This window comes from Caulobacter sp. DWR3-1-2 (assembly GCF_049896225.1).
GTDB lineage: Bacteria > Pseudomonadota > Alphaproteobacteria > Caulobacterales > Caulobacteraceae > Caulobacter.
In genome coordinates this window covers 108,292-165,597 of record NZ_JAFCTW010000001.1, presented here as the reverse complement: position 1 = coordinate 165,597, position 57,306 = coordinate 108,292, and the positions used below count along the sequence as shown (strand labels likewise).

Here is a 57,306-nt window from a genome sequence, read left to right as displayed (position 1 = left end):
CAGCCTGGCCGCTTGCGGCCGCAAGACCGAAGCGCCCGCCGCTCCGGCCGCGCCGGCGCCCGCCGCTGCGCCTGCTCCGGCCGCGCGCGGCGACATGGCCGGCATGGACATGGCACCGGCCGACAAGATGGCCAAGGGCGTCGGCGTGGTGACGGCGATGGACAAGACCATCGGAACGATCACCCTCGACCACGAAGCCATTCCCGAGGCCGGCTGGCCAGCCATGACCATGGGCTTCAAGGCCGCTCCGGCCCTGCTGGACGGCGTCGCGGTCGGCGACAAGGTCGCCTTCGACCTGAAACTCCATGACGGTTCGGGCGAGGTCACCGCCATCGGCAAGCGATGACCTTCGCCTTGGCGGGAGCGCATGCGTTCCCGCCTCGCAATCGCCGCCTTCCCATCGGACCGCCATCCTGCCGCCTCGGGCTTCCCGGCTGCCCTCCAGCAAGGTCTTGATCCCATGTCCCGCTCACGCCTGACCCTCGCCGCCGCCGCGATCCTCACACTGGCGGCCTCCCCCGCCCTGGCCCATCCTAAGCTGCTGTCGGCCTCGCCGTTCGCAGGCGGGGTCAGCGGCCCGACCAATCGCCTGACGCTGCATTTCAGTGAGCCGCTGGTCGCCAAGTCCTCCAGCGCCGATCTGACCGCGACCAGCATGATGATGGGCGGCAAGCCGATGGCCCATGTGATGAAGGTCGACGGCGTCGCCGCGGTGCTCGATCCGGCCGACCACAAGACCCTGCTCCTGACCCTGAAAGCGCCGCTCACGGAGGGGACCTACAAGGTCGACTGGCATGTCGTGTCGACCGACACCCATCGCCTGAAGGGTGACTACAGCTTCACCGTAAAATAGGCCGACGATGGACCTCGTCAACATCCTGGTGCGGCTGCTCCAGTACGGCGCGCTGCTGCCGCTGTTCGGACTGACAGCGTTCGCGATCCATGCGCAGGACGCCCAGAGCCGCAGGGACCATCGACAGGTCGTGATCGTGTTGACCGCCATCGGCCTGTTGACCGCCCTCGCCTCGGTGCTGATCCTGGCGGCGATGATGAGCGGCGACCCGGCGGGCGCGGCGGATCCCGCCACCCTCTCGGCCGCGATCATCGGCACGTCGGCTGGCCGCGCGGGCCTGCTGCGCGTGGCGGCCTTGGCGCTGCTTCTCGGCTTGGTCAGACTCGGCGGTCCGCTGTCTCGACTGATCTGCGCCGCTGTGGCCTTGGCCACCCTGGCCTGGGCCGGTCACGCCGCCGGTGGCGAAGGCCTGGCTGGCGCCCTTCATCTGTCGGCCGATGTCCTGCACCTGTGGGCCGCAGGGATCTGGCTCGGAGCCCTGGTCGCCTTCTGCGCCATGGTCGCCGCAAGACGTCCTGACCCCGCCGCCACGGCTGACGTCCTGGCGGCCCCAACGGAGCGGTCCAGACCTTCGCCCTCGCCGACAAAGGCGCCTTCCTGGAGTCGGTCGAGGCGATCCCCGAACCCCATGGGTTCGATGCACGGCTGTCGATCGCCCACGGCTCGCACGGCCACGACTTCGACGTCATCTTTGCCGAACATGACCATGATCAGGGCCATGACCACGGCGGCCCGGACGTTTCGGACCCCGGCTACCAGGACGCCCACGAGCGCGCCCACGCCAACGACATCAAGCAGCGTTTCGCCGGTCGCGATCTAACCACGGGGCAGATCATCCTGTTTGGCCTGACCGGCGGGTTGATCCCCTGCCCGGCCGCCATCACGGTGTTGTTGCTGTGCTTGCAGCTCAAGCAGATTGCGCTCGGCGCGACCCTGGTGCTGTGTTTCTCGATCGGCCTGGTCATCACCATGGTCACCGTCGGGGTTGTGGCGGCCCTGGGTATGCGTCACGCCGAAAAACGGTTTGGGAGCGCGTTCTCGACCTTCACGCGTCGCGCGCCCTACGCGTCAGGCGTGCTGATCACCGTCGTCGGCCTGATCTTGGCCGTGCAAGCCGTGCGGCTCTCTTGGCTTAAGGCGTCGCCGCGACGCCATCGCCGGGCACGCCACGCCATCTGCCGAGTCTACGCTACGGGGCGACTGACCCCTGATAAACTTGGAACCACAACTCCGGCGACGAGGCCTAGTTGCCAGGTTTTCGTCGACACTCGGGTCACGTTGCAACTGACCGCAGCCTCTTGGTAGGGCACGACGCATATTTGTAGCGACCAGCGAAGCGAAAAACTCTGCCTGTTATTGGCTAAATGGCGCTGGCTTCACCAATTTAGCCATCGGCAAAACGCGTCGCTTGGCGAAGCCTAGTGCGGCCAATCCTATCATTTGACTTGATACTATGCGGAGTGCGCCACAGTTCGGCCAGTTGGTGAACCAGCCGGAGATCGTGGCGTTCTCGGCTGAGGCGTAAACGCCGTGGGTGGGAAAAGCCGTTGTCGCAATCGTCTACAGCAGTCGTCGCCGCGCGCGACCTGACCCCCGCGGGCATCGAAGCTGAAAAGCTGAATTTCGCCAGCGACCTCAAGATCTTGACGCCCACCCTGCGGCGGTACGCTCGCTCACTCTCGGGGTCCACCGACGCCGCCGAGGATCTTCTTCAAGACACGCTGGAAAGGGCTTGGCGCGCCCGGGAGCGATACGACCCAGCGCGCGGCCTGCGGCCTTGGCTCGCGACCATCATGCGCAACCGCTTTTATGACGTGGTGAGCGCCAGCCGGGACACGATCCAGGATGTTGATGGAAAATACGCGGCAGAGCTGTCGGTGCTGCCCACTCAGCTCTTCAGACTGGAAATTGAGGGCGTTATTCTCGCGATTGACGCCCTGCCTGCTCCTTACCGCGAAGCCATTTACGCCATCATCTTGCAAAGCCTAAGCTATGAAAGCGGCGCTGCGCTCATCAAATGTCCGATCCCGACGCTCAAAAGCCGGGTGCAGCGGGGCAAGTTGATGCTGCAGAAAAGCGTACTGGCTTAGCCGTGGTGCGGTACGCCGCGCGCGCAATGGCGTTAGACGACCGGTGCGGGCCTTGTTTTGATAGCAGACGTCGTCGTTTCCGCCTGCGTCCTTGAGGCGGCGCCCACCCTCGGCTGAATAATAATCGTCAAGCTGAACCAGGGGAGACCTGACGCCCTATAGAATTTCGGCCGCGGCACAATCACGAAGTCCTAATATTCCCAAGTCCCCATGCATCTTCATCGCCCCATCGTTCGTATCTGGCACCAAAGCTGACAGATGCAATGCTCTGTCGCCACGATTTGGGGCCGAAGGTGTCCGACGACTTTCGAGACCAACTTATCGCATTGACGCCAAAGATACGCGCCTACGCGATGTCGCTAACGCGCGCGCGTCATTGGGCGGACGACCTCGTGCAAGATACCTTGGAAAGAGCGTGGCGGGCCCGAGCCAGTTTTCGTCCTGAATCCGATTTACGGATCTGGCTATTCACCATCCTGCGAAACCGCTTCACCGACGGATATCGCCGCCAGCGGCACACGGTGCAAGATGTCGATGGCGAGCATGCCATTCGCCTGAGTTCGCCCGCCGAGCAGAACTGGCGCCTGCAATATGGCGACCTGCTGGCGGCGATCGAGCGATTGCCGCCCGACAGCCGTTCCGCCCTCGTCCTGATCAGCGGCGCGGGGCTGACGTTCGAGGAGGCGGCAAAGGTCTGCGGTTGCCCCGTCAGTACGGTGAAAAGCCGCGTCCAACGCGCCCGACGCCTGCTGATGGAATTCGTCGATATCGCGCCCGCGCGAAAAGCTCGACGAGCGACGCGGGGAGACGAAGCGGCCTCCGCAAAATCGACCGAAGCTTTTCTCCAATGATCGCTCGGGGCCGCACCTTACGCCTGCGCCGCTGGGGCATTAGCCTGATCGTCATCGCGTTTCACTTCGTTGTTTTCGCGGCGATGTCGCTCGGCCCCACGGTTGTTCCCACGCCACAAGCCGAGCCGGGCGTGCTGACGGTCGCACTGTTTGACAGGCTCGCACCGCGCGCCACGCCGACGCCCGAGACGCCGACGCCGACCGAGCCCCTGCCCGACCGTCCGCCCAGTCCGACCACGGACGACAAGCCTGCTTCCGCGCCGCTACTCGCACCAACCCCCGCGCCCCTGGACGTGGTCGCGGTGGTGCGCGAACTGGCGGTGGCCGATCCCACCGCGCAGCCTCGCCCCCTGTCGCACGCCGCCGCGTCGCGTCCCGAGGCGGCTGTGACCGTCAGTCAAACCGCCGACAGCGCATCGACCTGCCAGATGACCGAACAGCTGCAGGCGCGCCTGGCCGCCGATCCGCAAGTGTTGGCGGCCTTGGCCCGCATACCGCGCGACGCCAGATCGGTGGCCAACGCGCTGATGCTATGGGATGGCGCGTGGGTCGGAACAGACCAGCGAGAGACCGCCCAGGCCCTGACGACGCTCCAGGCATCCATCGCCGCGGCGATCGAAACCGCCTCGCCCGATTGCCGGAGCCTGCCCGTACTCGGCCCACGCCTGCTCTCCATCCCCGACGCCAGCGGCGCCACCTTGCTTGTGATCGGATCGGGCGCTTGGCATTGGGACGATCTTTTGACGCAGCAAACTTCCAAGCTCGGCTAAGCTAGAAAACCTTTTAAAATCAATGCGCTGCCAATCTTGGCGAAATATTGACGAAAGTTTCAAGCCGCCTGCGTCCGTCTGCGGAGTGCAGCGTATCTCAGATGAACCGTGTAGTGAGATCCGGCCTCCCGCCGACCCGCCGCGACGGTGAACGTGTGTTTCGCACGATCAAAGAGGGCGGTCATGAAGAGACGTTATGGATTTGGACTTGCGACGGCGTTCGCGGCCCTGATGGTTTTCGCAGCCGGGCCCAGCGTGGCGTCCAGCCACCGGGAAGCGCCGGGCATCACCAAGACACCGAAAGTCGACGGGACCGATTTCTATATGTTCCGCAGCTACGCGCCGGGCCGTGAGGGCTTCGTGACCTTCATCGCCAACTACATTCCCCAGGGCGGACCCGGCGAAGGCCCTAACTATTTCACCATGGACCCGGACGCGGTCTACGAGATCCATGTCGACAACGACGGCGCCGTCAACGGCGGCGCGATGGAGGACCTGACTTTCCAGTTCAAGTTCTCCAACACGCTGCGCAATGACACCGGCCTTACGCTGAACGTCGGCGGCAAGACCCTCCCGATCCCGCTGCGCCACGTGGGGCCGATCAGCGCGACAGACGACCCCAATCAGGGCGAGCAGGAATCCTATACCCTGACCGTCATTACCGGCGATCGCCGGACTGGAACACGGGCCAGCGCCACTAACGCGGCCGGCGGCGGCCTGAGCTTCCGCAAGCCGTTCGACAACGCGGGCAACAAGTCGATTCCGAACTACGCCAACTACGCCAACCAGTTCATCTACGACGTCAATCTCCCGGGCTGCGCAACGGCCGCCAAGGTCTTCGTCGGCCAGCGCGCCGAGGCCTTCGCCGTCAATCTGGGCCCGATCTTCGACCTGGTGAATTTCGTGCCTATCGAGGGGGCCAGCGCCCCTGGCGCCAACGACAACGGCGGCTTCCCGGGCGGCATCAAGCAGAGCGCTGACAACCAGGAACTGATCGGCAAGAAGAACGTGACCTCGCTCGCGCTCGAAGTGCCGATCGCGTGTCTCACGGGATCGGGCAACGGAACGATCGGCGCCTGGACGACAGCCAGCCTGCCGCAAGCCCGCCTTCTCGACCCATCGCCGACCTATCAATCGACGGCCACTCAAGGCGGCGCCTATGTGCAGGTCTCGCGCCTGGGTGAGCCCCTGGTCAACGAACTGGTCATCGGCCTGCCGCAGAAGGACCTGTTCAACGCCGCCAAACCTACCCAGGACGGCGCCCTGGCCGACTATGTGACCAATCCCACCTTCCCAGCGATCCTGGACGCTCTGTTCCGCGCTCCGGTCAATGCCACCCTGGGCACAAACTTCACCAACCTCGCGCCTAACAACTTCCCGCGTGCTGACCTGGTGGCCACCTTCTTGACGGGCATCGCCACGCTCAATCAACAGAAGACGGTCACCCCGTCCGAGATGCTTCGGCTGAACACCGGCGTAAATCCCACGCCGCGCGCCACCCAGAGCTCCTTCGGCGTGGTTGGCGATGACCTCGCCGGCTACCCCAACGGTCGTCGCCCCGGCGATGACGTGGTCGACATCACCCTGCGCGTGGCCATGGGCCGCCTGTGCCATCCCGTGCCGATCAACCACGTGCAGACCGATCTTAAGCTGTGCACGCCCGCGAACGCGCCGACCGGTATGGTCGCCTACACCGATGGCGCACCGAGCAGCGCGACCACCCTGGCCGCGACCTTCCCCTACCTCAACACTCCGCTGCGCGGCTCTCCGCGTCCGCAGACCCAGCCGTAGGAGAAACAGCGATGATCCGCATTCTGCGCAATATCGCCGTTATCGGGCTATTGGCGGCCAGCGTCGCCGCATGCGGCGGCGGTGGCGGCGGTGGCGGCGGTTCCGTGGCGGTGACCCCGCCGACGGCCAGCCCGCCGTCCATCCAAAGTGCGTTCGGGGCGGGGTTTGCGACCCTGTTCAACGCGGGTCCCAATACCGACCCAGCCAAGCCCACGACCGGGGACGTGATCGCCCTCAGCCTGACAACCGACCCGCTCAAGCTGCGCTAGCGAGCGGGGTTGGCCTACGAACAAGGCGGCGGCGCTCGAAAGAGCGCCGCCGCGATTGTATCAACTATCCGAGGTTTTAGCGCGAAGCCGAGCCGGGCTTGAAGGCAATCTCCGACACGAGCCGCCGGCCATCGCGTCGCGACAACTGCACCGCAACGTCTATGACCGCCCCGACATAGTCGACGATCTCGCCGCGCCCCAGGTTCGCGCCGGCTTGCATGACCATCAGGGCGATCTGCTCGACGGCGGCGCGCGGACTGTCGGCGTGGACCGTGGTGATCGAGCCGGGGTGACCCGAATTGACGGCCCGCAGGAAGCTATAGGCCTCGGCCCCGCGCAGTTCACCCAGGATGATGCGATCGGGCCGCATCCGCAGCGAGGCCTGCAGCAGGTCCTCGACACTGATGCGCGCCTCGCCCTGTCCGCCGCGCGCCGCGATCAGGCCGACGGCGTTGGGCCGATCTAGCCGCACCTCGGCCGTGTCCTCAATCAGGATCAGCCGCTCGTCGCGCGGGATGGCCTTGACCAGGGCGTTGAGGAAGGTGGTCTTGCCCGTCGAGGTGCCGCCGGAGACGATGATGTTCTTGCGGCCGCGCACCGCCAGCTTCAGAAAGGCGGCGATGTTGTCGGCGTCGAGCAAGGCCTGAAGTTCCTCGTCGAGGGTGGCGCGGGCGTCCAGGCTGACCCGGCGCGCGCCATCGAAGGCCCCGGCGGCGGCATAGTCGTCAATGTTCAGATCGGTGACCACGTGCTTGCGGATCGCCAGGGCCATGGGTCCACGCGTCGCGGGCGGCGCCGCGACCTGCACCCGCGCGCCGTCCGGGAGGCTGGCGGCCAGCAGTGGATGCTCGCGACTGATCCCCTGATTGCCCAGGGCGGCGATCTGAGTGACCAGGCGCCACAGGGCGGTTTCGGTGAGTTCAGGCGCGTCGTGACGCTCGAGGCCGCCACCGATGGTCTCCACCCAGACTTCGCCAGGCGCGTTGATCAGGATGTCGGTGATGTCGTCGCGCGTCAGCCATTCGGCCAGCGGTCGCAGATAGGCGTCGAGATAGACGCGCGGCTCGCCCACTCGAGCGTTCATCGCACACCGCCCACCGGCGAGAAATCCAGGTCGCGGGCCACGAAGATGCGGATCGGCGAGCCTTGTGGCACCTTGATGGTCGGCGAGATGTTGGCCGGCTGGGCCAAGGCCCCCAGGCTGGCGGCGTCCTGGCTGGAGCCGATGACGATCTGGGTGCTGGCGCGCTCCGAAAGACCCGCCACCGCGCCATTGACCACAGACAGCAGGATCGCGCCGCCGAACCGCTGGAAGAAGTGCCGATCGACCTGGCCATCCATGCCCGCCCGGCCCAGCGCATCGGCGCCCGACGAGGCGATCTGGATCGAGGCGCCGTCCGGCCGCAGGATCCGCGTCCAGATCACAAAGGCGCGGGACTGGCCTTGGGCCAGGCCGCTGCGGTACTGGCCGATGACCCGGCTACCGCGTGGGATCAGCACCGTCGAGCCATCAAAGCTGCGGACGTCGCGGCTGACCACGGCGCGGGTGAAGCCTGGGAGATCAGAACTGAGCGCGGTTTCAAGCACCGCCGGGATCATCGCACCCTGGGGCACAACCGACTGCGGATTGCGCAGCATGGTCGCCTGGGCGCTCTCGGGCTCGATCGCTCCGACGCGCTGGGCAAAGGCCTCGTCGCCATTCAGGGCCGGGCCGGTCGGACCGCCGGGCTTAACCTGGGCGGCGGCGGCGAGTCCGGTCAGGGCCGTGTTGCCCGCGCCGCCCGCCGGACCCTCGGCCAGATCGACGATCAGCGCGGGGGCGCGACGATGAACGCCCGGATCTATGCGCGGCGCGGGCGGGGGCGACCCGATGATCACCGGCACGGCGTTGTAGGCGGCCGCGACAGGGGTGGGGATGGCGCTCGTGTCAGGCAACAAGGGCGGCGGTGGCGGCAAAAGCGCGTCGCGGCCCGCCGTCTCGGCGACCAGCAGGGCCGGCGGCGGCGCGGAATCTATGGTCGCCACCGTCGAGACACCCGCCGCGCCCAGTTGGGCGTTCGCCAAGCGCGTACGGTCTGCGCGCTGGGCGCTGAGCCAGACGAACATGACGATGGCCAGGATGGCGGCCACGCCAAGGGCAAGCCACAAGCCGTTCTTGCTTTCCGCCCCCGCCACGGCCGGACGCAGGCTCTCGCCGATATCGATCGGCGGTTCCTGGTCACTGGGCAGAGGACGAGGATCGCGCGCGTCCACCATCAGGGCCTCCCGCCGGCGGCGGCGCGCGCAGTCTTGGCGTCGTTGGGCCTGGGCGCGTCGGCGCCGGCCGAGGGCTCGCGCCAGGCGCCGTTGATCACCGTGGTCACATCCTTGCCGTTGCGCAGCTGGAAGCGCGGCGCCAACTGTTCAACGACCTGAAAGCCGTCGCGAACGCTGTAGTTGACGATGCTTTCGGAGCCGTCGGCGGACAATAGGAACAGGGCCGGCGTCGACACACCTTCGGCCCACTGGAAATAGGTGAACCGGCCGTCGTCGAACACCAGAGACGGCAGGGCCGCGCGTGAGCCGGTATAGGTATAGGCCGTGTTGCGACGCTCGGGCGGCGGCGGCGGCGGCGGCTCGACACCGACGGCCACGGTCTCCAGGGGGTACAGAAAACGCACCACATAGGCCATGTCGGCCTGCCTGGGGCCGGTCGCCTTTCGCGCCACCATCTCGAAACTGTAGCGTCGCTGGTCGGTGACGACCGTCATGTTGGTGGGGGCCGCCGCCTCAACGGGTTTGATAAACAGCAGGTTGGCCTTGCGATTGGGGGTGACCTGCCACGCAAGCGCGTCGCCGATCGAGACATTCTCGATCCGCTCGCCGGGTGCGAACTCCAGCATCATCTGGTAGCCGAAGAAGCCGCGCAGCGAGACGACCTGATCGGGGTCGTACATCACCGTGCGGATGCGCGGGTCGGTGGCGCCGGGCCTGGGCGCCTGTACCGCTTGCGCCGCCACGGGCGAGAGGCTCGCCAGCACTGCGGCGATCAGGATCGCCCTCATGGCGTAACGCCCGCCTGGTCCAGGCGCACGGAGCCCGCCGCCGTCGCCTCGGCGTCGCGGCGATAGGACAGCACCTGGAAGCCGAACGGATTGAGGAACCGATCGCCCATTTTCATCGGCGCGCCGCTGTAGCGGAAGGTCATCACCGCCGCATAGGATCGTTGCTCACCCATGATCGCCCCGGAGTCGCGCCGCAGGGTGTCAAACCGCACCAGGGCCGTTGTCGGGCTCATCAGCGACACGCTCTTGATCTGTGTGCTGAGGATCGTGGTCGCCGGATAGAGATTCAGCGGGCTGGATGGCGTCTTGCGGTCCAGGCCCAGCTGATACTGGGCGCGGGCCGAGCCGGCGGACCACAGGGTGACCTTGCGATAGTTCTCGCGCAGATCGGTGGCGTCGAAGGTCTCGCGCGCTAGCACATATTGCACGACAAAGGCCTGGGTGACGGCGGCGTTCTGGGTCAGAGGGCCGGTCTGCAGGCCCCGTGAGGTCTCGACATAGCCGGTCTGGCGATCGACGACGATGGTGTAGGGCACGACGGTCTTGAGGGGCGCCATCAGGGCGATGGCCACGGCCTCCAGGACCGCCACCGCGACCGCGGCCGCCGCGATGATCCAGGCCACGCGCCGCGAGGCGCGCAGGCTGCCATGAATGTCGGACGCCCACGAGGCGGCCTGATCATAAGCCGCCTGCCGCCCCTTGAAGGGCGTCTTGCCGGGGGAGAAATCGTTCATCGCGCGCTCCTGCCGCCGGCGCGGATGCGTCGCGGGCTGGCGTTACGTCGGGGGGCCTGGCCAAGCCGGGGCTCGGCGGCGAAGGTCGGCGCGGCGCCGCGATCGATCACCGTCGTGACCGAGGTCCGCCGGTCCGTGCTGGCGCCATCGCTGGCCATCATCTGGATGTCCCGGCGGTCAAGGGCGGCAGCGGCAGCGGCGATGCGCACCGCGCGTGGCTGGCTGACGATGACATCAGCATTGGCGTTCGTGGCCGCCTGGTCCGAGGGCGTCGGCGCCTTGCGGGCCCGTGGTAATCGAAGGCCGTTGGCGATCATCGCGCCGGCGATCAGGGCGCCGACGGCGACACCGGCGAACACCAGGGCCAGGACCAGCACGCCATAGACCGGCCCCAGCGGATATTGCTTACGAGCGATCACCTCGGCCAGCTGCAACAGGCTGGGCTCGATCAGGGTCAGGGCCACGCCCAGCAGCAGCACGATGGCCAGGGGCGCGAAGGCGAAGGCCAGGCTGGCGCGGAGCCAGCCCTCGAACACGCCCCGCGTCGTGTCGAAAAGCAGCAGGGCGATGAAGATCGGCCCCAGGGCCAGCAACAGGCCCAGCACGATCTTGGCCGCCAGCAGCACGCCCAGGCTAGAGAGCAGCAGGATGGCCGACGCCGCCGTCAGGCCAAAGGCTCCGAAGCCCGCGCCGCCGATCAAGGGTGAGGCCGTGCCCGGAGCCTGTTTGGCATATTCGGCGGCATAGACCTGAAGCAGGTCGAAGGTCTGTTGCAGCCGCGCGAACACATCGACTTGCGGCGCGGCGCCCTGGGCGTCTCCGCCGCCCAGCATGGCGTTGGCGATCGCCCGGGGACCGTCAAACAGGAAGGCGTAGACCACCGTCTGATAGGTGCTCCACTGGGTGGTCAGGGCCAGCACGGCGCCCAGCTTGATCATTGTCATGGCCAGGTCGCTGATGCGCAGTTGCGCGCGGCCCAGCAGCAACTGGTAGCCAAACAGCGCGACGAAAATGGTGAGCAGCGCGGTCAGCAATCCGCCAAGGCCGCCGGTTGGCGCGAACAGCGCGCCGTAGCTGCTCTCGACCAGGCCGCGCACATTGCAGTCGACCACCTGCAGCAGGCTGGTGACCAGCGGATCGTCCGCCTTTGGAACAGGACAGGCGCCAGCCATCACGCCCGCTCCAGCAGGCGCGGCAGCCAGTCGGCCGGCGCGTCGCCGACCTCGCCGCGCAGGGCGTCCAGCCGCCGCACGCTGGCCTCGCGCCCCGACAGCACCATCAGCAGGTCTGGCATGCCCGACAGGTTCAGCCGCGCCACGACGCTGTCATTGCCGTGCTTGATCAGGAAACAGTGGGCGGTGTCGGGCAGGGTGCGCACCAGGTCGAACTCGTGCGACGTCAGGCCAAAGCCGCCGCAATAGTCCACTTCCTGGGCCTTGGGATTGACCATGAAGATCTGGGTGGCGGCCTGCTCGATGATGGCGCTGGCGATCTTGCTCGACAGGGCGTCCTGGGCGCTCTGGGTGGCAAAGCCGATGATGCCGTTGCGCTTGCGGATAGTCTTTTCCCAGTCCTTGATCCGCGCCACGAACACATCGTCGTCCAAGGCTTTCCAGCCCTCGTCGATGACGATGATCGACGGGCTGCCGTCCAGACGCTGCTCGACCCGGTGGAACAGGTACATCATGGCCGGAGTGCGGGCGGCTGGATCGTCGAGGATCTGGGTCATGTCGAACCCGATGGTCCGCGCCTCCAGGTCCAGGCCATCCTCGGCATTGTCGAACAGCCAGGCGTAGTCGCCCGACCCGTGCCAGGGGGCCAGGCGCGAGGCCAGGTCGCTGACCGTCGGCCGGCGCCCGCCGCGGAACAGTTCGGCGAAGTGGCGCAGGCGACGATATTGCGCGGGCTGCTCGAAATTGGCGTCGACCGCCTCGGCGATGCGGGCGACATCCTCGGCGTCGAGAAGCTCGCCGCGCGAGGTCAGCAGCTTGGCGGTCCAGTCGGCCAGGAACTTGCGATTGATCGGGTCGTCGGCCAGCAGCAGCGGGTTCAGCCCCGTCGGCTGGCCCGGACGCAGCACGTCATAGCGGCCGCCGATGGCCCGCAGGAAGATCTCGGCCCCGCGGTCCTTGTCGAAATAGATGGTGCGCGGCGAGACCTTCTGGGCCTGGGCCAGCAGGAAGGCCATGACCACGGTCTTACCCGAGCCCGACGGGCCAATGACAGTGAAATTGCCCAGGTCGCCCTTGTGGAAGTTGAAATAGTAGGGCCCGGCCGAGGTGGTCTCCAAGGCGGTGATCGCCGGACCCCAGTGGTTGCCGTCGGCCTGGCCCACCGGGAAGTTGTGGCAGCTGGCCAGGCCGGCGAAATTGCCACTGGAGATCAGGGCGCGCCGAGCAATGTCCTTGAAGTTGCCGGGGAACTGCGCCCAGAAGGCCGGCTCCAGATTGACGTCTTCGCGGACAGCGATGATCCCTAGCTCGGTGAAGGCCGATTGCACGTCGGCGGCGGCCTCGTTCAACGCCGTCAAGCCGTCTGCCTTGACCATCACGGTCAGGTGATGCTCGCCGAAGGCCGAGCGGCCAGCCGAGACGTCGTCCTTGGCGGTGATCAGGTCGCGGCGCAGGCTGAGGGCTTCGTCGTCGGCGGCCCGCATGCGACGCAGCGCCAGGTTCATGCGGTCCAGGGTCATCTGCCGGTCGACGAAGCCAAAGCTTTCGGTCAGCACCATCTCGTGGGGCAGCCGCAAAAGATCGTCGAGCATGCCCGGCGCGGTCTGGCCGGGATAATCCTTCACGGAGACCATGGCCGCGAAGCTGGCGCCCATAGGGCCGGCAGGCGCCATCTCGATGGCGTCGGCCCCGAAACTGATCCGCCGATAGGGCAGGTAGAGGCCCAGGTCGGCGTTGGGAATTCGCACCGGCCGGGTCTCGCCGTTGAACAGCAGCGACAGGAATTCCAACGGCTCCGAGCACAGGCCCTGTGGCCCGTCATAGGCCGTCAGCAGCCGCGCGCCATAGGGGGACAGGGCCGCCAGCAGCGTGTCGCGCGCCGCGTTCAGGGCGCCCAGGTCGCGGGCCGCCGAGGCGACGGCCTCGGTCTTGTCGCCTGCCCCGCGCAAACCCGAGAACAACTCCTGCAGCCAACCGACCTTGCCTTGCAAGGGCCGGCGCACCAGGGTCAGGAACAGCTCGTTGACATAGAGCTTGCGGCTGTCGAGCTTGGCCCGCCAGGCCTCGTCCAACGACCGCGTGAACGGGTCTTCGAACACCCCGTCGATCTGCGCGTCCACCTGTCGGCGGATGATGTGGTGGTAGAGGGCGAAGCGGGAATTGGCGACGCCGCGCAGCATCGTCTCGCGCACCGTCTTGCGATAGTTCAGCTCGTCAGTGTCGGCGGTCTCGAAGGAAAAGCCTTTCAGGTGCAACACCTGGATCAGCCGCCCGTCTCGGGTCTCGATCGTGGAGTCGTCGACGTGGCGGGCATAGGGCAGGCGCGCCCCCGCCGCCTGTTCGCGTTTGGGGTCAGGCTTGCCGGTCAGGCGATTGAGTGCGACGGTCATCGGCTCAGGCCGAATAGGAATTGCAGCGCCAGAAGGCGTGGTTGCGCACCCGAGGACAGCGGCTGAGCTTGATCAGCCACAAGTCGAAGAAGCGTGGCTCCTTCAGGCAGCCGACATAGCCGATCGCGTGGATGACCAAGGCCGCCAAAAGCACCCAGAACGACTTGGTGATCAGGAACAGCTCCATCGTCACCACGGCGTTGAGCACGAAATAGCTGTAGGTGACGCCGGCGAACATCTGCGGCCGGGTCAGGGCGCCGAACACCGGCTCGCGTTCGAGCTGCGCCATGACCTAGCCGACGCCGCTGGAGACGGACTGGATACCGGCGACGATGGCCGCCGCTCCGAACACGATGAAACAGCCCAGGATCACCGTGGCGCCGCGCTTCCAGTCGATGCGGCCGGTCAGCATCATCAGGCCGGTCGCCCCGACTGCCAAGACCGCCAGGGCCGTGGCGACATTACCGAGCAAGGTGCCTTGCAGCCAATTGACCGCCGACAGGATCGGGCTGGACCCGGCCGGGTCAAGCTGCATCGACTGCGCATGGGCGACGCTGGCCACGCTGGTCGCGACCATCGCCAAGGCCGCCATGGCTGCAGAACGCGCCGCATGTCTGTGGTCACCCGCCATGAATCTCATCTTCCATCGTCGGCTTCAGCCCGTTGGCTGAGCCAGTCCATGATCGCCGCAACATAGGCGCGGGTTTCCTTGAAGGGCGGCAAACCGCCGTAGCGATCGACCGCGCCGGGGCCAGCGTTGTAGGCGGCCAGCGCCCTGACGATGTCGCCGTCGTAACGCTGGAGCATCTGGTTGAGGTACTTCGCGCCGCCGAAATAGTTTTGCGCCGTGTCATAGGGATCCACGCCTAGAGCGCGCGCGGTTCCCGGCATCAGCTGCATCTCGCCCACGGCCCCGGCGCTTGACACGACGCGAGGCCGCAGCCGGGACTCCCGCCAGGCCACCGCCTCCACAAGATCCGCGCTCAGGCCAGCCGCGTCGGCCGCCCCGGTCAGGGCGGTCACCGACGACTTGGCGCCAGAGGTTGTCGCCGTCTGCCGGTTCAGGGGCGTCGCCCCTTCGCTGAGAAATTGCGACGGCCGATCATAGGTGGTCACGGCGCCGTCGGCGCCGATCTCCAGGACCTGGGCCTTGGCGGCTTGAGCTGACATAGTCAGAGCCGTCACGACGATCACGGCGCTCATCCGACGCCATCGCCGCGTCTGGCCGCTCGCCGATGGTCCCGCCATAGATCCCTCACAGCCCCGCTCATTCGAGATACGGCGACGAAGGCCTAGAGTTTCAGCCCTCGAAAAATAAGTCCGTAGCGGGTGTCTAGCGCGGGAAGCCAAAGCTGAGGCTGGAGAAGGTGGTGTCGAAATCGCCGCGCGGATCCTTGATCGGCTTGGTCCAGATCACGTTGAGTAGCCACAGTCCCCTCAGCGGCACGTCGAAGGCGGCGCGGCCGGCGCTGTCGGTCTGCTTGACCGCCAGAGGCCGCATGTCAAAATCGAGATTGGTGAGCTTCACCGTGGCGCCCGCCAACGGTCGGCCCTCGTAAAGGACCCGAACAGGCAGGGGCTCGCCGGGCTTCAGCGCGTAGGGATTGCGCTCGGGCACGATTTCCAGCGTCAGTCCCAGGGGCTTGGTGACCCGGGCGTCGTCGCCGGGCAGAGGCGCGCCGACCAGCACCAGAGCCTTGGCGCGGCGGCTGTAGATCTCGCGGCCTGGCGCGTCGGTCTTGCCTTGAGCCTGTCGCGTTTGAAGAGCCGCGGTCAGTCCCTCGGCCTTGGCGTAGTCGTTGAACCGGATGGCCGGCAGATCGCTGTCGGCGTGGTTGGTCTCCAGGGCGAGAATGTGTAGGCCGGGCGCAGCGAAGGCCAGCGACATGTCTTGCGCGCCGGCTCGGATCAATTCGGGACGTCGATCGGCGATCCCTTTTGGTCCGATGTCGCGCAACGTCACCACCCGGTCGCTGCTGACCCAGCGCTGGCGCGCCTGACCGTGGCCGACCTGGATCGAGACCGGGGTCAATTGCCCCGCCGCCACCCGGAAGTTGGTCGGTTGCAGCCAAAAGTCGTGCGCCAGCGCCACGCCGCCAGAGCCCCACGCCAAGGCCACCACCAAGGCCGCGCCGGAAAAGCGCATGCTTGAACGCGGCTTGGCATCCGATCGCACCCTGCGGCCGTAGTTGGGTGCAGGCGACGAGACCGTCGAATTCGGCATGGGCGTTTCCGAACGTCATTGGGGAACAACAGATGTACGGCGCGCCTCCCATAAAGGTTGCAGTGGCCACGACGATCTTCGTCGGCGCCCTGTTTTTCGCCCAGCCGGCCCTGGCCCATAGCGGCACGGGCCTGGCCGGCGGCTTCCTGTCGGGCTTCTTGCATCCGCTCAGCGGCTTCGATCACATGCTGGCCATGGTGGCCGTCGGCCTCTGGGGCGCGTTTCTGGGGCGACCGCTGATCGTCGCCCTGCCGGTGATCTTCCCGACCGTGATGGCGTTCGGCGCGATGCTGGGGATGGCCAATGTACCGATCCCGCGGGTGGAGTTCGGCATCGCGCTCTCCGTCGTGACCCTGGGCGTACTCATCGCGGGCGGGATCCGTGCGCCGGTTTGGGCCGCCGCGCTCATCGTCGCGGTATTCGCGATCTTCCATGGCTACGCGCACGGCAAGGAGCTGCCTTCGGCCGCCGACCCGATCGGCTACAGCGTGGGCTTCGTGCTGTCCACGGGCTTGCTGCACGTGGTCGGCATCGGCCTGGGCATGCTGCACAAGGTTCGCGGCGGTGTCGTGGTCACCCGGGCCGTGGGCGGGCTGATCGGCCTGGCCGGCCTGGGCTTTCTCTATGCGGCGATCATGTCGTGAGGGGCGGCGCGCTTCCTCCAGCCCTGCTCTGCGCGGCCCTCGCCTTTGCCCTCTCCTTCGCACCGGCGCGCGCGCGGTGGTCGGCCATCGTCGCTCTGATCGTCGTGGCGGCGCTGGCCAGCCTGGCCACCCAGGCGGTCGCGTGGCGAGAGGCGGTGTTTCTGGGCTGCTGGATCAGCGTGGTAATCGCCGCCGCGGCCGTGCATCTGCCCGCAGGCGTCGGACCACGGCTGGCCCTGGCGCTGGGGATCAATAGCGGTTTGTGGGCCGGGTTGGTCATCGCGGTCGCCGGCTCGCGCCTAGACCTGATCAAGGCGCTGCCGGTCGTCCTGCTGTGCGTGCCGGGCGCGTGGTTGGTTCGGAGCGGGCGGCGGATCGTGCTCAAGGTCGTCGCAAGCTGGCTGATCGCCGTGTCGGTTCTCGCCGCCAGCCTACCGCTTGTGCCCACGCCAGGCTACCAGGCCGACCACATGGAATAGCCGCCGCCCCCGTTCCGGAGGCGGCGGTCATCTCAGGCCTAGAAGGCGTATTTCACCGTCATCGCCAGGCCATGTTGCGTCGTCTCTTCGCTGAACCGACCGCTATAGTCGACGCGCACCGCGAAGCGATCCGAGGACAGCACGCTAAGCCCCGCCCCGAAGAGCGCGGCGTCGGCGTCATCGACAGCGGTCGAGCGGAACGCGAAGGGCGCCAGGCCCGGCTGCTGCACCGTGGCGTAGAGGGTCTCGCCGAAATCGTCATCGTTGAAGTCGTGGACCCAGGCGATGCGGAACTCAGGCTTCAGCGTCGCGCCGCCCGCCTCGAACACGCTTGCAAGCTTGACGCCCAGCTGGCTTTCGAAGGCCTCTCCGGCGAACTCGCCGACCGCCAAGGCGCTGCTGCTGCCCTGTTCATTGAAGTCGTCGACCTTACTGCGCGAATAGTGCAGGCCGACGAAGGGCTCAACCTGGAAACCCATCATGTCGTAGGTTGCGCCGGCCGTCAGGGCGGCCGCTGTCGTCTTCAGCTTGGTGCTCGCCGTATTCACGCCCGCATAGCCGGGTCCGATCAGCACTTGCCGGCGAAGGTCCAGGTCCGCGTCGGTGTAGCTGGCGAAACCGTCGACATAGAAGCGGCTGGCGAAACCGAACGAGCCGTAGACGCCGCCGAATGCGCCTTCGCTGTCGGCGTGACCGCCCTGGGCGTCGAGCTTGGCGGATCCGTCGGTGTAGCCGCCAAACGCGCCGATCACGAGGGCGGGGGTAAGGGCGTAGTCAACGCCCAGCACGAAATTGGCCGAGTTGAGCTTGGCCTGCGACCGCTCGAAGGCGGCGTCATACTCCGTCGTGCTGACGCGCGCGTCAAAGAACATGCCCAGCTTGCCGCCGTCGCTCGTGGTCATGCCACCGGCGCCGAGGTTACCGCCCCCCCGGACATTGCGCAGATGGTTCGAGACGGCGGTGTCCTGGGCCTGGGCCGACACGCGTCCGATTTCGGGAAGATTGACATAGCTGGCCGGAGTGAGGGCGGCCAAACCGGCCGAGGTCCCGGTGGGGCTAGGGTCAAGGGCGTTGAACAGCTCGACCAGACCCGCTGTGGGCGCGGCGGCGAAATTGTCCAGGGTGGCGCCGACGGCGCTCTGGTTGGCCGTCACGCCCAATTGAGCAAACGGCGTCGGGGCGAAGGTCAGGCCGCCATAGGTCGTCGCGCCCGACAAGGCGCCCACGGGCGTGGCGACGCCGGTGGCCAGATTGATGCTGTAGAGGCTGGTGACCCCCGAGGCGGGGTTGGTCAGGGTGGCCAGCGCCTGGCCGGTCGAGGAGATGTCGAAGCCCACTGACGAGTTGGTCGTATAGCCCAGGGCGCCGACCGCGATCAGGGTTCCGCTATTGGGCGACAACGGCGCGCCGCCAGGGCTGCCCTGGGTGGCCAAGAGGCCGTCCGGCGTGATCACATAGAGCGTGGTCGGCGTGCCGCCGGCGATGTTGTTGCTGTAGGCCGCGCCCAGCACGCCGCCGGCCACCGTCGCGTCCGTGGCGGCGATGGCGCCGGTGTCGGGATTGAGCCGCAGGTTCTGACCCAGGTTGGTCACGACCCGGATGCGATCGACCGAGGGGTTGAAGTCGAAGCCGACCGCCGTTCCGGTCAAGGTGATCGGCGCGCCGATGGCGAAAGCCTGGGCGGTGTTGCGATTGATCACATAGAGCTGGCCGCCGCTGCCCAGGCCAAACAACATGCGCGGCGAGGCAGGGCGCGCGTCGATGCCGATCAGGGTTTCGCCGGCGCGCAGGCCCGTCAGGGCGCGGGTGTTGCGAAAGGTCCCAGGCGTGGCGCTGTCGAAGGTGATCAGCGTGCTTCCGGCGCCGATGACATTGAGGTCCGCCGCGCGGGCGGCTCCCGAACAAAGCGACGTGGTGGCGAGAAGCGCCGCGGCGAGGCGGCCGAAGTTGATTTTCATGATGGGCTCCCTGTCCCCGGGCGGAGCTGGACCGCCCATCCTGAACCCCGCCCCAGGGGCCGCGGTCCTTAGGGGCTACGGGGGCGCCTCGCCTGCGGACGACGGACGCAGCCACGAATACTGATCTGTGCCATTCGCGCCACAGCGCGAAAGGCACAGATCAGAAGCGATAACGGAGGCTGGCCCGCACGCTGCGAGGCTGGAACACGTGGTAATGGACGTCCTCGACGCCCTCGGTAGGTTCGCCGGCCAGCCGTGAGGCGTGATAGTAGTCGACATCGTGATCGTTGCTGTCGAGCACATTGAGCACGTCAACATACAGTCCGAGACGCTTGAGATCGCGCCCCACTCGGACATTGACCAAGCCCGAGCCGGTGGACTTGACGCTCTCGTCCTCGATCAGCGGATAGGGGCTGAAATAGCGGACCTGGGCGCTGGCCAGCCAGCCCGTTCCCGACTTTGCCGAGACCCTGGCGCTGACGACCAGGGGAATGAATGCGGGAATCTTGTCCCCGACCGGGTCGCTATCGCGAAACCTGGCGCCCGAATATGAAACTTCAAGATTGGCGTTCACCGCCTTGGCGGGGAAATAGTAGAGATCGAGCTCGACACCGCCGCGACGGCTGGGCCGGCTGACCTCGGTATTGCCAGCGTCCCCGACAAAGAGCAGCTCGGAATCCAGCTGCAGGGTCCAGACCGCCGCGGTGGCTTGCAGGCGGTCGCCCAGATAGACCCGCGCACCGACCTCGCCGCCAACCGAGCGAACCAGCGGCGTGACGGGCTGGGCCGGATCGCCGCTGACGGGATCGACGGTGATGGTGACGCCCCGCGCGTCGTTGGAATGGAAGCCTTGGCCATAGCTGGCATAAAGCTCCAGCGGCGCGACCGGCTTGTAGACCAGGCTGGCCTTGATTGACGCCTTGCCGTCTTCAGCTTGGCCGGAATTGGCCGCAAGGGGCTCGGACCCGACGTCGAAGTTATAGTGGTCGTAGCGCAGTCCGACATAGCTGCGTAGCTTGTCGTTGAACCGGTGATCGTTGGCTACAAACAGGCCGACGCTGCCTTCCTTGACGCGGTCGTCGCGAACCAGATTGAGACGCTGGCGCGCGCGGGCGTGAAAAAGGCCCACTTGGTGGATGTCGTCGTAGCGCCCATCGACCCCGGCCCGCCAGCGATCGGCGCCAAGCTCCCACTGCTGCGAAACCTCGAACCCGTAGATGCGGCGATCGTCGACCTGTTCAAACTGACTGCCGCCGCGGCCGGCCCCACACCGGGCGGCGCCGGTTCACTGGCGGCCACCCAGGTTGGGGCCGCAGCGAGAACCGCCGTCATCAGCGCGAGGCGCATTAGCATCAGAGGTCCCACCGCGTTCGCATGAACTCCTGGACCTACGTTCACAACGGCGCTGGGACGCGTCGGCGCGGCTTTATTCGTGAACCGTCCTGTCATAGGCTTTGGTGGAGGGAGTGCCCATGGACCAGCGCAAGGCCTTGAAATCTACGGGCTTGGCTCTGCTCCTCGTGCTCGTCACGCTTCCGCAGGCCGCCGGCACGAGCGAGGGCGAGGCCAGCGTCTTGGCGCGAAAGGTCCTCGACTCCACGACAATCGAATGGTCTCAAGCCTTCTGCGCTAGGGGAAGCGTTACCGCGCGCCCAAGGTGATGTTCAACCGCCTTCCTCGCCTCCACCCCGCGCGCGGGGCCGGCTATTCGCCGGGCGAGCTCGTGACCCTGGATCTCGGCGAACTGGAGGAAACTCGCGCGATCTTCCCAAGAGATGGCAACGCCTTGGCAGCCCTGATGATTGCCCATGAAGTTGCCCACCACGTCCAGTTCCTGGAGATGCGCGAGGGTCGCTAGATCCGTCCTGCAGATCCGGCCTACGAACTCCAGGCCGATTGCGCTGCAGGCTGGTGGCTGGGTCGCGCCAATGCACGGCAAGGCACCGCCCAGGGAGCGCAACTATTCGCGACGCCCAATCTCGACCTACAGCTTCCTCGACTTTTCCAGACGCTCTACACGCTCAAGCATCGCCGGCTGTCGACACCATCGCTTGCGGCCGCGCGACGCCATGGTTCCGACGCCGACCGGATCGTCGCCTTCAAGCGGGGCTTGGCCGCGGTCAACGCGTCCACGTGTTGGCCGAGCGCCAAGACTTGAGGCGATCACTCATATAGCCGCCGCGAGGCGATGATCGCCGGCGGCTCAGACCGCGCCCGGGCGCCGCAAGATCGATCAGTTGCGACTTTGGCCCGCATCGGCGGCAGATCAAAGCGGAGGCGATCGCGCTACGCTCGGCCCACCTCTGGAACAGCCGCTCAACTATCGAGACGAGCAATCGCTCAGCGCAAGACGCAAGAAAAAGCGCCTTGATGGAATGGCTTCTGAACCCCCTCGAAGCCGTGACTTCCCTCGTCAACGAGCAGGTGACTAGCACTCAGGTCGCAACGTCAGGCGAGCGCATCCTTGGCGGTGGCTGTCGTCAGAGCATGGGCGTCACGTGTCGGACGGCGGCGCAGGAAGTAGACGCCGGCCAGGCCCGTGCAAACGGCGCCGACGACGCTGGTGGCATAGGCGCTGGCGATGAAGAAGCCGAGCCAGTCCAACCGTACCATGGCGAAGTTGCGCCAGACCAGCAGGGCGACGCTGCCGAGATAACCCGAGGCGTCGGCCACGTAGATCAAGAAGCCCGCCGTGCCGATTTGGCCGCTGAAGGCGATCATCCGGTCGAACAGCATGGCGTTGAACGGCGTGTAGGCCATATAGAGGCCCGCGCCCGTCAGGATCATCCAGACCAGGGGCGACAGCAGGTGAGCCTGGAAGGCCAGGGTCGAGACGCCCAGCAGAACAAAGCCCGCGAGGATGACGCCGTGCATCACCAGCAAGGCTCTCAGATTGTCGCGCACCAGGATCACGGCGGCCATGACGCCCAGGGTGATGACCGCGACCGGCAACTCGCTGGCCGTGAACACGTCCGAGGCCTGGCCAAAGCCCATCGCGGCCCAGATTTCGGCGGCGAAATTGTCGCGGAAGTCGCGGAACGCGGTCAGCAGCACATAGGCCAGGACCAGCAGCACCAGGCCCGGCGCATAGGTGGCGAAGAACGCCCGGCGCTGCGCCCCGTCCATCGGCTGGCGGCGGACCCGGGCGGCCTCGTCGGCGGCGTTGGGCGGCGGCAGTTGGGTCAGGGCCCACACCGACACGGCCAGTAACGGCATGAACAGCAGGCCGGTGGCGGCCGGCATCCAGAAGGGGCTGACATGCTCCACGACCAGAAGCCATTTGCCGACCGACTTCACCACACCCGAGGACAGAATGAAGCTGGCGCATAGGATCGCGCCCAGCACTTCCGAGACCCGCCGACCTTCCATATAGCCGAACACCAGGCCCCAGATCAGGCCCAGCGGCAGGCCGTTAAGGAACAGGGCCGCAACATTCCACGGGGCGGGCAGGATCGCGAACAGCACCAGGGCCAGCCAGGAAAAGGCGATCAGTCCCAGGATCGCCACGCCGCGCCGGGCTGGGGCGATCTCGGAGATCAGCTTGACGCCGATCATCTTCGATATGGCGTAGCCGGCGACCTGGGCCAGGACGAGGGCGATCTTGTAGTCGAGGACGAAAGCCCAGCCATCGACCGCGCCGAAGGTCGCCGCCGCGAACGGCTTTCGAAAAGCGTACATCGAGAAATAGGCGCAGAAGCCCGCCAAGCCGGCGAACAGGGTGAACGCCAGCGGGTTGGCTCGCTCCAGCCAGCGTCGAGGACCTGAAATCATGAAACGTCCCTTGATCGAGCATTTTGGTCTATACCAAATCCGCGACAGCCAGATGACGCAGTCGCGGGCGTGAAACCACCCTTTTCACAGCCTACCGCACGCGGATATCGACGCTGACCTTCAAGGCGTCGTGACGCCAGTATTCGCGGTCGAACTCGACCACGCGACCTTGGGCGTCGTAGCAGGTTCGGATCACGCTGAGGCCCGGCAAACCCGACTTGACCCGCAGAGCCTCGGCCTCGTCGCGGGTCAGGGCGCAGGGCTGCATGTCGACCTTGTTGCGCGCCACGCCTATGCCATAGACCGATTTCAGGACGCTGGTCAGCGAGCCGTCTAAATCGTGTTCCACCAGGCCCGGCGCCAGGGACGCATCGACGATGATGCTCTCGATCAGCACAGCCCGGCCGTCGATCGAGCGCCGCCGGCGGATCCAGTACATCGGCGCACCCACGGGGCGTGAAAAGATCTGCGCCAGCATGTCGTCGCAAGCGATCTCAACCTTGCTCAGCGTCTCCGTCTCAGGCCGCCGCCCCTGCGCCTCGACATAGGACATGAAGCCTTCCCAGCGGGTCGGGTCGTAGACGACCGGTGGCGGCGAGACATACCAGCCGCTGCGGTCCTTGCGGTAGATGACCCCCTCAGCCTCCAGTTGGAACAACGCCTCGCGGATGGTGCCGCGCGCCACACCGCCGCCGATCTGCATCTGGCGCTCGGACGGCAGGCGCTCACCCGGCTTGAACTCGCTACCGGCGATGCGCGCGGCGATGTCGTCACGCACGCCGATATACTGGAGATCGGGCTGTTGCATGGGACGACCTGGCCAGCGGTCGAATCCCGCCACGGCCGATGATGGGAGGGCGCCCCTCCGGGGTCAAGGAACTGGATCAGACCACTGACGAGCCAGCTTGGCGCAAGGTCAAGCTTTCACGAAAGTTTCGTCCCCGTCTCGATCTGTCTGGTCTATACCAAATCGAATTAGGAGAAGAGCCATGACGACCGACCGCCGCTCTTTCCTGCGTTCTGCGGTGAGCGCCGCCGCCGCAGGAGCCGCTGGCCTGCTGCCGGCCACGGTCGCCAGGGCCATGGCCATCCCCGCGCGCCACCGCACCGGCACGATCATGGACGTCGAGCACGTGGTGATCTTCATGCAGGAGAACCGGGCGTTCGATCACTATTTCGGGGCGCTGAACGGCGTGCGCGGCCTGGGCGATCCGCGCCCGCAACGGCTGCCCGGCGGCGCCTCGGTCTGGCGCCAACCTAGCCGCGAACATCCGGACGGCTTCGTCGCTCCATTCCATGGCGACGCCTCGATCACCGACGCCTACACGGTCGACGGCGCGGATCAGGGCCACCAGGCGGCGGTCACCATCGTCAACGGCGGCCGCTACGACCAGTGGGGTCACTCGGGCGAGTTGCACAAGCGGATGGTCTATTACAAGGCCTCGGACCTGCCGTTTTACCACGCTCTGGCCAGCGCCTTTACGATCTGCGACGCCTATCACTGCTCGACCCTGACCCAGACCTATCCCAACCGCCTGCACCTGTGGACGGGCTGCAACGGCGGTGGCAAGGTCGGCGGCGATCCGCAGATGAGCAACTACGGCGAGGACGAGACGCCCAGCGCCGACATGGCCACAGACAAGGTCATGGCCCGGGGACCGCACGACTGGACGACCTATGCAGAGCGCCTGCAAGCGGCCGGGGTCAGTTGGAAGGTCTATCAAGAGTACGACAATTTCGGCGACAACATCCTGTCGGTGTTCAAGCCGTTCCGCCCCTGCGCCAAAAACTCGCCGCTCTATGAACGCGGCCGCTCGTGGGTTAGCGAGGGCAAGACCGGCGCCGATCGCACGCGTTCGGACGGGGAGCAACTGGTCGAGGCGTTTCGCGCCGACGTCGCTGCAGACCGCCTTCCGCAAGTGTCGTGGATCGTCACCGCGGCCGACCTGTCCGAACACCCGCAGGCCGAGCCCTCAAAGGGCGAACATGTCTGCGCCAAGTTGATCAAGGCGCTGGTGGACCATCCGGAGGTGTTCGCCAAGACCGTGTTCATCGTCAATTATGACGAGGCCGGCGGGTTCTACGATCACATGCAGCCGCCCATGCCGCCGCTGACGCCCGAGCAGGGCTGGAGCAGCGTGTCGGTGGCCGGCGAGAGCAAAACCTATAACCCGCAGGACAAGGGCGTCAACAAGGGCGCCCATCCGCTGGGCCTGGGCGTCCGCGTGCCGGCGATCGTGGTCTCGCCGTGGAGCCGGGGCGGTTTCGTCTGCTCCGAAGTCTTCGACCACACCTCGACGCTGCAGTTCCTGGAGAAGCGCTTCGGGGTTCGCGAGGACAACATCAGCGACTGGCGCCGAACGGTGTGCGGCGACCTGACCTCGGCCTTCGACTTCGCCACGCCGAACCAGGATTGGACGGCCCTGACCCTACCGCAGACCGCTGACTACATGGCGCGCGTGGCCCGGTCCAAGACCGCCCCCACCCTGAAGATCCCCGACACGCAAACGGCCTCGACCCAGGGGGGGCCACAGCGCGGCGCGCGTCCCCTGCCCTATGCGCTGTCGGCCGACGCCCGGGTTCGCGACGGCGGCGTCTGGATCGACCTCGTCAATAAGGGACGCACGGGCGCGGTCTTCCAAGTGTTCGACAACACCGATCGGGATGGTCCCTGGCGCTTTACCCTGGCGGCCGGCGAAACCTATGCGGCTGGACATTGGAACAGCACGAGCCGCCCGCCGGGGCCCTACGACCTGACCGTCCATGGCCCTCAGGGCTTCTATCGGCGGTTCGCTGGCGACGCCTCGCGATCGCAGCCGAGCGTATCGGTCGCCGCCGACGCTCGTTCCCGCCTGGTCTTGCGCCTCGCCGGCGGCGGAGGCGGCTCGGCCAGTGTCACGGCGCTCATGAACGATGCCTATCCGCTTGCCGAAGGTGAAGCTAGTCAGAGCTTGGTTCTGCCCCCCAAAGGCGTGGTCCGCTCGGTCTGGGACCTGCGCGGCAGCGACCACTGGTACGACCTGACCCTGACCCTGGCGGACGATCCGGCGTTCATCCAGCGCCTGGCCGGCCATTTCGAGACGGGACGCGCCAGCCGAACCGATCCGGGCATCGGCCGCATGCGCCTGTGAGCCACGCGCCCAAGCCCTGAGCCAGTCCAACACCTAGTACGGATATTCGATGACCTCTCCTATCGCGGCCGATGCTTTCGTGGCCGAACTTGCCGACCTCTTCACCCAACTCGGCGGCCTCCGTTATGGCGAAGACGTCAGCCAGTTGGAACATGCGCTGCAGACAGCCCATCACGCCAAGGCCGACGACGCGCCGCTGGCCCTGGTCGCCGCCGCCCTGCTGCATGACGTCGGCCACATGATGCAAAAGGCCGGCGAGGACGCCGCCGACCGCGGCGTCGATACGCGCCATGAACACATTAGCGCCGGCTATCTGGCGCGGGCGTTCGGCCCCGAAGTGACCGAGCCGATCCGCCTGCACGTGGCGGCTAAGCGCTACCGGGTGGCCGTCGACCCCGCCTATCATGAGCGCCTCAGCACGGCCTCCTTGCAGAGCCTGGCCCTGCAAGGCGGCCCGATGAGCGAAGGCGAGCTCGAGGCGTTCCTGGCCGATCCTGCGGCGCAGACCGCCCTGCGGCTGCGCGGCTACGACGAAGCCGGCAAGGCGCCCGAGGCCGAGGTGGCCGGCTTCGAGACCTATCACGACCTTCTTCGCGATCTGATCGAGCGGGCGAACAGGGTGGGCTAGCGAGGCGCCTCGCCCCGACGGATTCGCGCCTCGATATCCGCCAGCACGGGCCCGAGGTCGGCTACGCTTTCGACCACATAGTGCGCGCCGGCGTCACCCAGCGCCTTCGCGGACTCCGCGATCCGCGCTGTGCGTTCGGGGTCCGGCAGGATCGCCAACGCGCCCTGCTCCAGGCCAACACCATTGCCCGAGGCCGACAGGCCGACCGTCCAGGCGCCGACCTCCAGCCCCTCGCCGATGCCGACGACCGCGTCATCGACCTTGACGCAGGCTCGCCCCGGCCAGGCGCCGAGTTCGACCAGGGCCTTCCACATCATCAACGGCGAGGGCCGACCCTGCGCCGTTTCGCCTGCGCAAACCACCACGTCGGGCGCGTAACCCTGCTCGGCGGCCAGCGGCAGGATGTCGGCCATCATCGGGCGCGTGTAGCCGGTAGTCGAGCCGATCTTCGCACCCCGCGCGCGCAGATCGGCCGCGATCTCGGCCGCGCCAGGGATCAGCCTGGCGCAGTCGCGAGCCGCCGCGCGCATCTTCGGCTCCACCGCGTCATGCAGACGCGTGACGTCGTCCTCGGCGGACGCCGCGCCGTGGCGTTCTGTCCAGAGCGCCGCGATGCGCGGCATGGCGAGCAGCGCCCTCACATGGTCGCGCTTGGCCCGGCCCATGTCGGTCCGCGCCTCGGCCTCGGAAATCTCGACCCCCGCCTGGCCGAATACCTCACGCAAGGCCATGACCGGCGCGCGACACCCAAAGTCGATCATCGTGCCGGCCCAGTCAAAGACGACGGCCTGGATGGGACTGCGTATCATGCCATGACTCCTTGGGGACGTGCGTACAGGTCGGCGATAACCTCCTCGCCCAGCCCGAAGGCGGTCGAAGCGCCCGTGCCGCTGGTCACGGTCACCAGGCGCACGCAAGGCAGCGGCGCTTCGACCAGACTGTGGCCGGCGGCCGAGGCATAGGTGCCGGTCCAGCGCTCCAGGACCGGCGGCGACGCCTGGCCGAACACCTGGGCGAACTCGTCCAGGATCAGGGCGTCGACATCGTCGCGGGCGAAGGGGTCGGGCGTGGCGGCATAGTGGTGGCTGTCGCCGACCACCAGCGAGCCGTCGGCGCTCTGCACCACGATCAGGTGGACGCCGTGCTGCAGGTGCGCGCCTTGCTCGGCTTCCAGTCGCGCACGCAGGGCGTCCGCCTGCGGCAGGGCGGCGTAGCCTAGATAGCGGACGAGGCCGAGGTCGGACATCACCGGCGCGGGCAGGCGCCAGCCGGGATCGGCCAGGCGCAACATCTGTAGCTTGCACCGCGTCACCTCGGCGCGGGAGAAGCGCTCGGGAAACAGGGTGACCAGGTCATCGCCCGGGCAAACAACGATGGCGTCGGCATGGACCACGCCGACCGAGGTTTCCAGACGCCCGGTCTCGACGCCGCGCACGGCGGCGCCGCGCAGGAAAGTCACGGCGTGTGCGGCCTCCAGCCAGGCCGCCAGGCGGGGGATGGCGGTGCGGGACTCGACGCGCAGATCGACCTGGCTGGTCAAGGCGCCCAGCACCTTGCCCTGCCCCGGCAGGCGGTCGCCGAGGTCGGCGGCCTCGCGCCAGCCGCAGCCCTCGGCCATCTCGGTTTCGAGGAAGGCCTCCAGCACGGCCATGGCCTCGGGACGGCGGGCGACCATGGTAAGCCCCCTTTGCAGCACGTCGATTTCGGCGGGGCCGGCGATCTCGCTCCAGACCTCGGCCGACCGACGGGCGCGTCTCCAGACCTCGCCCCGCGCCTGGCCCGTGACCGTCACGAAGCCGAAGTTGCGCACCGAGGCGCCGTTGGCCTGGGCGTCGCGATCGATGACCACAACCCGCTTGCCAAGCCGCACGGCGGCCAGGGCGTGCGCCAGCCCCACCACGCCGGCGCCGACCACCGCGAGATCGAAATGCTGTTCCAAGTTCGTCACCCTTCGTCCGCGACCAGGTGCTGCAGCACGCGCTTTTCTAGCACCAGCAGCGCGCTGGCCTTGTTGGAGCGCATGACCAGCCCGGCGGCGAGCGGCTTGGCGGCCTGATGCAAGGCGCCCGCCAGGCGCAGGAACTCCGCTCGTCCTCGGCCGCCGGCGCCATGCAGCGCGCAGAGCTGGCGCCAGTCGAGCACGAAGCTCTCCAGCAGCAGGCTCAGCCGCGCGGCGCGGGCCTTGGCCTCGACGGTGTCGGTGGCGACCGTCAGCTCCGCGCGCAGGTCGTCGATCAACAGCTGTACCTCGGCGGAGGGCATCACCGGCGAGCGATGGTCGCCCTCGGTGAGCAGGTTTGAACTGTTCGCGGGGTCCCAGGTCACCGTCCGCCATTGCGCGCGCGGCGGCGCCTGGCCGCAGGCGAATTGCCAAAAGGCCGCCGTGCCGGTGGTGTCCGCAACGAGATGGATTCGCTCGACGCTGGCCCTGTTCTCGACATGGTGCGGACGCCAGTTGTCGAAGATCCACGCTTCGCCGGCAGCCATGTGTACGTCTTGCCCGTCGCAGTGAAAGCGCACAAGCGGCGAGGTGATGATGGGGATGTGCACCCGCACCCGCGTATGCCAGTGGTAGTTGATATCGGCATGCTCGGGCACGCCCGAACCCGGCGCGAGGCGCATCAACCGCGAGCGGCTCCAGACCACGCCAAAGCCCGCGAGGACCTGGCGCAGATAGGGCATGCCCGCCAGCCAGGGCGTCGACAACATCTGTCCGTACACGGAATCGGTCTCCCCGCCGCCGGCGCTGATCAGCAGCGCCGCGCTGTTGCCGGGCAGGCGGTCGGGGTGCGGGGCCCACGCCTGGTCCGGCAAGGCCGCGACCTCGGCCTGCAGGCGCGCCACGTCAAAGAGCACCGGGAGCTGAAAGAAGGGTTGGGACAGCCGCATGCGTCAGTCCCTGTAGCGGGTCAAGGCGTCGCCCAGCGCGTCTCGCAGCGGGGAGAGCCAGGGGGCATAATGCCGCCATTGGTCCAGCCCCTCCCGGCCGATGGGCTGGCGCACCTGCTCGGAACTGGGCGTGCGCACGCTGCGCCGAGTCTTGTGGAACGCCAGGCAGGCCGGCTCGAACGGCAGCCCGCAATGGTCGAGCATACGCCGCACGCCGCCTTCAAGATCCTCGACCAGGTCCTCGTATCGCACCCTCAGCACGCGCCCGGGCAGCACGTCGTCCCAATGCCGCATGAGGTCGAGATAGGCGCGGTAGTGGCGGGCGATGTCCTCGACGCCATAGCTGAACTCTTGATTGGTGGTCCCGAACAGCTGCTTGAGGTTGCTGAAGCCGCAGGCCATCGGTTCACGCCGCACATCGATGATCGTGGCGCGTGGAAACATCAGATGGATCAGGCCGATGTGCCAGAAATTGTTCGGCATCTTGTCGATGAAGAACGGCCGGCCCAGCCCGCGATAGGTGCGGGTCTCGGCCAGGAAGCGCTCTCCGAACAAGCGGACATCCCCGGCGGTCAGGCTTAGCAACGCCTCGGGGCGTAGCGGCAGGCGGCAATCAGGATCGCGACCGCAAAGTTCGCCGACATAGCGGTCGATCTCTGTCAGTTCGTGCGTACCCTCCACACAGGAATGGGAGGCCAGGATCTGTTCAATCAGGGTCGAGCCAGAACGGGGCAGACCCAGGATGAAGATAGGCGTGGCATCGTCCACGCCCCAGCCAGCGCGCGCGGCGAAGACATCGGCTGTGAACACCTGCTTCAAGCGGAGGGCGCAGGCTTCCGCGACGTCGGGGCGATAGCGGCCGGCGGTGCGCCGCATCGCATTGCCGCGCTCGTAGTATCGCCAAGCGGCGGCGTGGTCTCCCCGGTCCTCCAGCGCCTTGCCCAGTGCGAAACACAGATAGATGCGGTCCATGTTCTGGACGGCAGGCTGGGATTCCGCATCGACCATGCGCGCGATGTCGTCGTCGATGAAGCGATAGGTCTTTAGATTGGCGAGGCTGAACCAGGCCACGCCGTTGTCCGGCCGCGCCGCCAGGGAGGCGCGATAGTCCGCGATGGCTTCCTCCCGCCGGCCCGTGATCTTCAGGGCGTTGGCTCGCCACAGGCGCAGGTCGGCGACTTCCGCTCCCGATTGAACCGGCCCGGCCAGCAGCGTCCCATAGAGATCGATCACCGGCTCGTGGTCGCCCAGGCCCACACACGCCGCGCCGTACTGCTTGAGGTAGTCGCGGTTATCCGGGTCGTGCCCGAGCAGGATTTCGGCCTCCTGCCGCGCCCGCAGGTGCTTCTGCCGCTGCAAGAGCACCATGGCGTAGTCGAGACGCGCGGCGTTGTAGTCGGGCGCGCGCTCGAGCGCCGCTTCCAGCATCGCCTCGGCCTCGTCGAGATCGCCACGTTCTTGGCGTATCCGTGCGAGCAGGCGCAGAGCGCCGACGTTGAGATGATCGTCGGACAAGTAACGGCGGATAACTTCCTCGGCCAGTTCGAGATCGCCATCGGCGAACAGGCTGTTGGCGGCGACCACTGCGGAAGGCAGCTGGCGCAGCGCGGCCAGATGCCCCGCCGCCGTAGCCGTCTGGGCGGCGTCGCCGTGCATGCGATAGAGTTGCTCCAGCATGTCCCAGCTGGCCGGCAGCGTCGGGTTGACGCGCACGGCCTCTCGCAACGCCTCGATGGCCGCCGGCGCATTCCCAAGGACGACGTGGCAGTGGCCGCGCTCCTGATACAGGCGGCTAAAGCGAGGGTGCAGCGCCTGCAGGCGTGCGAGCGCGGCCAGCGCTTGCGGGACGCATTGCCGAACGCGCAGGTCCCTGGCCTCCCGCAGCAAGGCGTCGCGGTCACTGGAACTCATCGCGCCGCACCGGCCAGCAGGAACGGCTCCAGCCAGCTCGGTTCCGGCTGGTCGGCGTCATAATACTCGAAGATCAGATGGACGCGGTCGGTCTCGCCGTCGTTGCGCACCCAATGCGGGCCAAGGTTGTTGACCTCCACCGCCTCGCCCGCCGGAAAATGGTGTTCGCCGCCGCCGAAGAACGACACCACCCCAGGGTTGGTCGATAGCGGCACGTGGATCTTGTGCGGCCACTTCGCCGCCGGATTGGCGTCGATGTGCGGGTGGATCACCCCGCCCGGGGGCATGCTGGCCAGCATCACTCGCGGGAACACCCCGCGCGCATAGCCGTAGTCGCGGACGGCCCGCGCCAGCACGGGCTCCAGCAGGCCGCGCCACTCTGGCCAGGCTGCTCGATCGTGGGACCCGCGCCAGTCGCGGGGGCTGTCGATGAAGCGCAAGACGATATGGCGCGTCACGTCCAGCACCTGGAACCTGTTAGGCTTGCCAGCGTCCTCAGCGTCCCAGACCGCCTCGGGGATCTCCAGCACGGCCGCCCGCAGCGCGGTGATGTCGACCGGGCCAAGCTTGCGGACGCCCGTCGTCTTGCGCGGGTTGGCGGCGGGCGCGAGCGGAATGGCGTTCATCGCAGGCCTTCGAACGAGTAGCCGAACAGATCCAGGTCCTGAGCATAGCGCGCGGCGACGCCGTCGATCAGGGTCTGGTCATAATAGGGCCGATAGTCGCCGCGCTGGCTGCCGTTGACGCGGTCGAGGGGCCGGTTGGCGATGCCGAGGCGCGCGCAGATCGCGTCATACGCCCCCTGCATGTTCTCGACGCGACCGACCATGTCGGTCAGCAAGGTCTCGCCGTCCTCGCCCACCAGCAGCGAAGCCTGTGGCTGGAACAGGACATGGCCCTCCGGAGCTTCTTCGAAAAGAAAGTGGCGCATCATGTCGCGCGGTCGACGCTGGAAGTCATCGCCGCCCCGCAGCATGAAGGCGCAGTACGAGACGAAACGATCGAACGGGTTGCGCACGAAGGCGAACTTGAAATAGCCGCTGAAGACCTCCTCGCCGAGATACGGGCGCACCTGCCGCAGCGACAGGTGACCATGCCGGATCGCCGCCAGGTCCTCCCAAGGGAACCGCTTGTCGACGAACAGCCCCACCTGCTCGACGTCCTCGTCGCCCAGTTGCTCGCGCAAGGCTTGCCGCACGGAGTGGGTGCCGGTCTTGGGTACGGCGGCGAAGATGAAACGGTGGCGGTGAGAAATGATCATGTTTCTGGACACACGGAAAAACGCCCCCTCCCTGGAGAGGGGGCGCTGGGTCTAGGTCGTCTTAGAACTTGTAGCTGAGCCCCATCATGTAGGTCCGACCGCTCTGGTTCTGGTTATAGAGATAGCGGTTCTGCCCCCAGAACTGGGTGTCCTTCTCATTGGTCAGATTGACGGCGTCCAACGACACCTGGAGCTTGTCGTTGATGTTGAAGAAGGCCGAGGCGTCCACATAGGTAGACCCCTCGAAGCCTCGCGTGTCGGCGCTCATGACATCGCTGTTATAGCCGGTGTACCAGCGGGTGCGGTGGCTCAATGAACCGCGGGCGCCCCAACGATCGGTTTCATAATAGAGGGTAATATTGTAGTTGGACTTGGAAATACCGGTGAGATCCGTGTTGGAATTCACATAGGTATAGTTCGCCACACCGCCTAGTTTATCGAAGGGCTCAGGCAGGAACGAGAACTGACCTTGCGCCACGAATTCGACGCCGGTCAGCTTCACTTTGTCCGAACTGTTGGTTGGAACGTCGAAATCGGTGACGATGGTGCTGCCCGTTGCACCCGGGATCGTGCTGTAGGGTACCCCCGTCTCGCTAAAGGGGACGTTGTGCAGGGTATTGGACGTGATGAAGTTCGTGATGTCCTTGCGGAACACACCCGCTGAAAGCAGGCCTGACTTGCCGAAATAGTATTCCACCGACAGGTCCAGCGTGGTGTCTTTGAAGGGCTTGAGGTCGGGATTGCCGCGCGACGCGGTGATCTCGCCGTTATCCTCATCCTGGAACGCGCTGCCCTTGGCCGCCATCGAGCCCAGGCTCGGACGGTTCAGATTCTGGGTGGCCGAGAAGCGCACCAGCACTTCGGGCGTCAGGTCCAGCACCGTGTTCAGGGCCGGCAGAACGCCTTCATAGCTGCCTTTCACGTCCGTCGTGCCGAGATAGGCGTAGCTGTCGCCCTGGATCCAGCCGGTGCTGTGGGTGTCGGTGCTGTAGCCGCGCAGGCCGATATTGCCGCGGAAGCGCTTGCCGAACAGTTCGCTGTCCCAGTCGGCCTGCACGTATTCGGAGATGGTTTCCTCGCTGGTTTCGTAGACATTCTCGATGTCCTGCAACGCGCCGCCTGTCCCATCGGTATTGGGTCCGAAGCGGTGGTATTCCTTGTACTTGGCGAAGGCCTTGGCGTAGTCGCCCACCAGCCACGACCCGGCGTTGTTGGTGAACACCGAGCTGATATCGGCCACGGACGTGCCGCGCGTCTTGGACCGCGTTCCGTTGACGTTGTCGTCATAGAAGAGGTCCCGGCCGCCCTGGGTGAACTTGTGGTAGGCGATCCCCGCGCGCACCGTCAGCGCGTCGGTCAGTTCATAGCGTGCGTTCAGCACGCCCTCGCGCAATTCCGAGTGGTTATTGAAACCGCGATAATAGAACGAATCCATCGCGTAATTGGCTGGGTTGGTCGGATCCCAGCCCGGATAGCTGAACGACGCCGATTGGCCGTCGGCGCCATAGTTGGCGATCAGGTTGCCCTTGGCCCGCATGTAGAGTTTGTCGTCATAGGGGGTCTTGTAGGTGGACTTCTCGTAGCCGACATGGCCGTCGATCGACAGGCGATCGGACGCATCCCACTTGCCGGTCAAGGCCAGCTGGTTGAAGCGGTTCTCGTTCAGCGACCGGCGGTGCTCGCTGCCGAAGGTCGTGCCGGTGACGTCGGTCTTGGTGACGTAGCCATTGCTGTCGACATCAAAGTCGTTGAGCACCGACCCCTTCTGGAAGGCGGCGGGCCAGACCGTGCCGCCGGCCGGGGTGTCCAGGGTGGTTGAGCTGAACCCTTTGATCGGCCGGGTGGCCAGGTGGTACTCGTCGCGGTGGGTGGTGAACTCGCCGTGCAGCGCATCTAGGGTGAACAGCAGATTGTCCATCGGGCGCCATTGCACGGCGGCGGTCAGGCCGAGACGTTCCTGCTTGGCGTCCCAGGAGGAGATGCGGTTGCCGTTGGCGAAATAGAGGTCGCCGGCCATGAACCGGGCCTGTTTGGCGGCGCTCAGATGCGAGATGTCCAGGCCGCCCTTCACCAGGTCCACCGCGTCGCCCTCCGCGACGCCCTTGACGATTTCCGTCTTGCCCAGGTGAGCGGGAGTATAGGTGTTGTGGCCCTGTTCCGAGGTTTCGCGCTTGGAATAGGCGACCGAGACCGCCACGCCGAACTTGTTGTCCCAGTTACGGCTGAACAGCGCGGCGACGCGGGGTTGCGTATCCTTGGTATATTCGTTGGTGCCCAGCTTCAGCGACACCGCGCCCTTGGTCCCCGACGCGTAGTCGAAGGGCTTGCCGGTGAACAGGCCCACCGTGCCGGCCATGCCGCCCTCGTTCTGGGCCGCCTCGAAGGTCTTCTCGACCTCCACCTTCGAGAACAGTTCCGAGGCGAAGATGTTGAAGTCGAAGGCCCGGTCGCGCGAGCGCTGGCCACGGCTGTCCTGGGCGGAGTCGACATTGCCCAGCACTTCCATGCCGTTAAGCTGCACGCGGCTGAAATCGGGGCCGAGACCGCGCAGTGAAATGCGCCGGCCCTCGCCCGCCTCACGGGTGATCTGCACGCCCGGCAGGCGCTGCAACGACTCGGCCAGGTTCAGGTCGGGGAACTTCGCCATGTCCTCGGCGACGATCGCGTCCTTCTGGATGACCGAGTCCCGCTTGAAGGCCCGCGCATCGCTCAGCGACTTGCGAAAGCCCGTGACGACCACCTCATCGACCAGATCACTGGCGGCCAACGCGCCGGAGGCCTGCTGCGCGAGCGCGAGCGACGAACTGGCGCTGACGACCAGCGCCGAAACGGTGGCCAGCCAAAAGTTCTTGCGGTTCGGGCACATGGCCCGAACAGGATATTGCTTCGACATGAGTGTTCCCCGCCCCAACTGGTATGGACCAGGAAACTTAAGCAGCTTGCGGCGACATCTGCGTGACAGTTCCCTGTCCGGAGCGCAGGAAATTTGCGCGGCCCGTATAAACATCAGCAGTGACAAGAGTAATGGCCGAGCAATTAAAGACCGGCGACAGCATGGCGCGCCGTGCCGCAGGTTAAAACTTGGCGGCGAGGCGCGTCTGGGCGTCCGAAAAGACTGGGATCCCCGAGTGGCTTATACCGCATACCAGCGATAGTGCCCATTTGGACTATACCAATACGAACTCACGCAACGTCGACAGCGGGCGAGCCAGGTGATCTCGACGTCCGAGTCTGAGCGGAGCATCCGGGCGATTTCTTGCCGCCATATGCCGGAGCGAAACTTGGCGGCGGGATAGAATTCAGCCATCGCCTGACCGCGGGTCACCATGCGGCCCCTAAAGCGCAGAATCGCCTTCGACCGTCTCGTTCTGTCGCCTCAACGACATCAGGCGTGGCTAGACACTGAGAACCACACACCTTCCGGAATTTTCCATGCCCCCAGTTGATCGTCGCGCCTTCCTGCTCTCGGCGACCGCCGCCTTGGCCTTGCCGCCCGCTGTCGCCAAAGCTCTGGCCATCGACGCGGACGTGCGCGCTGGCTCCCTGAAAGACGTGGAGCACGTGGTGATCCTGATGCAGGAGAACCGCGCGTTCGATCACTATTTCGGCGTGATGAATGGTGTCCGAGGCTTTGGAGATCGCTTCCCGATTCCCTTGCCCGACAGTTCGGGTTTGCACCACAAGACGGTCTGGACCCAGGTCAACGACACGGCGCAGGGCGGACCGCCGCTAGTCTCGCCCTTCCCGTTGGACACCCTCGCAACCTTCGCCCACATGCGGGTTGAGGGTACGCCCCACAGTTGGTGCGACGCCCAGGCGGCCTGGAACGAAGGTCGCATGAACCGCTGGCCGGCCGCCAAGACCGAGCGCGCCATGGGCTATTACCGCCGCGAGGACATTCCGTTCCAGTACGCGATGGCCGACGCCTTCACGCTCTGCGACGCCTATCACTGTTCGACCCAGACCGGCACCAACACCAACCGTCTGTTCCTGTGGACAGCCACCAACGATCCGTCCGGTCAGCTCGGCGGCCCCTCGATCTCCAACAGCCACGACAGCTTCGTCGCCGACGGCGGGGCGGCCGATCCCTATCGCTGGACGACCTATGCCGAGCGGCTGCTGGCGGCCGGCGTGACCTGGCGCATCTACCAGGACATGGCTGACAATTTCACCGACAACCCGACGGCCGGATTCAAGGCCTATCGTGACAGCCATGACGCCCTTCCCGGGTCAGACCCAAGGCTGAAGGCCCTGGCGTTGTCGACCCGCAAGCTGGACGGCCTGCGGGAAGACGTCCTGGCCGGAACCTTGCCGCAGGTGTCGTATATCGTGGCGCCGGCGGCAGATTCCGAGCATCCCAGTCCCTCCAGCCCGGCCCAGGGCGCTGACTACACCGCCCGGGTGATCGACGCCCTGACCGCCGATCCCAAGGTCTGGGCGCGGACCGTGCTGCTGGTGATGTTCGACGAGAACGACGGCTTCTTCGACCACGTCCCGCCGCCCGCCCCGCCCTCGAAGGCGGCGGACGGAACGGTTCTGGGCGACTCGACGGTCGACACCGCCGGTGAATATCATCTGGTGCGCAACCCAACCGAGGCCAAGGCCGAGCGCGACGCGTTGATGGGACGTCCCTACGGGCTTGGCCCCCGGGTTCCGCTGTATGTGCTGTCGCCGTGGAGCCGGGGCGGCTGGGTAAATTCTCAGGTCTTCGACCACACCTCGGTGATCCGCTTCCTGGAAACGCGGTTCGGAGTGACAGAACCCAACATCTCGCCTTGGCGACGGGCGGTTTGCGGCGACCTGACCACCGCCTTCGACTTCAAGACTCCGAATAACGCCCCCTTCGTCAAGGCCTTGCCGACCACAAGGGCTTTGGCCGACCGCGCCGCGGCGCTCAAGGACACCACCGTTCCGCCGACACCGGTCGCGCCGGCGGTCCCGACCCAGGCCACAGGCCCTCGCCCCTCGCGCGCCCTGCCCTATGCCCCGCGGATAGACGAGGGCGCGCGGGACGGTCGCATGGGACTGATCCTGGCCAATGACGGCTCACAGGCAACGGTGCTCCATGTCTATGACCGCCTGCGGCTGGACCAGCCACCGCGCCGCTACACAGTCGAGCCGGGCAAACGCGTCAGCGACGTCTGGCCCACCGGGGCCTACGATCTCTGGGTGTTGGGTCCCAACGGCTTTCACCGCCATTTCATCGGCGCGACGCCGGAGACCGACCCCATCCTGCGAGTCGAAGCCAGGAGAACCGCTGGCCTGGTCGGCCTGATCCTGCGCAACCCCAGCGAGACCAGCCTGACCCTGACCGCCACGCCCAACGCCTACAAGACTGCCTTCCGCCCCTGGAAGACGACGCTGGCCCCGGGTCGCGAAATCCGCAAGGACCTACGGGTCAAGGCCAGCGGCGGCTGGTACGACCTGTCGATCGAAGCCGACGGCTACCTGCGCCGCGTGGCGGAACGGCTGGAGATGGGCGTCGACTCCATCAGCGATCCGGCCATGGGCGGCATGGCGATCATGGATCAGCCGTTTCGCGGCTGAACAGCCTGACTTGCTCGAACCGGACCGCGGGCTCGCGGCCCGGCGCGCGACACATGGTTCGAATTGGTCACGAGGGGAGCCAGCCCTGGCCCTGGAGCGAAATCCGGCCTCACGGCGGGATTTTTCGTATCGCGCTTGGCGCTCGCTCCCGCTAATCAATCAAGCTCAACTTCCGGCCGAACCGGCCACAGCACGGCTGCGAATGGGTCGATCCGATAAACTTGCCAAGGCTCGCGCGCTTGAGCTTATGGGGGCGCGCAAGTATCTGAAGAGCATCACGCCCATGACGTCGGACGAGCCGAACGACACACCGATCGCGCGGTCGGCTCGAGGCTCTGGGCGTCGCCTTCGCGGCGCTGTAGCCCACTATCGCGGCACGGCGATTGTCTCCGGCCAAATCGCGCCGGGCGACAAGTTGACCGGAGAGATCGCCAACGCCGAAGCGCTCGACGTGTCGCGCAGCGCCTATCGTGAAGCGGTGCAGGTGTTGACAGCCAAAGGCCTCTTGGAAAGCCGCCCAAAGGCCGGCACGCGGGTGCTGCCGCGCAGCCGCTGGAATATCCTCGACCCGGCGGTGCTGGCTTGGGCGTTTTCCGCCGAACCCGACGTGGCGTTCGTCCGCGATCTCTTCGAACTGCGGGCCGTGGTCGAGCCAGCCGCCGCGCGGTTCGCCGCTGAGCGTCGCGACAATAACGATATCAAGGCGTTGAGGGACGCCCTGGCCAAGATGCGTCGCCACACCTTGGCCACCGAAGCTGGCAGGGCCGCCGACCGAGCCTTCCACGACGCTTTGCTGGGCGCCACCCACAACAACGCAATGATGGCGCTGAGCGCCAGCATCGGGGCCTCCGTTAGTTGGACCACCGAATTCAAGCAACGCACCCGGGGCCTCCCCCGCGATCCGATCCCAGACCACGCTAGGGTCTGTGACGCGATCGTCGCCGGAAATCCTGACGCTGCGGGCGCGGCCATGCTCGCGCTTGTCGAGCTTGCGTTGGAGGACACACGCTCGGCGATGTAGCGGCGGCGTCATCGGTTCGAGGATTCAGGCCGAGCGAGCGTGAAGCTGTCGATATCCATCCGCCCCTCGCCGCCGCTTGGATTGAAGCAGAAGAGGCTAAACTGTTCACCCTGAAAGGTGCCAGTGCGCCAGGCGAAGGCCAACGGGAAATCGCCGGGCATCTCCGTCCAGGCGCGACCGTCGAGGCTGTAGGCCAAGGCTGCCTTGTCCGTGGTGAAGTCCATGTCGACCGAGAGCCACAGATCACGCAGCGGGATCGGCCGCGCCTCGCTCAGCGGCGTGGTCTTGGCCCCAGCCTCCGTGCTTTCGACCACCCGCGCGCTCAAGGCGCCTTGGCCATTTCCCGCGCCCGTCACCACCAGTTGGTTCGAGAACTTCCCAAAGGCGCCGAAGCCGCAAACATCACCCGGCGCCAGGGCGCGAACATCGAGTTTGACGACGCCTCGGCTTCGAGGCCCCTGCCCTTTCTGGACCAGGGTGTTTCTCGCCGCCCAGAAATCCGGGCTGGTTGTGGTCTTCAGACGGAGAAAGCCGGGCCGCTCGCCGAGCGACCAGCGGCTGTCCTGTGGATTATGGTTCCACTGCCATTGGCGCCCCAGTGAGCGCCCCGTGAAGTCATCCGAGCTGGGCGGCTCGACGAACGGCCTCCCCGGAATAGGCTTGGGGGCGCGGTCGGGAACCCGTCCGGGCGCGGCGGGCGTGCCCCAGACCGGCCAGTCGTCTTGCCAGAACACCGGGCTGATATTGGTGACGCGGCCAATTGCGCCGGCGTCGCGCATGACAAAGCCGTACCAACCGCCGTCGGGAAGATCGACTAGCGCGCCCTGATGGCCTCCGGTGGTGTCGTCGATCTGGTCACGGGTCTCCCACGGACCTGCCAGGCTCCTGGCCCGCGACACCGTCAAGGCTAGACGCCGGGGGATGGCGTTGAACAGATAGTACCATGCGCCGCGCCGGATCAGCTTGGAGCCTTCGGCCCCCTGGATGTAATGAACGGTTTGCTCGGCGGTCACGGCGGTAAGGCCGGCGTTCAGGCTCAGAAGCCGCACCGTGCCATCCGAGCCGACCGAGGTCACGATGAAGGCCTTGCCATCGGTATCGAAGAACAGGCCTGGGTCGAAGGCTTCGCGGTCAAGTTCATGCACGCGCCAAGGCCCGCGAATGTCAGTGGCCGAATAGACGCGTGTGTTGTGTCCTACCGGCGTGACAGCGATGTAGAAGCGGCCGTTATGGTGGCGCAGGCTAGGCGCGAACACCCCATGCCGGTAGTCGCCGCCGCCGCTGAGGTCGTATTTCGGATTCCCCTCGAGGCGCGGCATGACGTGGCCGATGATGTCCCAATTCACGAGATCCTTGGAATGGAGGATCGTCAAGCCCGGGGCGTTCACGAAGGTGGTGGAGGCGAAATAGAAATCCTCACCCACCCGGATGATGTCGGGATCGGGATAGTCGGCATTGAGCGGGGGGTTCTGATAGGTTCCTGAATCGCCGTCGGCGCGCCAAACCTGGGCTTGCACGTTTCCGGCGCAGGCAAGCAACAGCAAGCCGGCGATCGCCGAGATCAACGTGCTGATGGTTCTGGCCACGGCCTTTCCTGCTCAGCGCGCATCGGAGCCGGTCAAGGCCGCGTCGCCCCAGGTCACCGGATCGGGGAAGCGCGCGGCCTGGGGCGTGCGCGCCACCAGCTCGATCAGCTTGACCCCACCGACATCGGCGCTAAGCGGCGTGGCTGCGGCTCCAAAGCGTAACGGGGCCGAGCGCGCCAGGAGCTTGCCGTCGCCATAGACCTCGAACGTGACGGGCTGGCTGCGATCGCGCGCCGAATCGTCCAGCCCGACAGTTGCGTTGAAGCGCTTGAAGCCGGGGTTGCGGACCTCCAGCCGCGAATTGCCCAGCACGCCGATCCCGGCGACGAACTTTCGGCCAGCGACGGCCAGTTCCTGGCCATAGGGCGTGCTGTCAGCCTGGGCTCCGCCCCAGCCGCCATAGCGCGGCGGCTCCCCGGTCCCTCGGGTGCCGCGCCACGGGAGAAGCCCGCGATGGATCAAGGGCTCGGCCTCGGGAATGACGACGCCATCCACGGCCGGATTCACCAGCCCAGGGCTTTCGGAAAGATAGACGCCGTCGGCGAGGATCCGCGCACCATGGGCGGTGAAAACTCGCGTCTCGCGCGGCTGCAGCTGGAATTTTCGCTCGCCACGAAAGGCGAGCGCCTCGCCGGACCAGAGATCGGTGAGATCGACATCGGCGTCGGCCAGGAACTTCAGGTGAGCTGCGGTCAGCGTCGCCTCGATGGGCGCGGAAGTCCGGTTGAGGATCGCCACGGCCTTGTCGCCGCTGACCAATGTCTTGACGAAGATGCTGACGTCGTCGGAGTCGAAGGCCAGCACGGCCTGGTTGCCGGCGACATCTTGGTTGATGGCGATAAGCCGGGGCGCGCCAAGGATGTCGAGCAAAGCCTTGGACGCCTTGCGCAGATCATAGCCGATGATCAGCGGCGCATTGACCATCGCCCACAGCGCGAAGTGCGACCGCGCTTCGGTGAGATGGTTCTCGTCGAAGTCGCCGCTCCCGACATAGAGCATATCCGGATCGTTCCACGATCCTGGATGAGCGTAGAGCGGGCGCCGCGCCACGCTGTCAATGTTGTGCAGCATGCGGCTCCAATTGGGCGAAATGTCCTCGCTGGTGCGCGACATCGCCCCGACGTCCTTGGCCCAGGCGCGGACGTCGGCCGCGCCCCAGATGCAGATCGAATAGACAAAGTCGCCATCCGGGTTGTGACGATCCAGCGCCGCGCCGACCTCGCCATAGAGGGCGCGCACCGCCCCGACATTGGTTCTGCCCAGCGAGTCCGCATCGACTAGCGGCTCCAGGGCGCGGTAGAGGCCGGCCTTCACCTGCGGATGGCTGGCGGGCAGGCCGCGAATGCCACAGCCATCGACCTTGATCAGGTCAAAGCCCCATTCTTCGAAGTACAGTGCGATATCCTGATCGACGTGACCGTAGAGCCCGACCTCCCGCTCGGCCACCGTCCCCTCGGGTTGGTTGGGAAAGGTCGAGGTGAAGACCTGACCGCAGCTGTTGCGGCCGATATCGGAATAGATACCCGCCTTCAGCCCCATGGCGTGCAGACGGTTCGTCAGGGGGCGAAAGGTGGTGTCGCCGTTCAGCGTCGCCGCCGAAGGAAAGCGGTCGGCGCGGATCAGCATCCGGCCATCGGCGGCCCGGCGCTTGAGCCACCAGCCGTCGTCAATATCGACATAGCGATAGCCCTTGGCCACCAGACCCGCATCGACGAGGATCTGAGCCGAGCCCATGATCTTTTCCTCGTCGATGTCGCTGGTAAAGGCGTTCCAGCTGTTCCAACCCATTGGCGGGGTGCGCGCCGCGCCACGCTGATAGGCGCTCCAGCGTCCGGAGGCGGCGAGCGGATCGGCGGCGGCGGTCGCGGCGTGCGTGGCGAACAGCGCGATCAGGGCCGCAGCGACGAGACGAACAAACATCATGACCAATCCTGGAAACGGGTTTGGGCTGGCTTAACGGCCCTTGAACACCAGATTTTTGCTGAAGAACGGCAGAACGTGCTCCTGGAACCGCACTGCCACGTCGCTGGTATGGTCGCCAGGATAGATCTCGAAGCTGTTGGCGATGCCGTAGCGGTCCATCGCCGCGTGAAGCTTGGCCGCGTCCAGCTTCAGGCCGTCGCGGTCGGTGGCGCACTAGTCGCCATCTGAGCGTCGGCCATCCCTGGCAGGGCCAGCAGCAGGGCCATGATCATCGGACGCAGGGCGCGGGTCGGACCTCGGTGACGGCGCGGGTCACGCGTCTCGCTAACCCTCATTCAAACCTCCCACATCGCGCGATGTCGCTCTTGCACATCCCAGCTTGTTAGCGTTACCATTTGTCCGGCAAATAAAGGCCTGTCAATCGCTCGACGCTACGGTCTGCTCCGTACGCCGCCCATGGGCGTCGAGCGGTGACTGACCGGCAGCGTACTGCTCGTGAGACAGCCATAACAAACGGCGTGTCGCCTCAAGGCGATCTAGCCGGATAAGTGATATTAGGGCGGCCTAGATGCGAAACAGAGTGCCGGAGGCCACGCGCCGACGATGGACCATGGCCGCTGCCGGGACGTTCGTCGCATCGGTCTTGGTCGTTGCGTCTAGCGCTGACGCAGGCCCCGTCGAGCAGACCCTCTCCCCGACCTCCGCCGTGAGCACCCAGGCTGATCGCGCGGCGACCGCGTTGGTCAGCGAGATGACGCGCGATGAAAAGCTCGAACAACTGCTCAACACCGCGCCGGCCATCCCGCGGCTGGAAATTCCGGCCTACAACTGGTGGACCGAGTCGCTGCACGGGGCCTTGGGGCCCCTGCCCACCACCAACTTTCCCGAACCCATCGGCTTGGCGGCGACCTTTGATCCCGCCATGATCCAGGATGTCGCCAGCGCGATTGGAACCGAGGTTCAAGGCCTGCACGCCCTGGCGCGCGAGACCGGCCGCATGGGGCGCATCGGCACGGGCCTGGACACATGGTCGCCCAACATCAACATCTTCCGCGATCCGCGCTGGGGCCGGGGCCAGGAGACCTATGGCGAGGATCCGTTCCTGACGGCGCGGATGGGCGTGGCGTTCGTAGAGGGTATTCAGGGTCCGGACCCTGAGCGCCCACGTGTTATCGCCACGCCCAAGCACTTCGCGGTTCATAGCGGCCCGGAGTCGACCCGACACAGCGCCAATGTCTTCGTCTCCCGCCACGATCTCGAAGATACCTACCTGCCCGCTTTCCGCGCCGCGATCGTCGAGGCGCGCGCCGGGTCGGTGATGTGCGCTTACAACCGGATCGACGGGCAGCCGGCCTGCGCGAGCGATCTTCTGCTCAAGGAGCATCTGCGCGGAGCCTGGGGCTTTAGCGGTTATGTCGTGTCCGACTGCGACGCGGTCAAGGACATCAGCGACCATCACAAATACGCGCCCGACGCGGCCACCGCCGTCGCCGCGGCCATGCGAGCCGGCGTCGATAACGAGTGCAACGGCGCGACCTTGACCGACACGGACGGTCTGGCGGGCCGGTATCGCGAGGCTTTGGATCGTGGCCTGATCACCGTGGCCGACATCGACAGGTCGCTGGTGCGTCTGTTCTCGGCTCGGTTCCGGATTGGCGATCTCCCGGCCGCCCCGGCCAGCGCTTCGCGTACATCCGCGAGCACGACCGTCTTGACGTCCGAACACGAGGCGCTGGCCTTGGCGGCGAGCGAGAAGAGCCTCGTCCTGCTGAAGAACGACGGTGTCCTTCCGCTCAAGCCTGGCCTGCGCATCGCGGTGATCGGCCCCTTGGGCGACGCCACGCGGGTGCTGCGCGGCAACTATTCCTCGTCCTTATCAGCCCCGCCGATTTCGGTCGTCGAGGGTTTGCGACGCGCCATGCCTTCGGCGCAGGTCAGCTACGCGCCGTTCGGGGCCTCGTTCACCGACGGCGACCGCGTTCCGGCCACGGCCTTGCGTACGCCCGACGGCAAGCCGGGCCTGTTGGCGCGCTATTTCAACACCGTCGAGCCGCCACCCATGCGCTTCGCGCCGGGCGCATTCGGCGAGGCCGTCGCAAAGATGCGCTATGCCGAGCAGCCCGTGGTCACGCGCGTGGAGGCGGACGTCGCGGCGCGCAGCCTGGATCTGGCGACGGTGTCGGACCACCACCGCGTAATCTGGACGGGCTATTTGGTCCCGCCCGAGAGTGGGACCTACCGCCTCGGCCTGAGCGGTTTCAACGGAGAAATGACTCTAGACGGCAAGCCGTTCGCCGATCTTCGCAAGGCCGGTTGGGGCAGCTTGCCGACGATGAAGACCCTGAGCCTGGAAAAGGGCCGTCGCTATCCGATCGAGGTGGTTTCCGAATCCCACGTCCTGTCCGGTGTCAGTCTGGTGTGGAAGCGTATCTCCACCAATCCATCCGCCGAACTCGACGCCGCCGCGGCCAAGGCCGACGTGCTGGTGGCGGTCGTGGGGCTGACCTCCGATCTGGAGGCCGAGGAATCGCCGGTCGAAATCCCCGGCTTCAAGGGCGGCGACAAGACGACGCTCGACCTGCCCGCCGACCAGCAGGCCTTGTTGGAGCAGGCCAAGACCCTAGGCAAGCCGCTGATCGTCGTGGCCCTGAACGGCAGCCCTCTGAACTTCGCCTGGGCCAAGGACAACGCCTCGGCTCTGTTGGAGGCCTGGTACCCTGGCCAGTCCGGCGGTTTGGCGATCGCCAATGTCCTGTCCGGCAAGATCAATCCGGCCGGGCGCCTGCCGCTGACCTTCTATCGTTCGGTCAGCGATCTGCCATCCTTCGATGACTATGCGATGGCTGGGCGAACCTACCGCTATTTCGCCGGCGCGCCCGTGTATCCGTTCGGCTACGGGCTCAGCTACACGGCGTTCGCCTATAGTCCTCTCAAACTGGAGCCGGCGGCCGGGGGCGCGGGCCAGGGCCTGCGGGTGACGACAACCCTTCGAAACACGGGGGGCCACCCCGGCGACGAGGTGGCGCAACTCTATCTGAGTTTCCCCCAGACGCCCGGCACGCCTCGCCTGGCCCTGCGAGGCTTCCAACGCGTGGCGCTCAAGCCGGGCGAGACTCGCGAACTCATCTTCACGCTCTCGCCACGTGACCTCAGCTCGGTCGATCTCGACGGCAGGAGGCGGGTCGCTGTGGGACGCTACCGCATCAGCGTCGGCTCGGGACAGCCCGACACCGGCCTCCCGGGCGAGTCGGCCGACGTTTCGGTCGATGAAGCCGTTGCGGTGCCAAAATAGCCTCCCGTCAACGCCTTGGCCGCCGAGTTGTGGCGCGGCCTGAAGCCAACCCAACTGCCCCAACCGAGACCGACTGGATGACGATGCGGATTTTCCTGAGCAGCCTGATTATTGGCCTGAGCCTATCGACAGCGAGCCTGGCCGCGCCGAGGTTGGATGGGGCGATCGGCGAGCACGCCGTGCTGCAGCGCGACCAGCCGCTCGTTGTGACGGGCCAGGCGCGCGCGGGCGAAACCGTCAGCGTTGTCCTGGCCGGCCGATCGGCCCGCGCCACAGCCGATAGCCAAGGGCGGTTTCGCTTGATCCTGCCGCCCCTGCCCGCTGGTGGCCCGTATCAGATGCTGGTCTCCGCGCAGAGCGGCCAGTTGTTCGTCGATGACCTGATGATCGGCGACGTCTTTCTCTGTTCGGGCCAAAGCAATATGGAACTCGCGGCAGAGCAGGCCCAGAACAGTTTTCAGATCGCGGGGGCGGCCGACGCCGATTTGCGGCTTCTGACCGTAGCCAAGCAGACGGCCACGGCGCCGCGGGCCCGCTTCGAGACGCCGCCGGTCTGGACGGCGGCGACGCCGCAGTCGATCGCCAGGTTCTCCGCCGTCTGCTTCTACACCGGCCAGGCTCTACGCAAGACCGTCAAGGCCCCGATCGGATTGATCCACGCCAGTTGGGGCGGATCGCGCATTTCAGCCTGGATGGCGCCCGAAGGGCTTGCCGCCGCCGGCATGAAGCCCGAAGCCCAGACGCTGGCCCTCTACAACCGCGACGCGGCCGCCGGCGACGCCCAGGCCGGCGCGGCGTGGGAAAGCTGGTGGCGAACCCAGGCGCGGGTTCAATCCACCGATGAGCCCTGGCGTGCGGACGGCCGCCTGGACTGGCGCGCGGCGCCCGGCGTCGGCTATTTCACCCGCTGGGGCGTGGTGGCGCTGTCCGACTATGTCGGCATGGTCTGGTTCAAGAAGGAGATTGACCTGACCGCCGCCCAGGCCCGTCAAGGCGCTGTCCTGGCTTTGGGCGCGATCGACGACGCGGATCGGACTTGGGTCAACGGCGCTCCGATCGGGGGCGGCAGCATCGCCAGCGCGCAGCGCCGCTACCGGGTGGCCCCAGGCGTGTTGGTCGAAGGCCGCAATGTCATCACTGTCAATGTCGACAACGTCTATGCCGAAGGCGGCATGACGGGTCCCGCCAGTGAGATGCGCCTGCGCTTCGACGATGGCTCCATACTCCCGTTGGACGCCGGGTGGCGATACGCGCTGGGCGGCCGGCCCAAGTCCAACGCGCCCCGCGCGCCCTGGGACGACATCAACGGCGCGGGCACGCTCTACAACGCCATGATTGCACCCCTGGGCGAGACCGCGCTCCGCGGCGTGGCCTGGTACCAGGGCGAGTCCGACACCGACCTGCCAGGCTATGATCGCCGGCTCGCGGCGATGATGGCCGATTGGCGAGCGCAGTTCGGCGCGCCCGACCTGCCCTTCGCGATCATCCAGCTGTCGGCCTATGGGGCGACCGCTTCGGCCCCCACCGAAAGCGGCTGGGCGCATTTGCGCGATATCCAGCGTCGCGTCGCCGAAACCGATAGGCGCGCTGCGGTCGTGGTGACCCTCGATCTGGGCGATCGCCTCGACATCCATCCGGGAGAAAAGCAAGAGGTGGGCCGACGGACCGCCCGAGCCCTGCGCGCCCTGGCCTATCAGGAGGCTGTCTCGCCGTCGGGTCCTCGGATTCGCTCGGCGCTCCGCGACGCCGGCGGCGGGGCGACGCTCTCCTTCGCGGACGTCTCGGACAGCCTGACCATGCTCGGCGCCGATGCCGCCATCGGTTTTGAGCTGTGTGCAGCGACTGGCTCCTGTCGCTACGCCAACGCCAAGGCTTCCGGCGATCAGGTCGTGATCATCGGCGACGGCAAGCCCGTGACGCGCGTCCGCTACGCCTGGGCCGACAGCCCGACCGTCAACCTCTTCGACCGCGCCGGCCAACCGGTTGGACCCTTTGAAATCACCGTGCCCTAAGCGCCTCAGGCGCGGCCGAGCCCAGCACGACAACACGCCATGACAGGGAGAAACAGCATGCAATCCATCCGCTCAACAGCATCCGGACGCCCGTCCCAACCCTTGCGCGCGCGCCTGGCCGCGATCGGCGTGGCGCTCGCCTGCAGTCTTGCCACCGGCGCTCAGGCGCAGGACGACCGGATGACGCCCACCGCCATCCCCGCCCAGCCGAAAGCCATCGTTTTGGACACCGGCCCCCTGCCTGGAGCGACCGCGCCGGAGGCCTGGCACAGCCAGTACAAAAGCCTCTTCGCCCGCAACGTCACGGTCGCCACCCTCACCCCGTTCCTCCCCGATCCCACCAAGGCGACCGGCGCGGCCGTGATCGTCGCGCCCGGCGGCGGCTTTCGCACGCTGTCGATGGAGAACGAGGGCTGGGATGTCGCGCGCGCACTCGCCGACAAGGGCGTGGCGGCCTTCGTGCTGAAATACCGGCTCAACCCAACGCCCGCGGACATGCCCGGGTTCGAGCGCTCCATGAGCGAGATGTTTTCGGCGACCGCGAAGGGGCCGCGACCGAGCCCCGAGGCGGCGATGGCGGGCCTGGCCCCGCAGATCGCCGATTCCCGCTCGGCCTTCGCACTGGTCCGTGGCCGCGCGGCCGAGTGGCGGATCGATCCCGACCGGGTCGGCATGATCGGCTTTTCGGCCGGCGCCATGCTGACCTTGGCGACCACCTTGGCGGGCGATGACGCCAAGCCGGCCTTCATCGGGATCATCTACGGCCCGCTGTCTCCAGTCGCGGTTCCGGCCGATGCGCCGCCGATGTTCGTCGCCTTGGCCGCCGACGATCCGTTCTTCGCCAACAGCGGTTTTGGCCTGATCGACAGTTGGAAGGCGGCCAAGCGGCCGGTCGAATTCCACCTTTATGAGCAGGGCGGGCACGGCTTTGGCATGTACCCGAAAACCACGACCAGCACCGGCTGGTTCGACGCCTATGTCCGCTGGATCGGCATGCATGGGCTGCTGGATCGCAAGCGCTGACGGCACACGCCTGAACAAGACTGCGGACGGGGCCGTTTCCAGTCAGACCCGGGCCGCCGCTCAATGGTCGGCAGGGTGCGGCGAAGGCCGAAGATTCTGTCGATCTCAGCCTCTGAAACGGAGCCTTCCGCCATGACACATAATTTGTTCAGGCCTAGCCTCGACCGTCGACGCCTTCTCATCGCCAGCGCCGGCATGGTCGCGGCGCCCTACCTTCTGGGCGCCGCGACCATGCCCGAGGCGGTGATCATCGAGACGGCGGAGGGCCGGTTGCGAGGCTCACGGTCCGACGGAGTCGACGTGTTCCGCGGCGTGCCCTACGGCGCCAGTGTTTCTGGCGCGGCGCGTTTCCTGCCCGCCACCGCCGCCAAGCCCTGGGCCGGCGTGCACGATGCGACCCGGCTTGGCCCGCCCTCCTTGCAACACCCCGATACCGTCTATGGACTGAACGAGCCTGCGCCCGACGAAAACTGCCTGGTGCTCAATATCTGGAAACCCGCCGGCGGCGGGCGGCGCCGTCCCGTGATGTTCTACAGCCACGGCGGCGGCTACACGACCGGTTCGGCTGGCAGCGCGGCGCAGGACGGCGGCCAACTGGCGCGCGACCACGACGTCATCGTCGTCGCGACCAATCACCGTCTGGGCCTGTTGGGCTATCTCTATCTCGGTGGATTGGGCGGAGAGCCCTATGCCGGCTCGGGCAATCAGGGCCTGTCAGACATCGTCCTGGCGCTGAAATGGGTCGCCCGCAACATCACCGCCTTCGGCGGCGATCCGGACAATGTCATGATCTTTGGCGAGTCCGGAGGCGGGGCCAAGACCGCATGCCTCTACGCCATGCCTTCGGTCGCGCCGCTGTTCGCCAAGGCCGCGATCCAGAGTGGTCCAGCGGTGCGGATCGGCACGACCGAGGCCGCCGACCAGACCACCCGCATGCTGCTGGACGAACTGGGCTTGGCCTCGACCGATTGGCGGCGCCTGCTCGAGGTTCCTGCCCCTCGGCTGCTGCAAGCTCAGGACGCTTTGGCCAAGCGTGCGACTCGAACGAACCCTGAAGGTTGGCGGGGCATCCAGGCGGTAGGCCCCGGCTGCTACGGCCCCCTGGTGGACGGAGCCCTCCTCCCGCACCATCCTTTTGATCCAAGCGCCCCGGTTAGCGCGCGCGACAAGCCGCTGATCGTCGGTTGGCTCGACAACGAGGCGGCGTTTTTCGCCTGGAAAGGCAATGACACCGCGGCCTTCTCTCTCGACGCGGCCGGGCTCAAATCGCGGATGACCGCAGGCTTCGGTGAACGGGCCGACCAGATCATCGACACCTACCGCGCCAGCCGCCCCGGCGCGTCAGACACCGACCTTTATCTGGCCATCGGAAGCGAACGCAACATGGGCGCGGGCTCGATCGTCACGGCCGAACGCAAGGCCGCTCAGGGCGGAGCGCCGGTTTATTATTACAACCTGGCCTATCGTTCGAACATCAAGGCGCCGGGCACCGACTATGAACTCGGCGCGATGCACGCCAGTGACATACCGCTGGTGTTCAACACGGTCGGCCCGCCCGACACCCTGGCTGGGAGCCGTCCCGACCGCGTCCAAGCTGCCCGCAACACCAGCGCCTTTTGGGCGTCGTTCGCGCGCGACGGCCGGCCATCGGCCCCAGATCAGCCAGCTTGGCCGCCCTACGAGCTGCAGCGTCGCGAAACCATGGTGATTGACGCGACCTGTAGCGTCGTCGCCGATCGATACGGAGCTGAACGGCGCCTATGGGATGCGATTGAACGCCTCGATGGCCGAAAACCACCCTTAGCGTGACCTTACGGGCGACCGCAGCGTCTCAAAAAATACTCCTACAAATAGACTTTGGCGGTTCGCAACTCTTGACCGCATCGAATTTTCAATCTTACCGCTACCTCTGCGGAACGCCGGTAGGCGAAAAGATGTCGGTAAGCCGCTGCAAATCGGACGGTGCACGGCCAGGTGAACCTGGCGCCGCATTGGCTGGCCGATAGCCGTGGCCGGACGTTCGACCAGGCGGTCTGCCCTCAAGGCGCGCTCTGCGACGAGGGCCTGGCGCCCAAGACTATCACCACGCCCGAATACCAGGGCATGGCCAACTACGCCTACCACCTGGACGCCGGCAAATTCGCGCCGTTCCTGCAGAAGCACTGCACGGAAAAGCTTGGCGTGCGTCATGTGTTGGCCGATGTCGAACGGGTTAATCTGAGCGAAACGGGCGACATCGCCAGCATCACGACTTCGCAGGCGGGCGACGTCGTTGGGGCCGGATCATCGACTTCCTCAAGCTGCACTATGTGCTGACGAAGCGGACCGACAGCGCGTTCTGGCGCGACAATGTCGATCCGGCGAGCATCCCTGAGCGTCTGCAGAAATTGCTGCGCCTCTGGAAGTACCAGTCGCCGGGATTTCTCGACGAGTTTGACCGGCTGGACGAGGTGTTTCCTGCCTCGAGCTACCAGTACATCCTTTATGGCATGGGTTTCCGCACCGAGGTCGAACCCTTCAACACTGTCGCGGCGCAGGCGCTGGCGTCTCGGTTCCTGGGCGAGGCGGAGGTTCTTACCCAGCGTATCGAGCCCTGTCGCCCGGTGGTGCTGCGCGGCCTCGTCGCCGACTGGCCGGTCGTTGAGGCCGGCGCGCGATCGCCGGCGGCTTTCCGCGACCATGTTTCCAGATTCGACACCGGCGCCCCGATGGAGGCCTTTGTCGGGGCGCCTCAGATCGCTGGAAAGTATTACTACAGCGACGACTTGGCGGGCTTCAATTTCGAGCATCGGCGCATGAGCCTGTCCCAGGCTTCTCAAGCCAGAACCCCATGCCGTTGCTGGGCCGGACAACCGGCCAGCGGATTTGGCTGGGCCATGCCTCCAACGTCTCCTCCCACTACGACACCTTGGACAATCTGGCCTGCGTGGTGGCCGGGGCAAGGCGTTTCACCCTCTATCCGCCGGAGTTGATCGGCGAGCTCTATGTCGGTCCCATCGACAACACCATGGCCGGCCAGCCAGTCAGTCTGGCCGCTTCGTCGCCGCCGGACAACGCGCGGTTCCGCCGGTTCGCCGGGGGTGCGCGACCAGGCGCTGATCACGGAGTTGCACGCCGGCGACGCGCTCTATCTGCCCAAACTGTGGTGGCATCAGGTCGAGGCGACGGCGCCGTTCAACGGCTCGGTAAACTACTGGTGGGACGCCTTCGCCGCGGGGCCGGACTCGCCTTACACCAGCCTCCTCCTGTCGATGATCGCCGTGAGCGAAAGACCGCTGGAAGAACGTCGAGCATTGAAGGCGCTCTTCGAGCACTACGTCTTCCGCGAAAACGGTCATCCCGTCAGCCACTTGCCGCCAGAGCGCCGGGGTCTTATCGGTCCGCTCGCGCCCGCCAACTACGGCCGAATTCGCGCGAGAGTGGTGCAGCTTCTCCGCGGCAACTAAGCGGGATCAGGTGGCTTGCGAAGCAACGCTAGAGCATTTTTCGAGCGAAGTGGTGCCGATTCGCGTGAAGAAAAATGCGTCAAAACAAAAGATTAGAGCTCACGGCCTGACGCAGTCAGGTCGGGAAATGCCCTAGACAGATGGCCGGCGCCGCCTTGCGTCGCCGGCCATGACGTCAATGAGCACCAAGAAGCGGCCTCGTCAGGTTTCCCTTTGCGGCTCGCCTAGGTCCGATAAGCCCGCTCAACATATTCGAAGCTGTCGAAATCGGCTGACCGCGCCGTGCCCGCAAGATCTTGACAGGCCATGCCGACGAAGGCGCCGGTGAAGTTGGGCGCGCCCGGGGCGGTGGCTTCGTCCGACAGGGTCGAGGCGTCGAACACCTCCTGCAGCCAGGTCCATGCCTCGCCGTCCAGGCTGAAGGCGAAGCGCAGGTGCTCGAAATCGACCTCGACCCGCAGGTGGACAAGGCTCGCCTCGGGCAGTGGAATAGGCATGGTGAAGGCGTCGGCTTGGGGGCTGTCGGGCAGAGCCGACATCACCTGGATGTGGCGCCCGTGCTCGTCGTCGCGTGACACGTAAAGATAATGGAACTTGTTGGCGCCGTAATAGCAGATCAGCCCCGCCGCCTGCTGGAAATGCTCGGGAACGAAGTCCAACACCGTCTGGGCGGAGTAACAGTGGGCCTGCTGGCGGCGGGCGACCAAGGCCTGGCGATACTGGCTGCCGATCGTCTCGCGACCGAACAGGCGTAGCCAACCGGCGCGCGCGGTCAGGCTGAACAGCTCATCTGGGAACGGCGAACGCAGCCACTGGAAGTCGATCGGCAATGTCGGAGCGTCGAAGACCGTCCGGGTGGGGTCCAGCGGGAACGGCGCGGGCGGCAGGCCCGGTCCGGGCGGAGCTAGTTCGGGTTCGCTCGACCCGTCGCGCGTGCGCAGCCAGCCGTCGGCGCCCCAGACCATCGGCTGGATTGCAGTCTCTCGTCCGAGCGTGCAGCGCCCACGATTGGGCAAGGGGCGGCCGCAGAGGTAAACCATCCAGGTCTGACCATCGGACGCCTCGACCAGGTCGGCGTGCCCTGCCCTCTGCAGCGCCGCGTGCGGCCGATCCCGAGCGGTCAGGACTGGTCCGTCGGGATGCAGCGCATAGGGCCCTTGAAGCGCGCGTGACCGAGCCATGGTCACCGCGTGACCAAAGCCCGTGCCCCCCTCGGCCGTGACCAGATGATACCATCCGCCCCGTTTGTAGAGATGCGGCGCCTCGGTCAGGCCTAGCGCCGTGCCGGGAAAGATTAGCTTGCGCGCGCCGACGAGCACCTGCGCCGTCGGGTCATATTCCTGGGCCACGATGCCCGCGAAGTGGTTGCGGTTCGGCCGATGGTCCCACAGCATGTTGAGCAGCCACTTTCGGCCATCGTCGTCATGAAACAGCGACGGGTCGAAGCCGCTGCTGTTTAGGAACACCGGGTCGGACCACGGCCCTTCGATGTTGTCGGCGGTGACAAGATAGTTGTGGAAATCGCGTAGGCTGGCGCCCGAGGCTCCCGACACCGTGGTGCGGCCATAGCGCTTGACGTCGGTATAGATCAGCCAGAACCGACCATCGGCATGGGTCAGGCACGGCGCCCAGACCCCGCAGCTGTCGGGCGCGCCCAGCATGTTCAGCTGGCTTGGCCGGGTCAGAGGTCGGGTCAGCAGCCGCCAGTTCACGAGGTCTCGCGAATGATGGATCTGAACGCCGGGGAACCACTCGAAGGTCGAGGTGGCGATGTAGTAGTCCTCGCCCACCCGCACGATCGAGGGGTCGGGATTGAAACCCCGAAGGATTGGGTTCGAGATCGCGGCTTGCGGCATGGGACGCTCTATAGGGCGGAAACGGTAACGGGCTTGGAGGTTGGCGACGCGCCCGGGTCGCGAACCAGGATCCACAGCAGCGTCGCGCCTGCCAGGTCCAGAACGCCCAGGGCGACGAAGAACGGATCATAGCCGACCGTGGCGACCAGGCTTCCAATCAGCAATGAGAAGATCAGCACCCCCAGATTGGCGAAGAACCCGGCCATGCCGGCGACGGTCGCCACCGCGTTGCGGCGGAACAGGTCCGACGACAGGGTGATCACCGTCACCGACAGGGTCTGATGCGCAAAGCCGCCCAGGCACAGCAGGGCGATGGCGACATAGGGGCTTTCAACTCGCCCGACGAACATCATGCTGGTCATCAGCAACGCGCCCAGCGTGAAGGCCCCACGCCGGGCGTTGATCAGGCTGACCCCGCGCCTCTGCAGGAACAGCACCGCCATGGGGCCAAACAGGCAGCCCAGGTCGGCCGCCACGAAGGGCAGCCAGGCGAACAGGGCGATCTGCTTCAACTCGAAATGCCGGACCGTGACCAGGTACAGCGGGATCCAGAACGACAGGGTGCCCCAGGTCGGGTCGGCCAGGAACCTCGGCAGGGCGATGCCCCAGAAATTGCGCTGGCCAAGGAGACTGAGCATCGAGGGCCGCGTCCCGGTGTCCTCAAGATGGCTCTCCTGGCCGGCGGTGATCAAATCGTGCTCGGCGTCGGACAGCGCCTTGTGCTTGTCAGGCGCCTGATAGGTGAAGAGCCAAAGCACCACCCAGGCCAACCCCAGGCCGCCGGCCACCACGAAGGCCGCGCGCCAGTCCCAGACCAGGATCGACCAGGCCACCAAGGGCGGCGCCAGCACCGAGCCCATCGAGGCGCCGATGTTGTAGACCCCGCCGGCCAAGCCGCGCTCCCGAGCCGGAAACCAGGTCGAGACCGCCTTCATGCCCGCCGGATGCGCGCAGCCCTCGGCGACGCCCAACGCCCCGCGGAGTCCCAAAAGCGCCTGCCAACTGCCGGCCAGGCCATGGGCCATGGTGATGACCGACCAGGCAGTGGCGAACAGCGCGAAGCCGAGCTTCAGGCCGATGGAGTCGAGCACATAGCCGCAGAGAGGCTGCAGCATGACGCCCAGTTGGAAGGCGCCCGTGATCCAGGAATATTCCTTTGGGCCGATCTGCAGCTCGGCCAGCACCGAGGGCGCGGCCACGCCGAGGGTGCTGCGCGCGAGATAGTTGATCACCGCCCCCAGCATCACGAGCCCAATCATCCACCAGCGAAGGTTTCGGATCTTTCGGCTCATGGCGTGGGTCCACGTCGTGTCGATCGATCGACCGGCCTTCGCGCCTCGCGACCGGACGACGGACTAAGCGTTAGGCGGGTCACGCGGCCCTCGCCCGCGCCTTGTCCAGCCGCGCCATGGCGTAGAAGACCAGCACGCTGGTCACCACCAGCACGGCGGCAAGGGCCAGCATCGGCGCGAGGATGCTGCCCGTCGCATCTCGCACCATCGGCACGAGGTTCTGGGCGATGAAGCCGCCAAGATTACCGATCGCATTGATCGCCGCGATACCGGCCGCCGCCCGCGGCCCGCTGAGAAAGCTTGGCGGCAGGCTCCAGAACACCGGTTGGGCCGCGAAGATCGCCGGCGCGGCGAGGCATAGCATCGCGAACTTCAGCGTCGCGCCGGGCACGATCACGCTCAGGACCAAGGCCAATGCGCCCAGCAGGCAGGGTCCGGCGATGTGCCAGGCGCTGGCGCCATGTCGGGCGGCGTGGCGCGGCACCAGCCAGAGGGCCACGGCGACCAGCAGCCAGGGGACGACATTGATCAACCCATTGACGCTGTTGGAAACGCCGAACGACTTGACGATGGTCGGCAGCCAGTAGCTCAGGCCATAGGCCCCCAGCGGCATGCCGATATAGAGTCCTGCCAGCATTAGAACGCGAGGGTCGAAGATTGCCTTCCAGGCGCCGCGATGGTCGTCAACCGCCCCGCCCCGCTCGGCGTCCAGCACCTTGGCCAGCCAGACCCTCTCGCCTTCCGGCAGCCAACGGGCCTGGGTCGGACCATCGGGCAGGCGCCACAGCACATAGGGCGCCAGCAGCACGGCCGGAACGCCGGTGACCAGGAACACCCACTGCCAGCCCGCCAATCCCAAGGTCCCGTCCAGGTCCAGCAAAAGGCCGCCCAGGACCGCCCCGACCGCGTTGGCTACGGCGCTGGCGATCATGAACAAACCCACCATCCGGGCGCGATGAGCCTGCGGATACCAAAGGGTCAGGACGTAGAGCACACCTGGGAAGAACCCTGCCTCGGTGACTCCGAGCAGGAACCGCAGGACATAAAACATCGTCGCGTTTTGGGTGAACCCGAGGGCCAGGGTGACCAGGCCCCAGGTAAACATGATCCGCGCGAACCAGACGCGGGCGCCTATCCGGGCGAGGATCAGGTTCGACGGCGCCTCGAACAGGAAGTAGCCAATGAAAAACAGCGACGCGCCAAAGCCGTAGACCGCCTCGGTGAGGCCCAGTGCGTGGACCATGTCGAGCTTGGCGTAGGATACGTTCTGCCGGTCGATATAGGCGATCAGGTACATCAGGCAAAACAGCGGCATCAGCCGCTTGGTCACCCGCCCCACGGTGGCGCGCTCGATGTCGAGAGCCGGATCAGGCATGCGATGACCTCTCATGGGTTTTCGCGCCCGCGACCTGGGTGCGTTGTGGCGGAGCTGTGGACTGACGCTCGAT

50 protein-coding genes and 1 pseudogene (2 of these 51 cut by a window edge) are annotated in these 57,306 nt (G+C 66.4%); 22 read left to right on the top strand and 29 right to left on the bottom strand.

What is annotated here, in order from left to right:
• The 8 genes from ACP696_RS00870 to ACP696_RS00835 all read left to right on the top strand — a co-directional run.
• On the top strand, positions 1 to 346 hold the 3' portion of the coding sequence (locus ACP696_RS00870; RefSeq protein ID WP_426011675.1) for a copper-binding protein. It extends 44 nt beyond the left edge of the window; 346 of the gene's 390 nt are visible here — the last part of the coding sequence; its start codon lies off the left edge, out of view; it ends in the stop codon at positions 344 to 346.
• A 21-nt stretch (positions 347 to 367) separates the two neighbouring features.
• Entirely contained in the window at positions 368 to 853 is a 486-nt protein-coding gene (gene copC, locus ACP696_RS00865) for a copper homeostasis periplasmic binding protein CopC (protein WP_426043365.1), read from the top strand.
• Between the two features lie 597 nt (positions 854 to 1,450).
• Positions 1,451 to 2,158 (top strand): nickel/cobalt efflux transporter, encoded by a 708-nt coding sequence (locus ACP696_RS00860; protein ID WP_426043421.1) that lies wholly within the window; start codon positions 1,451 to 1,453, stop codon positions 2,156 to 2,158.
• A 242-nt stretch (positions 2,159 to 2,400) separates the two neighbouring features.
• Positions 2,401 to 2,943, top strand: coding sequence for a sigma-70 family RNA polymerase sigma factor (locus tag ACP696_RS00855; protein ID WP_426011677.1), 543 nt, complete (start codon positions 2,401 to 2,403; stop codon positions 2,941 to 2,943).
• A 293-nt stretch (positions 2,944 to 3,236) separates the two neighbouring features.
• Complete coding sequence (locus ACP696_RS00850) at positions 3,237 to 3,794, top strand: sigma-70 family RNA polymerase sigma factor (RefSeq protein ID WP_426011678.1); 558 nt, start codon at positions 3,237 to 3,239, stop codon at positions 3,792 to 3,794.
• Complete coding sequence (locus ACP696_RS00845; protein ID WP_426011679.1) at positions 3,791 to 4,564, top strand: hypothetical protein; 774 nt, start codon at positions 3,791 to 3,793, stop codon at positions 4,562 to 4,564. The genes ACP696_RS00850 and ACP696_RS00845 overlap by 4 nt, the downstream gene beginning before the upstream one ends.
• 183 nt (positions 4,565 to 4,747) lie before the next feature.
• A complete protein-coding gene (locus tag ACP696_RS00840) occupies positions 4,748 to 6,355 on the top strand; it encodes a DUF4331 domain-containing protein (protein WP_426011680.1) in 1,608 nt (535 codons plus the stop codon).
• A gap of 11 nt (positions 6,356 to 6,366) precedes the next feature.
• The gene (locus ACP696_RS00835; RefSeq protein ID WP_426011681.1) at positions 6,367 to 6,624 is read left to right on the top strand and encodes a hypothetical protein; all 258 of its coding nucleotides are present in this window, start codon (positions 6,367 to 6,369) and stop codon (positions 6,622 to 6,624) included.
• A 76-nt stretch (positions 6,625 to 6,700) separates the two neighbouring features.
• Here the strand turns inward: ACP696_RS00835 and virB11 are convergent, their stop codons facing one another.
• The 10 genes from virB11 to ACP696_RS00785 form a co-directional block, all read right to left on the bottom strand.
• Positions 6,701 to 7,708 (bottom strand): P-type DNA transfer ATPase VirB11, encoded by a 1,008-nt coding sequence (virB11, locus tag ACP696_RS00830; RefSeq protein WP_426011682.1) that lies wholly within the window; start codon positions 7,706 to 7,708, stop codon positions 6,701 to 6,703.
• Positions 7,705 to 8,880 (bottom strand): type IV secretion system protein VirB10, encoded by a 1,176-nt coding sequence (gene virB10 / locus ACP696_RS00825; RefSeq protein WP_426011683.1) that lies wholly within the window; start codon positions 8,878 to 8,880, stop codon positions 7,705 to 7,707. The genes virB11 and virB10 overlap by 4 nt, the downstream gene beginning before the upstream one ends.
• Entirely contained in the window at positions 8,880 to 9,668 is a 789-nt protein-coding gene (locus ACP696_RS00820) for a TrbG/VirB9 family P-type conjugative transfer protein (protein ID WP_426011684.1), read from the bottom strand. Before ACP696_RS00820 ends, virB10 begins: the two co-directional genes overlap by 1 nt.
• Entirely contained in the window at positions 9,665 to 10,402 is a 738-nt protein-coding gene (locus ACP696_RS00815; RefSeq protein ID WP_426011685.1) for a virB8 family protein, read from the bottom strand. The genes ACP696_RS00820 and ACP696_RS00815 overlap by 4 nt, the downstream gene beginning before the upstream one ends.
• The gene (locus ACP696_RS00810; RefSeq protein ID WP_426011686.1) at positions 10,399 to 11,574 is read right to left on the bottom strand and encodes a type IV secretion system protein; all 1,176 of its coding nucleotides are present in this window, start codon (positions 11,572 to 11,574) and stop codon (positions 10,399 to 10,401) included. Before ACP696_RS00810 ends, ACP696_RS00815 begins: the two co-directional genes overlap by 4 nt.
• A complete protein-coding gene (locus tag ACP696_RS00805; protein WP_426011687.1) occupies positions 11,574 to 13,964 on the bottom strand; it encodes a VirB4 family type IV secretion/conjugal transfer ATPase in 2,391 nt (796 codons plus the stop codon). The genes ACP696_RS00810 and ACP696_RS00805 overlap by 1 nt, the downstream gene beginning before the upstream one ends.
• Before the next feature lie 4 nt (positions 13,965 to 13,968).
• A complete protein-coding gene (locus ACP696_RS00800; protein ID WP_426011688.1) occupies positions 13,969 to 14,253 on the bottom strand; it encodes a type IV secretion system protein VirB3 in 285 nt (94 codons plus the stop codon).
• 3 nt (positions 14,254 to 14,256) lie between these two features.
• Positions 14,257 to 14,595: a TrbC/VirB2 family protein gene (locus ACP696_RS00795; protein ID WP_426011689.1), complete on the bottom strand. Its 339-nt coding sequence runs from the start codon at positions 14,593 to 14,595 to the stop codon at positions 14,257 to 14,259.
• A gap of 5 nt (positions 14,596 to 14,600) precedes the next feature.
• On the bottom strand, positions 14,601 to 15,167 hold the full coding sequence (locus tag ACP696_RS00790) for a lytic transglycosylase domain-containing protein (RefSeq protein ID WP_426011690.1): 567 nt from the start codon (positions 15,165 to 15,167) through the stop codon (positions 14,601 to 14,603).
• Between the two features lie 130 nt (positions 15,168 to 15,297).
• Positions 15,298 to 16,188 (bottom strand): DUF4198 domain-containing protein, encoded by an 891-nt coding sequence (locus ACP696_RS00785; RefSeq protein ID WP_426011691.1) that lies wholly within the window; start codon positions 16,186 to 16,188, stop codon positions 15,298 to 15,300.
• Positions 16,189 to 16,250: 62 nt separating this feature from the next.
• Between ACP696_RS00785 and ACP696_RS00780 the strand changes: the two genes are divergently transcribed.
• Positions 16,251 to 16,832 carry a HupE/UreJ family protein gene (locus ACP696_RS00780; RefSeq protein ID WP_426011692.1) on the top strand — a complete coding sequence of 194 codons (582 nt, stop codon included), beginning with the start codon at positions 16,251 to 16,253 and terminating at the stop codon, positions 16,830 to 16,832.
• Positions 16,829 to 17,311, top strand: coding sequence for a hypothetical protein (locus ACP696_RS00775; RefSeq protein WP_426011693.1), 483 nt, complete (start codon positions 16,829 to 16,831; stop codon positions 17,309 to 17,311). Before ACP696_RS00780 ends, ACP696_RS00775 begins: the two co-directional genes overlap by 4 nt.
• A 38-nt stretch (positions 17,312 to 17,349) precedes the next feature.
• Here ACP696_RS00775 and ACP696_RS00770 read toward each other — a convergent pair whose 3' ends face one another.
• Together ACP696_RS00770 and ACP696_RS00765 are read right to left on the bottom strand one after the other, a co-directional pair.
• Positions 17,350 to 19,269 (bottom strand): DUF4394 domain-containing protein, encoded by a 1,920-nt coding sequence (locus ACP696_RS00770; RefSeq protein WP_426043364.1) that lies wholly within the window; start codon positions 19,267 to 19,269, stop codon positions 17,350 to 17,352.
• Between the two features lie 160 nt (positions 19,270 to 19,429).
• The gene (locus ACP696_RS00765) at positions 19,430 to 20,398 is read right to left on the bottom strand and encodes a TonB-dependent receptor domain-containing protein (RefSeq protein WP_426043363.1); all 969 of its coding nucleotides are present in this window, start codon (positions 20,396 to 20,398) and stop codon (positions 19,430 to 19,432) included.
• Positions 20,399 to 20,992: 594 nt separating this feature from the next.
• On the opposite strand from ACP696_RS00765, the gene ACP696_RS00760 reads away from it, so the two are divergent.
• On the top strand, positions 20,993 to 21,127 hold the full coding sequence (locus tag ACP696_RS00760; protein ID WP_426011695.1) for a hypothetical protein: 135 nt from the start codon (positions 20,993 to 20,995) through the stop codon (positions 21,125 to 21,127).
• A gap of 590 nt (positions 21,128 to 21,717) precedes the next feature.
• Here ACP696_RS00760 and ACP696_RS00755 read toward each other — a convergent pair.
• Together ACP696_RS00755 and ACP696_RS00750 are read right to left on the bottom strand one after the other, a co-directional pair.
• Entirely contained in the window at positions 21,718 to 23,040 is a 1,323-nt protein-coding gene (locus ACP696_RS00755) for a DUF5690 family protein (protein WP_426043362.1), read from the bottom strand.
• 91 nt (positions 23,041 to 23,131) lie between these two features.
• Positions 23,132 to 23,848, bottom strand: coding sequence for a UTRA domain-containing protein (locus ACP696_RS00750; protein ID WP_426011697.1), 717 nt, complete (start codon positions 23,846 to 23,848; stop codon positions 23,132 to 23,134).
• Positions 23,849 to 24,029: 181 nt separating this feature from the next.
• Between ACP696_RS00750 and ACP696_RS00745 the strand changes: the two genes are divergently transcribed.
• Positions 24,030 to 26,171: a phosphocholine-specific phospholipase C gene (locus tag ACP696_RS00745; protein ID WP_426043361.1), complete on the top strand. Its 2,142-nt coding sequence runs from the start codon at positions 24,030 to 24,032 to the stop codon at positions 26,169 to 26,171.
• Positions 26,172 to 26,220: 49 nt separating this feature from the next.
• Entirely contained in the window at positions 26,221 to 26,799 is a 579-nt protein-coding gene (locus ACP696_RS00740) for an HD domain-containing protein (RefSeq protein ID WP_426011699.1), read from the top strand.
• On the opposite strand, the gene phnX is transcribed toward ACP696_RS00740, so the two are convergent.
• The 7 genes from phnX to ACP696_RS00705 form a co-directional block, all read right to left on the bottom strand.
• Entirely contained in the window at positions 26,796 to 27,608 is an 813-nt protein-coding gene (gene phnX, locus ACP696_RS00735; protein WP_426011700.1) for a phosphonoacetaldehyde hydrolase, read from the bottom strand. The genes ACP696_RS00740 and phnX overlap by 4 nt on opposite strands.
• Positions 27,605 to 28,738: a TIGR03364 family FAD-dependent oxidoreductase gene (locus tag ACP696_RS00730; RefSeq protein ID WP_426011701.1), complete on the bottom strand. Its 1,134-nt coding sequence runs from the start codon at positions 28,736 to 28,738 to the stop codon at positions 27,605 to 27,607. The genes phnX and ACP696_RS00730 overlap by 4 nt, the downstream gene beginning before the upstream one ends.
• A gap of 5 nt (positions 28,739 to 28,743) precedes the next feature.
• Positions 28,744 to 29,688 (bottom strand): aspartyl/asparaginyl beta-hydroxylase domain-containing protein, encoded by a 945-nt coding sequence (locus ACP696_RS00725; RefSeq protein ID WP_426011702.1) that lies wholly within the window; start codon positions 29,686 to 29,688, stop codon positions 28,744 to 28,746.
• Between the two features lie 3 nt (positions 29,689 to 29,691).
• On the bottom strand, positions 29,692 to 31,599 hold the full coding sequence (locus ACP696_RS00720; protein ID WP_426011703.1) for a sulfotransferase: 1,908 nt from the start codon (positions 31,597 to 31,599) through the stop codon (positions 29,692 to 29,694).
• A complete protein-coding gene (locus tag ACP696_RS00715) occupies positions 31,596 to 32,225 on the bottom strand; it encodes an aspartyl/asparaginyl beta-hydroxylase domain-containing protein (protein WP_426011704.1) in 630 nt (209 codons plus the stop codon). Before ACP696_RS00715 ends, ACP696_RS00720 begins: the two co-directional genes overlap by 4 nt.
• A complete protein-coding gene (locus ACP696_RS00710; RefSeq protein WP_426011705.1) occupies positions 32,222 to 32,860 on the bottom strand; it encodes a sulfotransferase family 2 domain-containing protein in 639 nt (212 codons plus the stop codon). Before ACP696_RS00710 ends, ACP696_RS00715 begins: the two co-directional genes overlap by 4 nt.
• A gap of 61 nt (positions 32,861 to 32,921) precedes the next feature.
• Complete coding sequence (locus ACP696_RS00705; protein ID WP_426011706.1) at positions 32,922 to 35,753, bottom strand: TonB-dependent receptor; 2,832 nt, start codon at positions 35,751 to 35,753, stop codon at positions 32,922 to 32,924.
• A gap of 539 nt (positions 35,754 to 36,292) precedes the next feature.
• Between ACP696_RS00705 and ACP696_RS00700 the strand changes: the two genes are divergently transcribed.
• Together ACP696_RS00700 and ACP696_RS00695 are read left to right on the top strand one after the other, a co-directional pair.
• Positions 36,293 to 38,407 carry a phosphocholine-specific phospholipase C gene (locus ACP696_RS00700; RefSeq protein ID WP_426011707.1) on the top strand — a complete coding sequence of 705 codons (2,115 nt, stop codon included), beginning with the start codon at positions 36,293 to 36,295 and terminating at the stop codon, positions 38,405 to 38,407.
• A 283-nt stretch (positions 38,408 to 38,690) separates the two neighbouring features.
• Positions 38,691 to 39,428, top strand: a complete 738-nt coding sequence (locus ACP696_RS00695) for a FadR/GntR family transcriptional regulator (protein ID WP_426011708.1) — start codon at positions 38,691 to 38,693, stop codon at positions 39,426 to 39,428.
• An 8-nt stretch (positions 39,429 to 39,436) separates the two neighbouring features.
• Here ACP696_RS00695 and ACP696_RS00690 read toward each other — a convergent pair whose 3' ends face one another.
• The 4 genes from ACP696_RS00690 to ACP696_RS00675 are packed head-to-tail and all read right to left on the bottom strand — an operon-like array spanning position 39,437 to position 43,272.
• Entirely contained in the window at positions 39,437 to 41,014 is a 1,578-nt protein-coding gene (locus ACP696_RS00690; protein WP_426011709.1) for a glycoside hydrolase family 43 protein, read from the bottom strand.
• A 12-nt stretch (positions 41,015 to 41,026) separates the two neighbouring features.
• Positions 41,027 to 42,937 (bottom strand): NPCBM/NEW2 domain-containing protein, encoded by a 1,911-nt coding sequence (locus ACP696_RS00685; RefSeq protein WP_426011710.1) that lies wholly within the window; start codon positions 42,935 to 42,937, stop codon positions 41,027 to 41,029.
• A 30-nt stretch (positions 42,938 to 42,967) separates the two neighbouring features.
• Complete coding sequence (locus ACP696_RS00680) at positions 42,968 to 43,096, bottom strand: hypothetical protein (RefSeq protein WP_426011711.1); 129 nt, start codon at positions 43,094 to 43,096, stop codon at positions 42,968 to 42,970.
• 29 nt (positions 43,097 to 43,125) lie between these two features.
• Positions 43,126 to 43,272 carry a hypothetical protein gene (locus ACP696_RS00675; protein ID WP_426011712.1) on the bottom strand — a complete coding sequence of 49 codons (147 nt, stop codon included), beginning with the start codon at positions 43,270 to 43,272 and terminating at the stop codon, positions 43,126 to 43,128.
• A gap of 371 nt (positions 43,273 to 43,643) precedes the next feature.
• Between ACP696_RS00675 and ACP696_RS00670 the strand changes: the two genes are divergently transcribed.
• The 7 genes and pseudogenes from ACP696_RS00670 (at position 43,644) to ACP696_RS00640 (ending at position 52,710) form a co-directional block, all read left to right on the top strand.
• A complete protein-coding gene (locus ACP696_RS00670; protein WP_426011713.1) occupies positions 43,644 to 46,229 on the top strand; it encodes a glycoside hydrolase family 3 C-terminal domain-containing protein in 2,586 nt (861 codons plus the stop codon).
• Between the two features lie 77 nt (positions 46,230 to 46,306).
• Entirely contained in the window at positions 46,307 to 48,241 is a 1,935-nt protein-coding gene (locus ACP696_RS00665; RefSeq protein WP_426011714.1) for a sialate O-acetylesterase, read from the top strand.
• Between the two features lie 57 nt (positions 48,242 to 48,298).
• On the top strand, positions 48,299 to 49,264 hold the full coding sequence (locus ACP696_RS00660) for an alpha/beta hydrolase (RefSeq protein WP_426011715.1): 966 nt from the start codon (positions 48,299 to 48,301) through the stop codon (positions 49,262 to 49,264).
• 132 nt (positions 49,265 to 49,396) lie between these two features.
• On the top strand, positions 49,397 to 51,073 hold the full coding sequence (locus ACP696_RS00655; protein WP_426011716.1) for a carboxylesterase/lipase family protein: 1,677 nt from the start codon (positions 49,397 to 49,399) through the stop codon (positions 51,071 to 51,073).
• Positions 51,074 to 51,226: 153 nt separating this feature from the next.
• Positions 51,227 to 51,580 (top strand): tryptophan 7-halogenase, encoded by a 354-nt coding sequence (locus ACP696_RS00650; RefSeq protein WP_426011717.1) that lies wholly within the window; start codon positions 51,227 to 51,229, stop codon positions 51,578 to 51,580.
• Positions 51,574 to 52,280, top strand: a pseudogene (locus tag ACP696_RS00645) (cupin-like domain-containing protein); the annotation flags it as partial. The gene ACP696_RS00650 and the pseudogene ACP696_RS00645, both read left to right, overlap by 7 nt.
• A gap of 64 nt (positions 52,281 to 52,344) precedes the next feature.
• Entirely contained in the window at positions 52,345 to 52,710 is a 366-nt protein-coding gene (locus ACP696_RS00640; protein ID WP_426011840.1) for a cupin-like domain-containing protein, read from the top strand.
• Between the two features lie 224 nt (positions 52,711 to 52,934).
• On the opposite strand, the gene ACP696_RS00635 is transcribed toward ACP696_RS00640, so the two are convergent.
• The 4 genes from ACP696_RS00635 to ACP696_RS00620 all read right to left on the bottom strand — a co-directional run.
• Entirely contained in the window at positions 52,935 to 54,566 is a 1,632-nt protein-coding gene (locus tag ACP696_RS00635; protein ID WP_426011718.1) for a glycoside hydrolase family 43 protein, read from the bottom strand.
• An 8-nt stretch (positions 54,567 to 54,574) separates the two neighbouring features.
• Positions 54,575 to 55,858: an MFS transporter gene (locus tag ACP696_RS00630; RefSeq protein WP_426011719.1), complete on the bottom strand. Its 1,284-nt coding sequence runs from the start codon at positions 55,856 to 55,858 to the stop codon at positions 54,575 to 54,577.
• A gap of 79 nt (positions 55,859 to 55,937) precedes the next feature.
• Positions 55,938 to 57,233 (bottom strand): MFS transporter, encoded by a 1,296-nt coding sequence (locus tag ACP696_RS00625; protein WP_426011720.1) that lies wholly within the window; start codon positions 57,231 to 57,233, stop codon positions 55,938 to 55,940.
• Positions 57,226 to 57,306 carry the end of a LacI family DNA-binding transcriptional regulator gene (locus ACP696_RS00620; RefSeq protein WP_426011721.1) on the bottom strand. Its footprint extends 999 nt past the window's final position, so only the last 81 of its 1,080 coding nucleotides appear in the window; its start codon lies off the right edge, out of view — the gene reads right to left on this strand; it ends in the stop codon at positions 57,226 to 57,228. Before ACP696_RS00620 ends, ACP696_RS00625 begins: the two co-directional genes overlap by 8 nt.

What these genes read in the sequence shown, in the direction of transcription:
- copC (WP_426043365.1), top strand. Translation starts at nt 368, where the DNA reads ATGCGTTCCCGCCTCGCAATCGCCGCCTTCCCATCGGACCGCCATCCT.
- ACP696_RS00845 (WP_426011679.1), top strand. Translation starts at nt 3,791, where the DNA reads ATGATCGCTCGGGGCCGCACCTTACGCCTGCGCCGCTGGGGCATTAGC.
- ACP696_RS00840 (WP_426011680.1), top strand. Translation starts at nt 4,748, where the DNA reads ATGAAGAGACGTTATGGATTTGGACTTGCGACGGCGTTCGCGGCCCTG.
- ACP696_RS00835 (WP_426011681.1), top strand. Translation starts at nt 6,367, where the DNA reads ATGATCCGCATTCTGCGCAATATCGCCGTTATCGGGCTATTGGCGGCC.
- virB11 (WP_426011682.1), bottom strand. Translation starts at nt 7,708, where the DNA reads ATGAACGCTCGAGTGGGCGAGCCGCGCGTCTATCTCGACGCCTATCTG.
- virB10 (WP_426011683.1), bottom strand. Translation starts at nt 8,880, where the DNA reads ATGGTGGACGCGCGCGATCCTCGTCCTCTGCCCAGTGACCAGGAACCG.
- ACP696_RS00820 (WP_426011684.1), bottom strand. Translation starts at nt 9,668, where the DNA reads ATGAGGGCGATCCTGATCGCCGCAGTGCTGGCGAGCCTCTCGCCCGTG.
- ACP696_RS00815 (WP_426011685.1), bottom strand. Translation starts at nt 10,402, where the DNA reads ATGAACGATTTCTCCCCCGGCAAGACGCCCTTCAAGGGGCGGCAGGCG.
- ACP696_RS00810 (WP_426011686.1), bottom strand. Translation starts at nt 11,574, where the DNA reads ATGGCTGGCGCCTGTCCTGTTCCAAAGGCGGACGATCCGCTGGTCACC.
- ACP696_RS00805 (WP_426011687.1), bottom strand. Translation starts at nt 13,964, where the DNA reads ATGACCGTCGCACTCAATCGCCTGACCGGCAAGCCTGACCCCAAACGC.
- ACP696_RS00800 (WP_426011688.1), bottom strand. Translation starts at nt 14,253, where the DNA reads ATGGCGCAGCTCGAACGCGAGCCGGTGTTCGGCGCCCTGACCCGGCCG.
- ACP696_RS00795 (WP_426011689.1), bottom strand. Translation starts at nt 14,595, where the DNA reads ATGGCGGGTGACCACAGACATGCGGCGCGTTCTGCAGCCATGGCGGCC.
- ACP696_RS00790 (WP_426011690.1), bottom strand. Translation starts at nt 15,167, where the DNA reads ATGAGCGCCGTGATCGTCGTGACGGCTCTGACTATGTCAGCTCAAGCC.
- ACP696_RS00785 (WP_426011691.1), bottom strand. Translation starts at nt 16,188, where the DNA reads ATGCCGAATTCGACGGTCTCGTCGCCTGCACCCAACTACGGCCGCAGG.
- ACP696_RS00770 (WP_426043364.1), bottom strand. Translation starts at nt 19,269, where the DNA reads ATGAAAATCAACTTCGGCCGCCTCGCCGCGGCGCTTCTCGCCACCACG.
- ACP696_RS00755 (WP_426043362.1), bottom strand. Translation starts at nt 23,040, where the DNA reads ATGATTTCAGGTCCTCGACGCTGGCTGGAGCGAGCCAACCCGCTGGCG.
- ACP696_RS00750 (WP_426011697.1), bottom strand. Translation starts at nt 23,848, where the DNA reads ATGCAACAGCCCGATCTCCAGTATATCGGCGTGCGTGACGACATCGCC.
- ACP696_RS00745 (WP_426043361.1), top strand. Translation starts at nt 24,030, where the DNA reads ATGACGACCGACCGCCGCTCTTTCCTGCGTTCTGCGGTGAGCGCCGCC.
- ACP696_RS00740 (WP_426011699.1), top strand. Translation starts at nt 26,221, where the DNA reads ATGACCTCTCCTATCGCGGCCGATGCTTTCGTGGCCGAACTTGCCGAC.
- phnX (WP_426011700.1), bottom strand. Translation starts at nt 27,608, where the DNA reads ATGATACGCAGTCCCATCCAGGCCGTCGTCTTTGACTGGGCCGGCACG.
- ACP696_RS00725 (WP_426011702.1), bottom strand. Translation starts at nt 29,688, where the DNA reads ATGCGGCTGTCCCAACCCTTCTTTCAGCTCCCGGTGCTCTTTGACGTG.
- ACP696_RS00720 (WP_426011703.1), bottom strand. Translation starts at nt 31,599, where the DNA reads ATGAGTTCCAGTGACCGCGACGCCTTGCTGCGGGAGGCCAGGGACCTG.
- ACP696_RS00715 (WP_426011704.1), bottom strand. Translation starts at nt 32,225, where the DNA reads ATGAACGCCATTCCGCTCGCGCCCGCCGCCAACCCGCGCAAGACGACG.
- ACP696_RS00710 (WP_426011705.1), bottom strand. Translation starts at nt 32,860, where the DNA reads ATGATCATTTCTCACCGCCACCGTTTCATCTTCGCCGCCGTACCCAAG.
- ACP696_RS00705 (WP_426011706.1), bottom strand. Translation starts at nt 35,753, where the DNA reads ATGTCGAAGCAATATCCTGTTCGGGCCATGTGCCCGAACCGCAAGAAC.
- ACP696_RS00700 (WP_426011707.1), top strand. Translation starts at nt 36,293, where the DNA reads ATGCCCCCAGTTGATCGTCGCGCCTTCCTGCTCTCGGCGACCGCCGCC.
- ACP696_RS00695 (WP_426011708.1), top strand. Translation starts at nt 38,691, where the DNA reads ATGACGTCGGACGAGCCGAACGACACACCGATCGCGCGGTCGGCTCGA.
- ACP696_RS00685 (WP_426011710.1), bottom strand. Translation starts at nt 42,937, where the DNA reads ATGATGTTTGTTCGTCTCGTCGCTGCGGCCCTGATCGCGCTGTTCGCC.
- ACP696_RS00680 (WP_426011711.1), bottom strand. Translation starts at nt 43,096, where the DNA reads ATGGACCGCTACGGCATCGCCAACAGCTTCGAGATCTATCCTGGCGAC.
- ACP696_RS00675 (WP_426011712.1), bottom strand. Translation starts at nt 43,272, where the DNA reads ATGAGGGTTAGCGAGACGCGTGACCCGCGCCGTCACCGAGGTCCGACC.
- ACP696_RS00665 (WP_426011714.1), top strand. Translation starts at nt 46,307, where the DNA reads ATGACGATGCGGATTTTCCTGAGCAGCCTGATTATTGGCCTGAGCCTA.
- ACP696_RS00660 (WP_426011715.1), top strand. Translation starts at nt 48,299, where the DNA reads ATGCAATCCATCCGCTCAACAGCATCCGGACGCCCGTCCCAACCCTTG.
- ACP696_RS00655 (WP_426011716.1), top strand. Translation starts at nt 49,397, where the DNA reads ATGACACATAATTTGTTCAGGCCTAGCCTCGACCGTCGACGCCTTCTC.
- ACP696_RS00635 (WP_426011718.1), bottom strand. Translation starts at nt 54,566, where the DNA reads ATGCCGCAAGCCGCGATCTCGAACCCAATCCTTCGGGGTTTCAATCCC.
- ACP696_RS00630 (WP_426011719.1), bottom strand. Translation starts at nt 55,858, where the DNA reads ATGAGCCGAAAGATCCGAAACCTTCGCTGGTGGATGATTGGGCTCGTG.
- ACP696_RS00625 (WP_426011720.1), bottom strand. Translation starts at nt 57,233, where the DNA reads ATGCCTGATCCGGCTCTCGACATCGAGCGCGCCACCGTGGGGCGGGTG.